Genomic DNA, 56,178 nt, shown 5'->3' with positions numbered 1-56,178 from the left:
GCGCCGCGCACGTCGATGTCGGCGACGGCCATGCCTGCTCCGAGCAGCGTCGTCGCGAGCACGTTGCCGCCGGGATCGACGACCTTCGCGTTCCCGACGTAGCGGAGCGAGCCGAAGGTCCCCGACTGGTTCGAGGCGAGCCAGAACACCTGATTGTCGAGGGCGCGGGCGATGTCGAACTGATTGAACCGGTACGTCCAGCGGTCCTCCTGCAGGTTCTCGGCCGTCGCCGTCCGAGCGGCCGGCCACGCCGAGAGCGAGGCGATGATCTCGGCGCCGTCCAGCGCCATCGACCGCGCCGCCTCGGGGAACGCCTTGTCGTAGCAGATCTGCAGGCCCACCCGGCCGACCGGCGTCTCGAAGGTGCCGTAGCCCGGGCCCGGCGAGTACGAGAGGTGCTCGCCCAGCGGCTGGTGCACCTTCCGGTAGCTGCCGTAGACCTGCCCGCCGTCCAGGAGCGCGGCCGCGTTGTAGCGGGTCTCGCCGTCGTCGTCGAGCTCGCAGAAGCCGATCGCCACCACCAGGTCGCCGACGATCTCCTGCACCCGCCGCAGCTCCGGCCCGTCCAGGCGCACCGCCGGCGGGAGGGAGCGGCGGGTGGTGGCGACCGTGTCGCCGTGGTTGCCGAGCGAGGAGAGGTAGCCGCCGATCGCGGCCTCGGGGAGCACCAGGAAGCGCACTCCCCTCTCGCGGGCCTCCTCGGCCAGGGAGGCGATGAGCGCGTAGTTCTGATCCAGGTCGCGGGTGAAGTTCGCCGCGACCGATCCGACGAGGGTCATCGCGATCGCCTACAGGTTGTAGGTGGAGTTGATGATCGCGCCCTTGCGGGCGTAGTGGATGAGCGCGTCCTGCACGTCGAGCGGGTGGCAGGGGATGCAGCCCTCGATCAGGTCCTCCTCGCGGAGGCCGTGGAGCGCCATGCCGAACCGGCAGACGAAGACGCGGTTCCCCTCCTGGATGAAGGTCTCGATGGCGTTGTTGAGGTTCTGCTCGCCGGGGAATCCGGAGTCGCCGACCGTCGGGAAGCCGCGGGTGGCCATCGCGTTGATGGTGCCGGGCCCGTAGAAGTAGAGCGCGGACTCGTAGCCCTTCCGCGCCGCGCGGGTGGCCTGGAGCACTGCGACGAAGCTGACCGAGGACTCGTGGGCGATGCCGTGCACGAGGGTCAGGTACGACTCCCCGGGCTCGGCCTGGTAGTCGGGGAAGACCTTGGTGGAGCCGTAGAGGTTGCTGCCCTTCGGGAGCGCCGGGTGGGCGATCTCGGAGCGCGACATCTCGATGTTGGCGCTGACCTGGTCTTCGATCTCCTGGGAGACGGACATGGTTCCTCCTGGTGTCGGTCCGCCGAAGCGGCGTGCGAGTGCATGGCTCCGGCGGGATGCGCTGAGACGACGCGGGACGACGTCCGCCGGGGTGGAGCAGTGGTGCGGAGTGGAACGCGTCCAGTCAACGGCCGGGATGTTTCGGAGTGGTTTCCACCGGAAGAAGCTCCCGTGACGGCGGATCCGTAACGAGACCGCGTTCCTCCCGTCACGAGGGCGAAACACGAGGCGCCTTGACTGGGGGGTGAGACGACCGCACCGACATCCCGGCCGCCGCTGTGCGCGGCCCGTCCGGCCCGCTCCGCGGTGCCACGAAGGAGTCCTCGTGACCGATCTCCGCAGTCCCTCCCCCGCGTCCTCGCCGCCGGCAACCGGTGCGGCGCACCCGGCCGCCGGCCCGCACCCGGTCGGCGGGGCGCACTCCCCGGGCGGGGCGCACTCGACCGGGATCCGCCGCACCGGCCCCTCCGCCCTCCGCACTCGCGTCGACATCGCCCTGCAGGGCATCCGCGTCGAGGCACCGGTGCACCGCGAGGCCGGCGCCGGCCCGAGCGACGACGGGCACGTGATGCTCGGCGGCCTGGGCGCCGCGATCCCGGTGAACCCCGACAGCCCCTACGTGGTGAGCGGGAACCGCCTCCTGCTCGAGGGCGCCGACATCGGCCTGGACGTGACTCCCGTCCGCCGCCCGCGCTTCTACGATCTCGACACCGCCGACGGCGTCTCCTACGAGAAGATCGCCCGGCTGCACGGCCGTGACATCCTCGCGACCACCGTCGTCCAGACCTGCATGCGCTATGACGAGGCGGAGCGCTGCCGCTTCTGCGCGATCGAGGCCTCGCTCGAAGCCGGTGCGACCATCGCGGTCAAGACCCCGGCCCAGCTCGCCGAGGTCGCGGAGGCGGCGGTCCGCCTCGACGGCGTGCGCCAGATGGTGATGACCACCGGCACCTCCAAGGGCCGCGACCGCGGAGCGGCCCACCTCGCGCGCTGCGTCCGCGCGGTGCTCGCGGCGGTCCCCGGGCTGCCGATCCAGGTGCAGTGCGAGCCGCCCTCCGACGTCTCGGCGCTGCAGGCGCTGAAGGACGCGGGCGCCGTCTCGATCGGCATCCACGTGGAGTCGATGGACGACGCGGTGCGGCAGCGCTGGACCCCGGGCAAGGCGCGGGTCAGCCTGGACGAGTACCGCTGGGCGTGGCGCGAGGCAGTGCGGATCTTCGGCCGCAACCAGGTCTCGACCTACCTCCTGGTGGGCCTCGGCGAGGACCCGGACGAGCTGGTCACGAGCGCCCGCGAGCTGATCGGGATGGGGGTCTACCCCTTCGTGGTGCCCTTCCGTCCGCTGCGCGGGACCCTGGCGACCGAGGTCGACCACGTGCTCCCGCCGGCCGGGTCACTGCTGGAGCGGGTCAGCGCCGAGGTCGCCGCGCTCCTGATCGAGGCCGGGATGCTGAGCAGCGGGCAGAGTGCGGGCTGCGCGGCGTGCGGGGCCTGCGGCGTCCTGAAGACGGCCGGCGCCTGATGGTGGAGCTCTCGATCCTCGAGGGTGTTCGGGTCGCGCCTGCGTTCACGGTGGTGCGGGCGGAGGAGCGCGAGCTCGCCGCGCACCGGGCCCTGCGGCGCGAGGTCTTCGTCGCCGAGCAGGGGCTGTTCGCGGGCGACGACCACGACGACGCCGACGACGATCCGCGCTCGGTGGTGCTCGTCGCGGTGGCTCCGGACGGCGCGGTGCTCGGCGGGGTCCGGATCGCGCCTGTCGGCGGCGGACGCGATCTGGGCTGGTGGACCGGCAGCCGCCTGGTGGTGGCGCGCGAGGCGCGGGGCGGCTCCGGGATCGGTGCCGCCCTCGTGCGCGCGGCCTGCGCGGAGGCGGAGGCGCGCGGGGTGCTCCGCTTCGAGGCCTCGGTGCAGCTGCGCAACGAGGTGCTGTTCCGGCGGCTCGGCTGGCGGAGGATCGGCACGAGCACCGTCGCCCGAGTCGAGCACGCCCGGATGCGCTGGCCGGTCGACCGGCTCGACCGGGCGGCCACCGCGGCCAAGGCGGCCCTCGGCGCCCTTCTGGCTCCGCTGGCGGCCGAGGGGGGCCTCGGTGGGGCCGGCTTCGTCGGCGACGACGGAGCACCGGTCCCGGGCAGCGACCTGATCGCCGTCTGCGACGCGATCGTCCCGTCCATGGTGGAGCGCCACCCGGAGTGGGCGGGGTGGTGCTCGGTGCTGGTCAACGTCAACGACCTCACCGCGATGGGCGCGACCGGCATCGGGCTGATGGACGCGATCGGCGCTCGCGACGCGGCCGCCGCCGCGCGCATCGTGAGCGGTCTGCGGGCCGCCTCCGCCGCCTGGGGCGTCCCCGTGCTCGGCGGGCACACCCAGCTCAGAGTGCCGGCGGCCCTGAGCGTCACCGGTCTCGGCCGTACCGCGGCGCCGGTGCCGGGCGCGGCCGCTCCGGGCGACGAGCTCTCGCTGACGGCCGACCTCGGCGGCGGCTGGCGGCCCGGCTTCGCGGGCGCCCAGTGGGACTCGACGTCGTCCCGGCGCGCGGAGGAGCTCCGGGCGATGGCCGCCTCCGTCGGACTCGCGCGGCCGAGGGCGGCGAAGGACGTGAGCATGGCCGGGCTGGTGGGGACGGTCGGCATGCTCGCCGAGGCCAGCGGAGGAGGAGCGGTGATCGACCTCGCGGCGGTCCCCGTCCCCGAGGCGGCCGGCACCGCCGACTGGCTCGGCTGCTTCCCCGGCTTCGCGATGATCACCGCCGACCGGCGGGGGGAGTCGAGGATGGGCACACCCTGGACCGCGACGGCCGCGGTGGGGAGCGTCGTCACGGAGCCGGGCGTGCGGCTGCGCTGGCCGGACGGCGAGGAGACGACGGCGATCGCCGGTGCGGTGACGGGGCTCGGCGCAGCGGGCTGACGGGCCGGGCCGGAGGCGCATCGTCCTCGGCGCGGCCGTGAGACGCAACCCCGCGCAGATCCTCGCCGAGCGGCGGAGACTGGCGGCGGCCCGTTGCTCGACGGGCGCTCATCGACGGAAGGAACGACCCCATGGTGGATCTCGGAGGACTCGCGGACAAGGCGAAGAACGCCGTGAACAGCGACAAGGGCGAGGAGCTGACCGACAAGGGACTCGACAAGGCGGGCGACGCCGCCGACTCCGCGACCGGCGGGAAGTTCGCCGGCCAGGTCGACAAGGCCCAGGAGGCCGGCGACCAGCACGTCGGCAACGACTGACCGCCGGGCGGCCCTTCCGCGCTGTCGCGGAGGGCCGCCCGTCCATCAGTCCCGGTCGCCGAGCCCGCGCAGCAGCGCCCGCACCACGGCGACGGAGCGATCGGCCGCGTCGTCGACGTGCGCCTCGAACTCGCCGGGGGCGCAGAGGTCCGAGATCCCGCGGACCGAGACGAACGGCAGCCCGTGCACGTGCGCCGTCTGCGCGAGGGCGACGGATTCCATGTCGGTGGCGAGCGCGCCGGGGAAGTCGTTCCGCACGCGGTCCACGTGGGCGCTCGAGACGAAGACGTCGCTCGAGACGATCAGGCCGCGGCGCACCGGCGGCCCCTCCAGCAGCTCGAGCTCCGCGGCGAGCGCCGCGTCGTCCCCGGAGTAGCGGGCGGGCATCCCCGGGACCTGCCCGAGCGCGTAGCCGAACGCCCGCGCATCGGCGTCGGTCTGCACGTACTCGGCGCCGATCACGACCTCGCCCACGCGGACGTCGGCGCCCAGGCCGCCGGCGGTCCCCGCGCTCACCACGAGCGGCCGGGAGCCGCCCTCCTGCAGGATCGCTGCGGTGAGACCGCCGGCCGCGTTGACGAGGCCGATGCCGGTGCGGACGAGCAGCACCGCGCGGGAGTCGAGCTCGAGCTCCCACTGCAGCGCGTTGCCGACGGCGCGCGGCTCGGAGGCGCTGGACGCGGCGGCGAGGAACGGCGCGGCCTCCTCGTCCATCGCGACCAGGACGATCGCCGTGCTCACGCGGTGACCGTCTCCCACTCCGAGCGGTGCGCGAGGAACGTGCGCGCCGCCTCCTGCGCCCCCTCGAGGGAGTGGTTGGCGCCCCAGCCGCACTGGGTCTCGTTGGCGGCCGGGACCTCGTCGGCCTCGGTGATGTCCTGGAGCGTCGCCTCGACCAGGCCGAGCACCTCGGAGAGCTCGGGCTCGCCCGAGAGGAGCAGGTAGAAGCCGGTCTGGCAGCCCATCGGCGAGAAGTCGATCACGCGGTCGGAGTGGTTGCGGGACTTCTCGGCGAACAGGTGCTCGAGCGAGTGCACGGTGGGCATCTCGAGGTGCCCGCGGTTGGGCTGGGTGAAGCGCACGTCGTACTTGACGAGGTGGTCGCCTCCGGGCAGCGTCTTCGCGTCGGCGAGGCGCACGTACGGCGCTGCGACGGTGCGGTGGTCGAGGTTGAACGACTCGACGTTCATGCGCGGCTGATCCACGGTGGTCTCCTTCGCTGGGGGTCCCTCCATTGTCCTCCGCTCCGCGGAGCGGAGGCGGACCCCGGCGGATCCGGCTGCTTCTTCTCCGGGGCTGCGCCCGGATGCGAAGAGCTCCTCGCCGGCCACGACGAGGTACGCCGTGTCGAGCGCGATGATCACCAGGACCGCCCTGAACAGGCGCGCGGAGACCGTGCGGTCGTCCAGCGGGACCCCGCCGCCCAGACCCGCACGGAGGCGTGGAGCACCCCGGACAGCACCAGCGCGACGAGCGCCGTCACGCCGAGCACACTGTCCGGAACGACCACCGCCACCACCTCCTCCGTCGACGGGTCGAGCATGCCGTCGCGCCCGGCGCAGCGGGGACCCGTGCCCCTGAGCGGTGGAGAACGGGCCGCTCCGATCCCTGGGGAGGAGCCTCGGCCGCTCCTCAGAACAGGTCCGAGAAGCCCATCGCGACGAGGTTCGCGTGCGAGGTCCGCAGGCAGTCGAGCGCGCTCCGCCCGTAGCGCTCGTCCTGCTCGACGAGGAGATGGTCGACGCCGAGCGCGAGGCTCGTCCCGATGATCCCCGGGAAGTCGGAGTTTCCCTCCCCCACCTCGGCGAACTGCACGTTCGAGGTGAAGGCGTGCACGGACCACCCGCCGGACATGTCGGCGGGCGGCCCGACCCGGTAGTCCTTCAGGTGCACCAGGGCGACGCGCTCCCCGTACCGGCGCAGCGTCGTCACGGGATCGAGCCCGCCCCGCTGCACCCAGTGCACGTCGAGCTCGAGCCCCAGCAGCGGAGCCCGGTCGGCGACGACGTCGAGCAGGAGGCGGCCGCCGTGCCGCGCGAACTCGTGGTGGTGGTTGTGGAGCAGCAGCCGCAGCCCGTCGTCGCGGAGCCTCGCCGCGGCGGCCTGGCAGCGGTCGGCGAAATCGAGCAGAGCGGCCGGCGAGGCCGCCGCGGAGGCGGGCAGCATGCCGATCCGGACCGTGCGCGTGCCGAGCGCGCGGGCGTCGGAGACGATCCCGGCGAGCCCGCCCTCGAGCGCGGCGCCCGGGGAGTCCCCCGGTGCCAGACCCGCCGAGATCGCCGCGATCTCCACACCGAGCTCGTCCCGCGCCCGCTGCAGCTCGGCCACGGTGGCCGCCGTCAGCGGGATCTGCGAGATCTCCACCGACCGGTAGCCGATCGCTCGGACCTCCCGGAGCGTCGCGAAGGCGCCCGCCGAGGCGAACGCGTCCTTCAGCATCATCGCCTGCACGCCGATCCTGGTCACGGCAGTCCTCCCGGTCGCGGTGGGGGCCGGCGTCTCCGCGGCCCGGAACGCCCCCGACGGTAGAGGCGCGCCTCCGATCTTGTCAATCGGTTGCCAATACGCGTATCGTCATGGCACGGCGGCGCTCCTGCCCGCCGGTTCCCGACGACGAGAACGAGGCACGCACCGTGACCACCGCACCCGCGACGACCGCACCCGCGAACCCCGCACCCTGGACCCTCTCCGGCTTCGGCGACGAGATCGACCCCGACCCGGTCGTCCAGGTCGCCGTCCTCCGAGCGCTCGGCGCGCACAGCATCGAGGTGCGCAGCGCCTGGGGCCGGAACGTCGTCGACCTCGACGACGAGCGCCTCGCCCGCCTCGCCGCCGTGCTCGAGCGCGGCGGCCAGTCCGTCTCGGCCGTCGCCTCGCCCATCGGCAAGGTCGACGTCGCCCTCGATCCCGAGCTCGAGGTCGCGCGCCTCGACCGCGTCATCCGCGCCGCGCACGCCCTCGGCACGCCGAGCATCCGCGTCTTCTCGTTCTACCGGGGCGAGGGAGTGCCGGTCGAGAGCATCCGCGACGACGTCCTGCTGCGCTTGCGCATGCTCGCCGACCGCGCCGAGCGCGAGGGCGTGGTGCTGCTGCACGAGAACGAGAAGGACATCTACGGCGACGTCCCCGAGCGGATCCTCGACCTGGTCGAGTCCGTCGGCTCGCCCGCCCTGCGCCTCGCCTGGGACAACGCGAACTTCGTGCAGTGCGGGGTACGGCCCTTCGACGACGGCTGGGCGACGCTGCGGCCCTACGTCGACTACCTGCAGGTGAAGGACGCGGTGGCCGCGACCGGCACCGTGGTGCCCGCCGGCGAGGGCGACGGCCAGCTGCGCGAGACGCTCACCGCCCTGCGCGACGACGACTGGACGGGCGTCGCCTCGCTGGAGCCGCACCTCGCGATCACGGACGCCCTCGGCGGATTCTCCGGCCCCGAGTCGTTCGGAGTGGCCGCTCGGGCCTTCCGGGGGCTCGCCTCCTCGCTCGGGATCGACCTGCGATGACCGTCCGCGCGGCGGTGATCGGCTGCGGCGACATCTCCTCCGTCCACCTCGCGGCGATCGGCACAGCGCCCGGCGCGGAGCTGGTGGCGGTCTGCGACACCGACCCGGGCCGGCTCGCCGCGGCCGCCGAGAGGCACGCGGTGCCGGGCTTCCCCGAGGCGGTCCGGATGCTCGACTCCGTCCGCCCCGACGTCGTGCACGTCTGCACTCCGCACAGCACGCACGCCGCGCTGGCGGTCGCGGCCCTGGACCGCGGCGTCGCGGTGCTCCTCGAGAAGCCGCTCGCCTCCTCCGTCGCCGAGGGCGAGCAGGTGATCGCCGCGGCCGAGCGGGGCGGGGCGCGCATCGGCGTCTGCTTCCAGAACCGCTACAACCCGCCCGTGCAGCGCCTCCGCGAGCTGCTGGCGTCCGGCTCCCTGGGTGCCGTGACAGGTGCGGCCGCGACCGTGCTCTGGCACCGCGCTCCCGGCTACTACCTCGACCGCCCCTGGCGCGGGATGCGGGCCGAGGGCGGCGGCGGGATGCTGATGAACCAGGCGATCCACACCGTCGACCTCCTGCAGTGGCTCCTCGGCGAGGTGGTCGCGGTGAGCGGCTCCGCCTCCACGCGCCTGCTGCCGATCGAGGTCGAGGACACCGCCGACCTGGTGCTCACCCACGCCTCCGGCGCGCGCAGCGTCCTCTACGCGACCGTGGCGAACGCGTGGGACGAGCCGGTCGAGCTCCGCCTGCGCACCGAGCGCGCCATCGTCTCGCTGCGCGGTGCCCTCACCGTGCGGCGCGACGACGGATCCGTCGAGGTCGTCCCGGACACGGAGCGCCGATCCGGCGGGCGCTCGTACTGGGGCGCCTCGCACGAGCTGCTCGTGCACGACTTCTACGCCCGCCTCGGCGAGGACGAGCCCTTCTGGATCTCGCCCCGCGAGGCGGCGAGGTCGCTCGCGATCGTCCAGGCCGCCTACGCCCCGAGCGCGCCCGCGCGGATCCCCCACTCCACCCCGAACGAAGGACTCCTTCCATGACCACCGTCCGCCTCGGCATCATCGGATTCGGCGCCCAGGGCTCCTCCTACGCCCGCTTCCTCGCCGACGGCAGGGTGCGCGACCTCGTCGTCACCGCCGTCGCCGACGTCGACCCCACCCGGGAGGCGGCGGCCGCCGCGCTCGCGCCCGGAGCGTCCTTCCACGCCGACCACCGCTCCCTCCTCGCGAGCGGGGAGGTCGACGCCGTCGTCGTCTGCACTCCGCACTACCTCCACCCCGGGATCGGCATCGACGCTCTCGAGCACGGGCTGCACGTGCTGGTCGACAAGCCGGCGGGCGTCTACGCCGCGCAGGTCGCGGAGCTGAACGAGGCCGCCGCCGCCCGTCCCGGTCAGCGCTTCGCGATCATGTTCAACCAGCGGGCGAACCCGCTCTACCGCCGGCTCAAGGAGGTCGTCGACGAGGGCGGGATCGGCCGGATCCTGCGCTCGAACTGGATCATCACGACCTGGTGGCGGCCGCAGGCCTACTTCGACCAGAGCGCGTGGCGCGCGACCTGGGGAGGCGAGGGCGGAGGCGTCCTGGTCAACCAGGCGCCCCACCAGCTCGACCTGTGGCAGTGGCTGTGCGGAGTGCCGGAGTCGGTGGTCGCCAAGGCCGGCTACGGGCGGTGCCGCGACATCGCGGTGGAGGACGAGGTGACGGTGCTCGCCGACTTCGGCGGGGGCACGACCGGCGTGCTGGTCACCACGACGCACGACCCGATCGGCACCGACCGCCTCGAGATCATCGGCGACCGCGGCCGGATCGTCGTCGACGACTCCCGGGTCGCGACGATCACCCGGCTGAACGCCCCCGAGCGCGAGGTCAGCGCCGCCCTCAGCGCCGAGGACGTGGGCCTCCTGCTCAGCGGTCGCTACGACACCGCGGGCCTCTCCACGACGGAGCGGATCGAGTCGGCGTCGGTCTGGGGCGAGCAGCACACGGCCGTCCTGCAGGACTTCGCGGACAGCATCCTGCACGGCACGCCGCTGCTCGCACCCGGGGCGGAGGGGATCCTCGGGGTCCGGCTCGCCAACGCCATCCACTACTCGAGCTGGACGGGACGCGAGGTACCGCTCGACCTCGACGAGGGCGTGTTCCTGGCGGCGCTCAACGAGCGGATCCGCGAGGAGGGGGCGTTCCCGGAGCGGAGCTGACGGGGCGGAGCCGCGCGGACCCGCGCTGGAGGGGCCGGAGCGGTGGGCGGCCGACCGGCGACGGCGGCCTCCCGGAGCGCGGGCTCCCCGATCCGGCCCGACCCGGACGCGAGCGACGGGCCGGGCGGCCTTCTCGGCCCTGTGGCAGCATGGGCGGCGGACGGCGCCCCGTCCGCCGCCGTGCCCCTCGAGAGAAGACCGCGATCGTGCCCAGCGAAGACGCGCCCACCGGCCCCTCCGCCGCGAGACGCCGCGGCCGCTCCGCGACGACGATCTACGACGTCGCCCGACTCGCCGGCGTCGCCCCCTCCACCGTCTCCCGCGGGCTGAGCACGCCCGGACGGCTGAACGCCGCGACCGAGCAGCGGATCCGCGCCGCCGCGAAGGAGCTGGGCTACCGGCTCAACCCGATGGCGCGCGCGCTGCCGACGGGCCGCACCTCGACCCTCGGGCTGCTGGTGGCCGACATCACCAACCCGGCCTTCTTCCCCGCCGTGCGCGGAGCGGAGCGGGCGGCGTCGCTCCGCGGCTTCACGATGATCCTCGCCGAGTCGCAGGAGTCCGGGGAGCGCGAGGCCGAGGCGGCCGACCGCATCGCCGCCTCCACCGACGGGCTCGTCCTCGTCAGCACCCGCCTCAGCGACGAGGAGATCATCGCGCTGGCCGGGCGCATCCCGGTCGTCGTCCTCAACCGCGTGGTCCCCGGCGTCGCGGGGATCGTGCCCGATCTCGCCCCCGGGATCGACGCCGCGCTCGACCACCTCGCGGCCCTCGGCCACCGCTCCCTCGCCTTCATCGCCGGTCCGCCCGACTCGTGGATGAGTGCCGCGCGATGGGAGCTCCTCCTCGACCGCGCTCCGCAGCGGGGCATGACGGTCGTCGAGATCGGGCCGGGCGTCTCGACCCTCGAGGGCGGGAGGAGCGCGCTCGCGAGGGTGACCGCCTCCGGCGTCGGCGCGGTGATCGCCTACAACGACCTGGTCGCCATCGGACTGATGCGCGCGGCTCAGGAGTCGGGCGTCGCGATCCCGGAGCAGCTCAGCATCATCGGCTTCGACGACATCTTCGGCAGCGACTTCACCTCGCCGCCGCTGTCGACCATCAGCGCGCCGCTGGGCCGGATGGGCGAGCGGGCGGTCCGCCGGGTGCTCGGCGACGAGGAGCCTCCGGAGCGGGCCGACGACCTGCCGACGGAGTTCGTCCCGCGCGCCTCGACGGGACCCCGCCGCGACTCCTGACCCCGGTCCGCGCCCCGGCGCGCCAACCGGTGCGACAGTCTTGGCAATCGGTTGACACTCCTCCGCACCCATACTTGGATGGCCCCGTGCCGACGAAGCTGCTGAACGATCCCGACCGACTCCTGCCGATCGACCCGACGACCCGGGCGATCGCCCGCGATCTCCACGCGAGCGTCGCCGACCTGCCGATCCTCTCCCCGCACGGGCACGTGGATCCGCGCCTCCTGCTCGAGGACCGCCCCTTCGCCGACGCGTCCGAGCTCTTCCTCCGGCACGACCACTACGTCACCCGGCTGCTCCACTCCGCCGGGATCGACCTCGGCGATCTCGGCATCCCCGGAGGCGTGCGCCTCGCCGGCCCGGAGGAGGTGTGGCGCACGTTCTGCGCGCACTGGCGGATCTTCGCGGGAACCGCCTCGGGCTACTGGCTCCAGTCGATCCTCGCCGAGCAGTTCGGCATCACCGAGCAGCCCGACGCCTCCACCGCCGACGCCCTCTTCGCGGCGATCGGGGTCCGGCTGGCGTCCGACGCCTTCCGCCCGCGGGCGCTCTTCGAGCGGTTCGGGATCGAGGTGCTGGCGACGACCGACGATCCGCTGGACGACCTGGCCGTCCATCGGGCTCTGGCGGAGGATCCGGCGTTCCCGGGCCGCGTGCTGCCGACCTTCCGCCCCGACGCCTACCTCGATCCCTCCGCCCCCGGCTGGCCCGAGCGCGTCGCCGCCCTGGCCGCCGCCACCGGAACGAAGGAGTCCAGCTTCCCCGGATTCCTCGAGGCCCTCCGCGCCCGGCGCCGGCACTTCCTCGACCACGGCGCCGTCTCCGCCGACCACGGAGTGCTGGAGCCGCTGACCGTCGACCTCGATCCCGCCGAGGCGCAGTCCCTCTTCGCCCGCGCCCGCGCCGGCACGATCGACGCCGAGGGCAGCCGCGTCCTCGCCGGCCACCTGCTGCTGCAGTCCGCCCGCATGAGCGTCGACGACGGCCTGGTGATGACCGTCCACGCCGGCGTGCTGCGCAACCACGATCGGCCGACCTTCGAGCGCTTCGGTCCCGACACCGGCCACGACATCCCCGTCGCGACCCGGTTCGCCGAGCCCCTCCGCCCGCTGCTGCAGGAGCTCGGCAACGCACCGGGCTTCCACCTCGTCCTCTTCGGGATCGACGAGAGCACCCACTCGCGCGAGCTCGCTCCCCTCGCCGGCTACTACCCGTCGGTGTTCCTCGGAGCGCCGTGGTGGTTCCTCGACGCGCCCGACGCGGTGCTGCGCTTCCGCGCCGCCGTGACGGAGACCGCCGGCTTCTCGCGGAGCTCCGGCTTCATCGACGACACCCGCGCGTTCCTCTCCATCCCGGCCCGTCACGACATGGCGCGGAGGCTGGACGCCGCGTTCCTCGCGCGCCTGGTCGCCGAGGGGCGCATCGACTCCGAGACGGCGAGCGCCGTCATCCTGGACCTCGTCGACGCCCAGCCGCGGAAGGTCTTCAAGCTGTGAGCGGGCACGGCGGAGGAGGCGGTTTCGATCGCGCGTCCGCGGGCCTGCCGGCGGCTCCCGTCCGCATCGTCCACCTCGGCCTCGGCGCCTTCCACCGAGCGCATCAGGCCTGGTACACGCACGCCGTCGACGACGACCACGAGTGGGGCATCGCCGCATTCACCGGCCGGAGCCCCCGCGCGGCCGAGGAGCTCGCCGCGCAGGACGGCCTGTTCACGCTGATCGAGCGCGGACCGGAGGGCGACTCGGCGACGGTCGTGGGCAGCATCGTCGAGGCGGTCGACGGCGCGGACGTCGCGCGTCTCGTCGAGCTCGTCGCGGCTCCAGGGACGGCGATCGTCACGCTGACGATCACGGAGGCCGGGTACCGTCTCGCCGCGGACGGCGGCCCCGACCTGGACGACCCCGCCGTCCGGAGCGACCTCGCCGCCCTCCGATCGGGAGGAGCGCCGACGACCGCGCTCGGCCGCCTCCTCCTCGGCCTCACCGCCCGGCGCGACGCCGGCTCCGGCCCGCTCGCCGTCGTCCCCTGCGACAACCTCTCCGGCAACGGCCCTCTCGTGCGCCGTGGACTGCTCCTGCTCGCCGAGCGGCTCGACCCGTCGCTCGCCGACTGGATCGACCGCACCGTCTCGTTCGTGTCGACCTCCGTCGACCGGATCACCCCGGCCACCACGGCGGCGGACCGGGAGGCGGCGGCCGAGCTCACCGGCATCAGCGACGCCGCGTCCGTCGTGACCGAGCCGTTCCGCGACTGGGTCCTCTGCGGCGGGTTCCCCGCCGGCCGACCCGCCTGGGAGCGCGTCGGAGCCCGCTTCGTGGACGACATCGAGCCCTTCGAGCGGCGCAAGCTGCGACTCCTCAACGGCGCGCACACGCTCCTCGCCGCCACCGGCCGCCGGCGGGGCCTCGCCACCGTCGCGGAGGCGATCGCCGACCCCGCCTGCCGGAGCGCCGTCGAGGCGTTCTGGGCGGAGGCGGCGGCCGGCCTCCCCGCCGGTCTCGACGCGGACGCCTACTGCGCCGCCCTCCTCGAGCGCTTCGGCAACCCCCGGATCGAGCACCGGCTCGAGCAGATCGGCGCCGACGCGACCGCCAAGCTCCGCATCCGGATCGTGCCCGTGCTCCTCGCCGAGCGCGCGGGCGGACACGGCGGAGCCGCCTCCCTCCGTGCCGTCGCCGACTGGATCGCACTGCTGCTCCAGGGCGACCGCCTGCCCGACGCGCAGCGCCCCGCCCTCGACCGCGCCCTCGGCTCCGCCCAGCCCCTCGAGGCGCTGCTGCGGCTCGTCGACCCGCGCCTCGTCGACGACCCGGCCCTCGTCGCCGCGGTCGCCGCTCAGGCGGCCTAGACCTCCACCCCGCCTCTCCGCGCGGTGCCTTCCGGCACCGTCGGCAACCGATTGCCACCCTCGCACCGTCTCGATGCGGCGCGGATCCCCGACGGGTCCGCGCCCGGGTAAAGGAGCCCGCATGACCCCCCGCACCACCGCGCCCGGAGCGCCCGCCGCTGAGAAGCTCTCCAAGCTGAGCATCGTGGGCTACGGCGCCGGCGACACGGCGAACAACCTCGCCTTCACCACCGCCACGATGTTCCTGCTCGTCTACTACACCGACGTCGCCGGGATCTCCGCGGCCGCGGCGGGCACGCTGCTGCTCGTCGTGCGGATCTTCGACGCGTTCGCCGACGTCTTCGCCGGCCGGGTCGTGGACCGCACCTACAGCAGGCGCTTCGGCAAGTTCCGGCCCTTCCTGATGTTCGGGTCGGTCCCGCTCCTGCTGCTCTCGGCCGCGACCTTCTCCGTCCCGCAGATCGGCGAGAGCGGAACCCTGCTCTACGCCTACCTGAGCTATGCCGCGCTCGGCCTCGCCTACAGCCTCGTCAACATCCCCTACGGCTCGCTCGCCGGAGCGATGACGCAGGTCGGCACCGAGCGCGCGAAGCTCGCCAGCGCCCGCGCCATCGGCGGCGCGATCGTGGGGGCCGGGCTCGGCACCTTCATGGCCCCGCTGGTCGTCCCCGGCGCCGATCTGCAGTCGCTCTTCTCGATCGTCACGCTGAGCTTCGTCGTCGTCGGCTCCGCGCTCTACCTCTTCACGATCCTGACCGCGAAGGAGCGCGTCCAGCGCGACGTCGCGCACGTCACGTTCCGTCAGAGCATGACGACCCTCCGCTCCAACCGGCCGCTGCTCTTCCTCTGCCTCAGCTCGTTCCTGTTCCTCACCGGGACGCTCGCGCTCCAGACCGTGCAGCTCTACTACCTGCGCGACGTACTCGGATCGGTCCAGCTCTACGCCGCGATGTCGCTCATCCAGCTCGCCCTGACCTTCGGCCTGGCCGCCCTCGTCCCGACGATCGTGCGGCGGTTCGGCAAGCGCAACGCCTACATGGCCGGAGTCGGGGTCCTGATCAGCGGCGGAACGGTCGTCTTCCTCGCCCCGGGCGACGCGGTGGCGGTCGGCTTCGGCGGACTGGTCCTCGCCTACGTCGGCATCCAGCTCGTCAACATGCTCGTCTGGGCGATCGAGGCGGACACCGTTGAGTACGGGGAGTGGAAGACCGGCATCCGCTCCGAGGGCACGATCTACGCCCTGTTCTCCTTCACCCGCAAGACCGGCCAGGCGGTCGGAGGCGCCCTCGCCGCGTACGCGCTGGCCTGGGGCGGCTACGTGGCCGGGGCCGCGGAGCAGAGCGAGCACGCCGAGTGGGGCATCCGCGCCGCCGCCGGCCTCATCCCGGCCGTCGCCGCCCTGCTCGCGGTGCTGATCATGGCGTTCTACCCGCTGACCGACCGCCGGCACGCGCAGATCGTCGCCGAGATCGCCGAGCGCCGCGAGAGCACGGGGCAGGCCGCGCCCGTGGCGCCCGGCCTCTCGACCGCCGCGTTCTCGATGGACCGCGCTCCCGGCCGGAACCCCTGACCCGATCCCCCACCACGAAAGGCACCCCATGAAGATCGACAAGGCCGAGGTCGTCGTCACCAGTCCCGACCGCAACTTCGTCACCCTCAAGCTCACGACCGACGACGGGCTGACCGGCCTCGGCGACGCGACCCTCAACGGCCGCGAGCTCGCCGTGGTCTCCTATCTCGCCGACCACGTCGTGCCGCTGCTGCTCGGCCGTGACGCCTCGCGCATCGAGGACACCTGGCAGTTCCTCTACCGGTCGTCCTACTGGCGCCGCGGGCCGGTCACGATGGCGGCGATCGCGGCGGTCGACACCGCCCTCTGGGACATCAAGGGCAAGGCCGCGGGCATGCCGCTCTACCAGCTGCTCGGAGGCGCGTCCCGCACCGGCCTGCTCGCCTACGGCCACGCGTCCGGGCGGACGGACGCGGAGCTGTTCGACAGCATCCGCGAGCACCAGGAGCAGGGGTACCGCGCGATCCGCGTGCAGACCGCGGTGCCGGGACTGACCTCGATCTACGGCATCGCCTCCAACGCCGTCCTCGAGGGCAACGCCGGTGTGCGCTACGACCACGAGCCGGCGCAGCGCGGCGGCCTGCCGACCGAGGAGGACTGGGACACCCGCGCCTACCTGCGCCACGTCCCCCGCGTCTTCGAGGCCGTCCGCAACGAGTTCGGGCCGGGGCTCCCCCTCCTCCACGACGGCCACCACCGGATGACGCCGATCCAGGCCGCGGCCCTCGGCAAGTCCCTCGAGCCGTACGACCTCTTCTGGCTCGAGGACTGCACGCCCGCCGAGAACCAGGAGGCCCTCCGCCTCGTCCGGCAGCACACCACGACGCCCCTGGCGATCGGCGAGGTCTTCAACACCGTCTGGGACTACCAGCTCCTCATCCGCGAGCAGCTGATCGACTACATCCGCAGCGCGGTCACGCACACCGGAGGCGTCTCCCACCTCCGGAGGATCCTCGACCACGCCGCGCAGTACCAGATCAAGTCCGGGATGCACGGACCCACCGACGTCTCCCCGGTGGGAATGGCGGCCGCGATGCACCTGGGCCTGGCGATCCACAACTTCGGGATCCAGGAGTACATGAAGCACGGCGAGCGGACCGACAGCGTCTTCCAGCAGTCGTTCACCTGGAGCGAGGGACGGCTGCACCCGGGCGACGCCCCCGGTCTGGGCGTCGAGCTCGACGTCGACGCCGCCGGGAAGTACCCCTACGTGCGCGCGTACCTGCCCTTCAACCGCCTCGCCGACGGCACCGTCCACGACTGGTGACCTGCCCGGCGATCCCGGCCCGTCGAGGGAGCCACGGCCAGCGGGCCCCCTCGACGGTCCGGGGTTCCCCCGCCGAGCACAGGCCGGTCAGGGCACGAAGCGGTAGCCCATGCCCGCCTCGGTCAGCAGGTGCCGCGGATGCGCGGGGTCGGGCTCGAGCTTCTTGCGCAGCTGCGCGAGGTAGAGGCGCAGGTAGCCGGTGTCGGTGACGTGCGCGGGGCCCCAGATCTCGGCCAGCAGCGAGCGGCGGGTGACCAGCTTGCCCGCGTTGCGGATGAGGATCTCGAGCACCTGCCACTCGGTCGGGGTGAGCCGCACGGAGACGCCGTCCCGCGTCGCGCTCTTGGCCACCAGGTCCACGGTCACCTCGCCGATCACGACCAGCGGCTCGCCGTCGGCCGGCTGCACCCGCCGCGAGAGGGCCCGGATGCGCGCGAGCACCTCGTCCATCGAGAACGGCTTGGTGACGTAGTCGTCCGCGCCGGCGTCGAGCGCGCCCACCTTGTCGGCCGCGCCCGTCCGCCCCGACACCACCAGGATCGGCGCGCTCGTCCAGCCGCGCAGTCCGTGGATGACCTCGACCCCGTCGAGCCGGGGCATGCCGAGGTCGATCATGTAGAGGTCCGGATGCTCGTCCACCGCGCGGTTGATCGCCTCGGTGCCGTCGCCGGCCGTCACCACGTCGTATCCGCGGGCGGTGAGCGTGATGCGCAGGGCGCGCAGGATCTGCGGGTCGTCGTCGGCGATCAGGATCTTCATGCGGCTCCTCCGGAGTCCTCGTGCGGGGCGGCGCCCGACCCGCCGTCGTGCGGGGCGGCAGGAGCGACGTGAGCCGCAGGAGCAGCGGCAGCAGTCTCCTTCGCCAGCGGCAGCGTCACCACCATCGTCAGCCCGCCCCCCGGAGTGTCCTCCGTCTCGAGCGTGCCGCCCATCCCCTCCGTGAACCCCTTGGAGAGCGCGAGGCCGAGGCCCAGGCCCGTCAGGTTGTCGTCGTCGCCGAGTCGCTGGAACGGCACGAAGATCTCGGCGCGCCGCTCCTCGGGCACCCCGGGGCCGTGGTCGACGATCCGCAGCTGCGCGCTCCCGCCGAAGGCGCTGGCGGCCACGCGCACCCGGGTGCCGGACGGCGCGTAGCGGACGGCGTTCGCGAGCAGATTGACCACGACGCGCTGCAGCAGAACAGCGTCGGCGAGCAGCGCCGGGCCCTCCGGATCGAGGTCGAGGTCGACCTCGCCGGGACCGAGACCGAGCTCGTCGAGCGCGGGAAGCACCACGTCGGCGGCGTCGAGCGGGGCGAGCGCCACGGCGAGCGCCCCAGCCTCCAGCCGCGTCACGTCGAGCAGGTCGGTGACCAGCGCGGCGAGCACGGTGAGGCTCTCGTCGGCGGTGGCGAGCAGCTCCTCCCGGTCGCGCTCGCTCCAGACCACCTCGGGCGAGCGCAGTCCGCTGACGGCCGCGGTGGCCGCGGCGAGGGGCCGGCGCAGGTCGTGGCTGACGGCCGAGAGCAGGGCGCTGCGCACCCGGTCGGTCTCGGCCAGCGGAGCGAGGGAGCTGGCCGTCTCGCTGAGAGCCGCGTTCTCGAGCACCGAGTCCAGCTGGGCGGCGACGACCTGGAGCAGCCGCCGCTCGCTCCCCTCCAGCTCGCGGCCGTGCAGCTCGAGCACCGCGCCCTCGCCCACCGCGATGCGCGCGGGATCGCCCTCCGGCTGCGGCTCGCCGTCGGCCGCGACGAGCTCGCCGCCGCGCAGCAGCCGCACGCCGGTCAGCCCGAACGCCTCGCGCGAGCGCTCGAGGATCGCCTGCAGCGCCCCCTGCCCGCGGATCACGCCGCCCGCGATCGTCGCCAGCAGCTCCGACTCCGCCCCCGACCGCTTGGCGGCCCGCGCCCGCCGGGCCGCGCGGTCGACCACGGCGCTGACGAGCGCCGCGTTCAGCACGTAGAGCACCAGCGCGAGAGCGTGCAGAGGCTCGTCGACGGTGATCGTGTAGAGGGGATCGACGAAGAAGAAGTCGAGGGTCAGCCCCGAGAGCACGGCCGCGAAGAGGGCCGGCCAGAGCCCGCCGACCAGCGCGACCACCACCACCAGCAGCTGGTACGAGAGCACGTCGCTCGTGATCGACTCGTCGCTGCGGAGGGTCGAGAGCAGCCAGGTCACCAGCGGGCCGCCCACGAGGGCGAGGGCCAGTCCCAGGAGGCGGCGCCGCAGCGTCAGGGCCCCGTCGAGCCTCGGCAGCACCGCGGTGCGCCCGGCGGCGGAGTGGCTGACGATGTGCACGTCGATGTTGCCGGACTCGCGGATCACCGTCGACGCCGTGCCGGGCGTCAGCGCCGAGGCGAGGCGGCTCCGCCTGCTCACGCCGATCACCAGCTGCGTCGCGTTCACCGAGCGGGCGAACTCGACCAGCGTCCGCGGCACGTCCTCGCCGACCACCTGGTGGTAGCTGCCGCCGAGCTTCTCGACCAGCACCCGCTGCGCCTCGAGCACGTGCGGCCGAGGAGTGCGGAGGCCGTCGGTGGTCACCACGTGCACGGCGAGCAGATCGCCCCCGGAGGCGCGGGCCGCGATCCGCGCGCCGCGCCGCAGCAGTGTCTCCCCCTCCGGCCCGCCGGTGAGGGTCACGACCACGCGCTCGCGCGCCTCCCAGGTGCTGTCGATGCCGTGCTCGACGCGGTAGTCGCGGAGCGCGCTGTCGACCTCGTCGGCGAGCCAGAGCAGCGCGAGCTCGCGCAGGGCGGTCAGGTTGCCGAGCCGGAAGTAGTTGGACAGCGCCGCGTCGATGCGCTCGGGCGGGTAGACGCGGCCGTCGGCGAGGCGGTCGCGCAGCGCCTGGGGCGCCAGGTCGACGACCTCGATCTGGTCGGCGGCGCGGAGGACCGCGTCCGGGATCGTCTCGCGCTGCGGCGCTCCGGTGATCGCGTGCACCACGTCGTTGAGCGACTCGATGTGCTGGATGTTCACGGTCGAGAAGACGGTGATGCCGGCGTCGAGGAGCGTCCGGACGTCCTCCCAGCGCTTCTCGTGCCGGGAGCCGGGGGCGTTGGTGTGCGCGAGCTCGTCGACCAGCGCGACGTCGGGCCGGCGGGCGAGCACCGCGTCGAGGTCCATCTCGTCGAGCAGCACGCCGCGGTGCTCGACGGCCCTCCTCGGCACGACCTCCAGCCCCTCGACCATCGAGGCGGTGGCAGTGCGGCCGTGCGTCTCGACCACGGCCACCACGACGTCGCGGCCCTCGGCGGCGAGCCGGCGGCCCTCCTCGAGCATCGTGTAGGTCTTGCCCACTCCGGGCGCGGCTCCGAGGAGCACGCGCAGGCGGCCCTTCGTCATGCTCCCGGCCTCCCCTCGTGCTCGCGGCTCCGGGGTGTCCCGGGCTCGCGGGTCCGGCGTCGATCCGCTCGATCGGACGGTCCCGACGAGCCGATCGCGATTCTACGAGCCGGAGGCGCCACCGGAGCGGTCACAGCCGCGCGAGAGCGGCGTTGAGCTCGAGCACGTCCACCGTCGGCTCGCCGAGGTACCCGAGCTCGCGGCCCGCGGTGTGCTCGTCGACCAGCGCGCGCACGGCGCTCACGTCGAGCCCGCGGGCGGCGGCGACGCGGGGCGCCTGCAGCTGCGCGTAGGCGGGGCTGATCGCGGGGTCGAGCCCCGAGGCGGAGGCGGTCAGCGCATCGGCCGGAACCGCGGCCGGGTCGACGCCCTCGAAGGCCGCGATCGCGGCCCGGCGCTCCTCGACGGACGCGACCAGGTCGGCGTTCTCGGGGCCGAGGTTGCTGCCGGTCGAGGCCGCGGCGTCGTAGCCCGCGGCGGAGGGACGCGACTGGAACCACTCCGGCAGGGGCGCTCCGTCGGCGTCCGTGAACGACTGGCCGATCAGCGACGAGCCGATCACCGCGCCGTCCTGGCGCAGCAGCGAGCCGTTCGCCTGGGCGGGCAGGGCGAGCTGCCCGATCCCGAGCACCGCGAGCGGGTACGCCGCTCCCAGCAGCACGGTGAGCACGATCATCGCGCGCAGCGCGACACCGTAGGGACGGAACATGGTCTCTTCTCTCTGTCTTCGGTGGTCGGGACGGGCGGGTCAGAAGCCGGGGATCGCGGCGACGATCAGGTCGACGAGCTTGATCCCGAGGAACGGAGCGATCACTCCGCCCAACCCGTAGACCAGGAGGTTGCGGCTGAGGATGCGCGAGGCGGCGACCGGGCGGTACGCCACTCCGCGCAGCGCGAGCGGGATCAGCACGACGATCACCAGCGCGTTGAACACGATCGCCGAGAGGATCGCCGAGGCCGGCGAGTGCAGCTGCATCACGTTCAGCACCGCGAGCCCGGGGAAGACCCCCGCGAACATCGCCGGGATGATCGCGAAGTACTTCGCCACGTCGTTCGCGATCGAGAACGTGGTGAGCGCGCCGCGGGTGATCAGCAGCTGCTTGCCGATCCGCACGATGTCGATGAGCTTGGTGGGGTCGGAGTCGAGGTCGACCATGTTGCCCGCCTCCTTCGCCGCCGAGGTGCCGGTGTTCATCGCCACGCCCACGTCGGCCTGCGCGAGGGCCGGGGCGTCGTTGGTGCCGTCGCCGGTCATCGCGACCAGCGCGCCGCCCTCCTGCTCGCGCCGGATCAGGGCGAGCTTGTCCTCGGGGGTCGCCTCGGCGAGGTAGTCGTCGACTCCCGCCTCCGCCGCGATCGCCTTCGCGGTCAGCGGGTTGTCGCCCGTGATCATCACGGTGCGGATGCCCATCGCGCGCAGCTCCGAGAAGCGCTCGGCGAGCCCGTCCTTCACCACGTCCTTCAGGTGCACGACGCCGAGCAGGCGGGCGCCGTGGGCGTCCTTCACCGCGACGACCAGGGGCGTGCCGCCGCTCTCCGAGACGCCGTCGACGAGCACCGTGAGGCGCGCCGCGACCGCGGAAGGCAGCGGCCCCTCCTCCTCCACCCAGGCGCGCACGGCCGAGCCGGCGCCCTTGCGGATGGAGGAGCCGTCGGGGAGGTCGAGCCCGCTCATCCGGGTCTGCGCGGTGAACGGCACCACGGCGGCCTGAGCGGGCTCGACGGCGGGACGGCCCGAGTCGCCCGCGAGGTCGACGATCGACTTCCCCTCGGGTGTCGGGTCGCTGAGCGAGGAGGAGGCGGCCGCGTCGACGAGGGCGGCCTGCGCCACTCCGTCGAGGGGGAGGAACGCCACAGCGCGGCGGTTGCCGTAGGTGATCGTCCCCGTCTTATCGAGCAGGAGCGTCGTGACGTCGCCCGCCGCCTCCACCGCCCGGCCGGACATCGCGAGCACGTTGCGCTGCACGAGCCGGTCCATGCCGGCGATGCCGATGGCCGAGAGGAGGGCGCCGATGGTGGTCGGGATGAGGCAGACGAGCAGGGCGACCAGCACCGGGACGCTCACGGAGGCTCCCGCGAACGAGGCGATCGGGTTCAGGGTCAGCACGACCACGACGAACACGATCGAGAGGCTCGCCAGGAGGATGTCGAGCGCGATCTCGTTCGGCGTCTTCTGCCGCGACGCGCCCTCGACCAGGCCGATCATACGGTCGACGAAGGTCTCGCCCGGCCGCGAGGTGATGCGCACCACGATCCGGTCCGAGAGCACTCGCGTGCCGCCCGTCACCGCGCTGCGGTCGCCCCCGCTCTCGCGGACGACCGGCGCCGACTCGCCCGTGATCGCCGACTCGTCGATGGAGGCGATGCCCCAGACGATGTCGCCGTCGCCGGGGACGAGGTCGCCCGCCTCCGCCACGACCACGTCGCCCAGCTGCAGCTCGGCCGAGGAGACCTCGACCAGGCGGGCCGACAGGGCGGAGGGGTCCGCGGGGTCGTAGTCCGTCACGCGCCGGGCCGGAGTGCTGGTGCGGGTGGCGCGCAGGCTCTCGGCCTGCGCCTTGCCGCGGCCCTCGGCCACCGACTCCGCGAGGTTCGCGAACACCACGGTGAGCCAGAGCCAGATCGCGATGCCGGCCGTGAAGGTGCCGGGCACCGTCGATCCGCCCGACTCCTCCGGCCCGCCGAGGAACGGCTCGGCGATCGCCAGCACCGTGGTCAGCGCGGCGCCGACCTCGACGATGAACATCACGGGGTTGCGCCACATCAGGCGCGGATCGAGCTTGCGCAGCGCTCCGGGGAGGGCGGCGGCGAGCTGGCGCGGCCCGAGGGCGGCGCGGGTGGGGCGCGCGGGTTCCGCGGGGGCCTCGGTGAGTGCAGTGGTCATCGGAGTCGCAGTCCTTCCGCCAGGGGGCCCAGCGCGAGTACGGGGAAGTAGGTGAGCGCGGTCACGACGACCGTGACGCCCACGAGGAGGCCGACGAACTGCGGCCGGTGGGTGGGCAGCGTGCCGGCGCTGGAGGGCACCGGCGACTGCGCCGCGAGCGAGCCGGCCAGGGCGAGCACCAGCAGGATCGGGAGGAAGCGGCCGAGGAGCATCGCGACGCCGAGCGCCGTGTTGAGCCAGGGCGTGTTCGCCGTCAGCCCCGCGAACGCCGAGCCGTTGTTGTTGGACGCGGAGGTGAAGGCGTAGAGCACCTCCGAGAGCCCGTGCAGCCCGGGGTTCAGGATCGACGTGCTCTCCACGTCCTCCCGCACCGCCGGGATCGCGAAGCTCAGGGCCGTGCCGGCCAGCACGAGCGTCGGCGTCACGAGGATGTAGAGGCTCGCGAGCTTGATCTCGCGCGGGCCGAGCTTCTTGCCCAGGTACTCGGGCGTCCGGCCGACCAGCAGCCCGCCGACGAACACGGCCAGCACCGCGAGCACGAGCATCCCGTAGAGGCCCGAGCCGACGCCGCCGGGGGCGACCTCCCCGAGCATCATGTTGAGCATCGGCAGCATGCCGCCGAGCGCGGTGAAGGAGTCGTGCATCGCGTTGACGGCGCCGGTCGAGGTGAGCGTCGAGGCGGTCGCGTAGAGGGCGGAGCCGGCGATGCCGAAGCGCGTCTCCTTGCCCTCCATCGCGGCTCCGGCGGCCTGCGCCGCGGATCCGCCGCCCGCCGCCTCCAGCGCGGTGAGGGCCGCGAGCGACACGACGAAGATCGTCGCCATCGCCGCGAGGATCGCGCGGCCCTGCCGCACGTCGCCGACCATCCGGCCGAAGGTGCGCGGCAGCGAGAACGGGATCGCGAGGATCAGCACGATCTGCAGCAGCGACACCCACGCCGAGGGGTTCTCGAACGGGTGCGCGGAGTTGGCGTTGAAGTAGCCGCCGCCGTTGGTGCCGAGCAGCTTGATCGCCTCCTGCGAGGCCACCGCGCCGCCCGGGATGCTCTGCTCGCCGCCGGTGAGCGTGGTCACCGTCAGCGGGCCGTTCAGGTTCTGGATCACGCCGCCCGCGATCATCACGACCGCCGCCACCACCGCGAGGGGCAGCAGGAGGCGCAGCGTGCCGCGCACGAGGTCGACCCAGAAGTTGCCGAGCGTTCCGGAGGAGCGGCGCGCGAATCCGCGGATCAGCGCCACCGCCACGGCCAGGCCCACGGCCGCCGAGACGAAGTTCTGCACGGCGAGGCCGCCGAGCTGCACCGCGAAGCCGAGGGTCGCCTCCGGGGAGTAGGACTGCCAGTTGGTGTTGGTGACGAACGAGACGGCGGTGTTGAACGCCAGCCCCTCCGGCACCGCGGGCAGGCCGAGGGAGCCGGGCAGGACCGCCTGGAGGCGCTGCATCCCGTAGAGCAGGAGCACGCCGACGAGCGAGAAGGCCAGCACGGCCCGGAGGTAGGCGCGCCAGCTCTGCTCGCCCGCGGAGTCGACGCCGATGAGGCGGTAGACGCCGCGCTCGAGGGCGAGGTCGCGCGTCGAGGTGTAGACGCGGAACATGTGGTCGCCGAGGGGGCGGTGGAGGAGGGCGACGGCCAGGCCGACGGTCGCGACCTGGAGGACGGCGAGGAGCGGATCCATCAGAAGCGCTCCGGTCGGATCAGGGCCGCGACGAGGTAGACGACGGCGGCGAGCGCCAGCACGGCCGCGAGGGCGTCGAAGACGATCACCGGCCCGCCTCCTTCTCGCGGGTCCCGCGGGTCGCCGAGGGGGGCGGTCCGCCCAGCCGCTCGACCCCCTTCGCGGCGAGAGCGATGAGCGAGAAGAGGGCGAGCACGCCGAGGAGGTAGGCGAGGTCGAGCACGGAGGACTCCATCCGGGGAGCGGACGACGCCCGGGACCGGACGCCTGCCGGGAAGCGGCACAGGAAGCGATGCAACACCTCGCGGGGGCTCCTCGGAGCGGTCCTCACGGTTCCCCTACGGCCCGGCCCGGAGTCCTCGCGTTTCCCTCACGCGGACGGCGGCGGGCGCCCGGCGGAGGGGCGCGAGCCGGGCGGGAGCCGAGCGGTGAGAGCGTTCTCCCCCAGCAACGGCGGGGGTCGACGTCCCGAAGATCACATTTCGGCATCGCCTGGACAAATTCGCCGCCCGCGCTTTACTCCCCCCGATCGAAGGAATATGTTCTCTCCGTGGACAAAGCCCCTCGGGGCTCTCCCGCCCTCCCGGGCGACGACACGACGACGTGCGCCACACGTGCACGCCTCTTGTCGTCCTCTCCCTCGGACACTGCTTTCAGAGAGGAATGCACTCCATGAAGTTCTCCCGCGGCATCACCACGCTGGCCGCCGCCGGCATCATCTCCCTCGGCCTCGCGGCCTGTTCCGCGAGCCCCGCCAACTCCGGAGGCGCCGCTGCCGGCGCCGGCGCGGAAGGCGACTGCACCGTCGGCATCTCGATGCCCACGCGCAGCCTCGAGCGCTGGATCAACGACGGCGAAGGCCTCCAGTCGCAGCTCGAGGGCGACGGCTGCACCGTCGACCTCCAGTACGCCGACAACAAGACCGATCAGCAGATCTCGCAGATCCAGAACCAGATCGCCGGCGGCTCCAAGATCCTGGTCATCGCCGCGATCGACGGCGAGGCGCTCGCGCCCGTCCTCGCCGAGGCGAAGAAGCAGAACGCCACCGTCATCGCCTACGACCGTCTCATCAACGGCACCGCGGACGTCGACTACTACGCGACCTTCGACAACTACAAGGTCGGCCAGCTCCAGGGCCAGTACATCGAGTCGACCCTCGACCTGAAGAACGCCGCGGGTCCCTTCACCCTCGAGCCCTTCGCCGGCAGCCCCGACGACAACAACGCGAAGTTCTTCTTCTCCGGCGCGTGGGACGTCCTGCAGCCCTACATCGAGAGCGGCAAGCTCACCGTCCCCTCGGGCAAGTCGCCCGCGTCGGACGACGACTGGGCCTCGATCGGCATCCAGGGCTGGGCCTCCGACAAGGCGCAGTCCGAGATGGACAACCGCCTCTCCTCCTTCTACACCGGCGGCCAGAAGGTCGACGTCGTGCTCTCCCCCAACGACAGCCTGGCCATCGGCATCGAGGCCTCGCTGAAGTCGGCCGGCTACACCCCCGGCGCCGACTACCCGGTCATCACCGGCCAGGACGCCGACAAGGCCAACGTCAAGGCGATCCTCGCCGACGAGCAGTCCATGACGGTCTGGAAGGACACCCGTACCCTCGGCGACCGCGTCTTCCAGATGGTGCAGTCGATCGTCGCGGGCGAGGAGCCCGAGGTCAACGACACCGAGACCTACGACAACGGCGAGAAGGTCGTCCCGTCCTACCTGCTGGAGCCGCAGGTCGTCACGAAGGACGACGTGCAGTCGGTCCTCGTCGACTCCGGCTTCCTCAAGGCCGGCGACGTCGGACTCTGATCCGTCGGGCGGGGGCGGGGAGGAGCGATCCTCCCCGCCCCCGCCTCCCCGTCCGCACACCACTCCCCCCCAACGAAGTGAGGCCCTGTTGGCCAGTCCCATCCTCATCATGCGCGACATCGTCAAGGAGTTCGGCGGCGGCGTCCGCGCCCTCGACGGCGTCTCGCTCTCGGTCCAGCCCGGCGAGGTCCACGCCATCTGCGGCGAGAACGGCGCCGGCAAGTCGACCCTGATGAAAGTCCTCTCCGGCGTGTACCCGTACGGCAGCTTCGAGGGCACCATCGAGTTCGAGGGCGAGGAGGCGCAGTACCGGTCGATCAACGACAGCGAGGCCGACGGCATCGTGATCATCCACCAGGAGCTCGCCCTCAGCCCCTACCTCTCCATCGCCGAGAACATCTTCCTCGGCAACGAGAAGTCGACCCGCGGCGTCATCAACTGGAACGCGACCAACGCGGAGGCGGCCAAGCTGCTCGCCCGCGTCGGCCTCGCCGAGAGCCCCGCGACCAAGATCCTCGAGCTGGGCGTCGGCAAGCAGCAGCTCGTCGAGATCGCCAAGGCCCTCGCCAAGGAGGTGAAGCTCCTCATCCTCGACGAGCCCACCGCCGCCCTCAACGACGAGGACAGCGACCACCTGCTCGGCCTGATCGACCAGCTCCGCAAGCAGGGCATCACCTGCATCATCATCAGCCACAAGCTGAAGGAGATCCGCGCCATCGCGGACACCGTCACGATCATCCGCGACGGCCGCACCATCGAGAGCTTCCCGATGGCCGGCGAGGAGGCGTCCGAGAGCCGGATCATCCGCGCGATGGTCGGCCGCGACCTCAACAGCATGTTCCCGCCGCGCGACCCGCAGATCGGCGAGGAGAAGCTGCGCGTCGAGAACTGGACGGTCCACCACCCCGTCGACATCAACCGCGTGGTCGTCGACGACGCCTCCTTCACCGTCCGCGCCGGCGAGATCGTCGGCTTCGCGGGCCTGATGGGCGCCGGACGCACCGAGCTCGCGATGAGCATCTTCGGGAGGAGCTACGGCACCGGCATCTCCGGCCGCGTCTACAAGGACGGCGAGGAGATCCAGACCCGCACCGTCGACGAGGCGATCCGCAACGGCCTCGCCTACGCGACCGAGGACCGCAAGCGCTACGGGCTCAACCTCATCGGCGACATCACCGTCAACGTCTCGGCCGCCGCGCTCTCGCGCCTGGCCCGGCTCGGCGTGATCGACAAGCACCGCGAGTACAAGGTCGCCGACTCGTACCGATCGAAGATGAACATCAAGGCGCCGACCGTCTCGGCCGTCACGGGGAAGCTCTCCGGCGGCAACCAGCAGAAGGTCGTCCTCTCGAAGTGGATCTTCTCCGGTCCCGACGTGCTGATCCTCGACGAGCCCACCCGCGGCATCGACGTGGGAGCCAAGTACGAGATCTACGGGATCATCAACGAGCTCGCGGCCCAGGGCAAGGCGGTCGTCGTCATCTCGTCCGAGCTGCCCGAGCTGATCGGCCTCGCCGACCGCATCTACACCATCTCCGAGGGACGGATCACGGGCGAGATCGATCGCGCCGACGCCACCCAGGAGCACCTCATGCACTACATGACCGCCGGAAAGGAACAGGCCCGATGAGCGCCACGACCACCACAGCGCCGGCGGACACGCCCGCCAACACGCCCTCCACCCCGCCCAAGCGCTCGCGCCGGCTGAACATCAACCTCCGGCAGTACGGCATCCTCGCCGCGCTGGCCATCATCATCCTGCTCTTCCAGGTGCTGACCGGCGGGCGCCTGCTCCTGCCCGGCAACGTCAACAACCTGATCCAGCAGAACGCCTACGTGCTGATCCTCGCGATCGGCATGGTGATGGTCATCATCGCCGGCCACATCGACCTCTCGGTCGGCTCGGTCGTGGCGATGGTCGGCGCCATCTCGGCGATCGCGATGAACAACTGGGGCCTGCCCTGGTGGGCGGCCGTCGTCGTCGCCCTCGTCACCGGCGCCGCCGTCGGAGCATGGCAGGGCTTCTGGGTCGCCTTCGTCGGCATACCGGCATTCATCGTGACCCTCGCTGGCATGCTGATCTTCCGCGGCTTCACCCTCGTCCTCCTCACCGGCGGAACGATCAACGGCCTCCCCACCGAGTTCACCGCGATCGGCGCCGGCTGGCTCCCGGGCGTCCTCGGCGGCATCGCCGGGCGCGACGCGCTCACCCTGGTCCTCGGCCTGATCGTCTGCGTCGTCCTCGTGGCCCAGCAGCTCCGCAGCCGCGCGACCCTCCGCCGCCTCGAGCTGCCCCGAGAGCCCATCGGCTCGCTGGTCGCGAAGTCGGCCATCGCCGTCATCGCGATCATGGCCCTCTCCTGGCTGCTCGCCGGCTACAGCGGAACCCCGATCATCCTGATCGTGCTCGCCGTGCTGATCCTCGCCTACAGCTTCGTGCTCGGCCGGACGGTCTTCGGCCGCCACATCTACGCGATGGGCGGCAACCTGTTCGCCGCGATGATGTCCGGCGTCAAGACGAAGTGGGTCAACTTCTTCATCTTCGTCAACATGGGCGCACTGGCCGGAGTCGCGGGCATCGTCAGCACCGCCCGCGCCGGCGGTGCGGTCGCCTCGGCCGGACAGAACTACGAGCTGGACGCGATCGCCGCGGTCTTCATCGGCGGCGCCGCCGTCCAGGGAGGCGTGGGCACCGTCGTAGGAGCCGTCATCGGCGGACTCGTGATGGGAGTGCTCAACATGGGCCTGTCCATCCTCTCGGTCGACGCGGCCTGGCAGATGGCGATCAAGGGCTTCGTGCTCCTGCTCGCGGTGGCGTTCGACATCTTCAACAAGCGCCGCGCCGGCGGCCGCTAGGCGAACGCCGGGCGCCGCCCAGCGGCGCTCCTCGTCCTTCTCTTCTACAGTTCTCGGGCGCGGCTTCTCCTCGGGGGAGCCGCGCCCGAGTGCATCCGAGACCCGTCGGGGTCCAGCGACAGGCAGGCGATCATGGCAGGAGCAGTCGGAGCCTCCAGCAACGCGCTGCTGCGCCGCACGAACCTCGCGAGCCTCGCGACGCTGGTGCACCGCTCCGGTCCCACCAGCCGCGCCGAGCTCGGCCGCCTCACCGGGCTGAACCGCTCCGCCGTCGCGAACCTCGTCGGCGAGCTGAGCGAGCTCGGCTGGGTGGCGGAGGAGACCACCGCGCCCGACGGCCGCATCGGCCGCCCCAGCGCCACCGTCGTCCCCGGCGACCGGTTCGCGGCCGTGGGCGTCCACCTCGACACCGACGCGATCATCGTCGGCCTCGTCGGGCTGCACGGCGAGCTGCTCCGCCGCGTCCGCTTCGACACCCCCAAGCCCGCGAGCCCCGCCACGGTGGTCCGCGTCGTCACCGGAATCGTCGAGGGCTTCCGCTCCGAGCGGGAGTCGCTGCGCACGCTGGTCGGCGCGGGCGTCGCCGTCCCCGGCCTCGTCCAGGCCGACTCCGGCTTCGTCCACCGCGCCCCGCACCTGGGCTGGCGCGACGTCGACCTCGCCACCCAGCTCAGCCGCGCCCTCGACCTCCCGGTCGCCGTCGGCAACGACGCGACCCTCGGCGCCATCGGCGAGTCCCTCTTCGGAGCGGCGCACGGCGTGGCCGACGTCGTCTACGTCACCGGCGGCGCGGGCGGCATCGGCGGAGGAGTCATCATCGGCGGCGTCCCGCTCCAGGGCTCCTCGGGGTTCGCGGCCGAGCTGGGCCACACCCTCGTCGCCACGAACGGCCGCCTCTGCGGCTGCGGCCGGCGCGGCTGCCTCGAGGCCGAGGTCCGGATGCGCTCCCTCCTCGACGTCCTCGGCGCCCGCGTCCTCGACCAGGACGAGCTCGACATCGCCCTGGGCACCTCCCGCGACCCCGCCGTCCTGGGCGAGGTCGCCCGCCAGGTCGACCTGCTCTCGGAGGGCCTGTCCACCTACATCAACCTCTTCAACCCCACCGCGGTCGTGCTCGGCGGCTTCCTCGGCTCGCTGCTCACCGTCGACCGCGAGCGCCTCGCCGCCCGCGTCTCGGCCCGCGCCCTGAGCGACCTCGCGCGCGGCGTGCGGATCGAGCGCGCGGCCCTGCGCTCGAGGCTGGAACTCGTCGGCGCCGCGGAGCTACCCTGGCGGCGGGCGCTGGCGGATCCCGCCGCCGTCACCGGGGGCGCACAGCCGCCGGGTGGGAGCAGCAGCCGCGAGGACGCTCTGGGCGCCCGCGCCTGACCCCGGCACTCGAGTGCCGGCACCGCGTCGAGGAGGACGAGCATGGCCGACTGGAACGACACGATCATCGAGGAGTTCCGCGCGAACGGCGGGACCGTGACCACGGGCGGCTTCGGGAGGAGCCTCGTGCTGGTGCACCACCGCGGCGCCCGCTCCGGTGAGGAGCGCTTGACTCCGCTGATGGCGCTGCACCCCTCCGAGGACGTCTGGCTGCTCGCCGCGTCCGCCGCCGGTGCGCCGAAGCACCCCGCCTGGTTCCACAACATGGTCGCCCACCCGGACCTGGCGATCGAGACCCCCGACGACGGCACCGTCGACGTCCGGGCGCGCGTCCTCGCCGGGGAGGAGCGCGACGCCGGCTGGGCCCGCTTCACCACCGCCTCCGCCGGCTTCCTCGACTACGAGAAGCGCACCACCCGTATCATCCCGGTCGTGGAGCTCACCCGCCGCTGACCGCGAGCCGTCAGCGCAGCAGCACGGGCACCGTGTCCGGCGTGCTCCAGCTCAGCGCGATCCGCTCGCGGAAGCCGCCGCTGCGCAGCTCGGCCTCGAGCGCGTCGATCACCACGGGGAGCAGCGCGCGCCGCTCGATCAGCAGGTCGAGCACGAGCCGGTCGCCGGCCGTCAGCAGCACCGGGCCCGATCCGGGCAGCACCGCGATCCACTGGCACTCCCCCACCTGCACGCTCCGGTGCCGGCGGAGACGTCGGAGCAGCTCGGGCAGCGCCCGCGGATCGAGGGCGGACACGTCGGCACGGAGGGCGATCACCCCGCGAGCGTGCCCGCGCCGGACGACCTCGCGCCGACCTCCCGGTGAACACCGCCCCTCCGCGGGACACCGTCCGCGAGAACGACACGACAGGAGCCCGCCCCGGAGCGCACCGCACCCGGGAACGGGAGAAGCCCCCGACCGGACATCCGATCGGGGGCTTCTTCTCCGGTTCTCTCGAACCCGGTTCTCTCGAACTCCGGTTCTCATGAACTCTGGTGCGCGAGGGGGGAGTTGAACCCCCACGCCCTTTCGGGCACACGGACCTGAACCGTGCGCGTCTGCCTATTCCGCCACTCGCGCTCACCAGCGGCACCGAAGCGCCGACGAGAAATCGTAGCATCCCCCGGCCTCCGAGCCGAACCGGCACCCGCCGCCCCGGGCCGTCGCTCCCCCGGGAGCCGCCTCCGGGCCGCCCTGGTGAGAGCGCGCACACGGCACTCCGGCCGCGAAACCACCGCGGAGGATCGCGCATCCAGACCATCCCAGTAACATGCCCGTAGCCGTGCGCGGCGCAGACCAAGAAGAGGAAGCGGCGACGGGCGCGCAGACATCTCGATCCGTGCGCGACCGCCGAGAAGGCGAAGAATCGGAAGATCGGAAGACTGTGGGCATACTGGACAACTTCGAGAAGGGACTCGAGCGCGTCGTCAACGGCGCGTTCGCGCGGACCTTCAAGTCGGGTCTGCAGCCGGTCGAGCTCGCCTCCGCCCTCCGCCGGGAGCTCGACACCTCCGCCGCCGTGGTCAGCCGCGACCGCATCCTCGTCCGCAACAGCCTCGTCCTGCGGATGTCCGCGACCGACCTCGACCGGATGCAGCGCCTCGGCGCCACCCTGATCGACGAGCTCACCACCGTGGCCACCGAGCACGCCACCAAGCAGGGCTTCCGCTTCCCCGGCCCGATCGACATCTCCCTCGCCGTCGATCCGGCGCTCAGCGACGGCATGGTCGAGGTCGACTCCCGTAGCGTGAAGGGCACCGTCGCCTACACGCCCGTCCTCGACATCGACGGCCGGCGCCACCCGATCACGAAGGCGCGCACCGTCATCGGCCGCGGCAGCGACGCCGACATCACCGTCGACGACTCGGGCACGTCCCGCAAGCACGTCGAGATCCTCTGGGACGGCTCCCGCGCCCAGGTGCACGACCTCGGGTCCACGAACGGCTCCAAGCTCGACGGCCGGCCCGTCACGCAGGCGCCCCTGGCCCCCGAGCAGACCATCACGATCGGGCGCACCTCGATCGTCTACCGCGTCGTGCAGGGCTCCGCGCCCGCACGCACCGACCGCCCGTCGTCCGGCAGGGCAGCCGGACGCGGCTCCGAGGGATTCTGGGACGACCGGCTATGAGCGAGCTCACTCTCTTCCTCCTGCGCATCGCGTTCCTCGCGCTGCTGTGGTTCTTCGTGTTCGGCATCGTCTACGCGCTGCGCTCCGACCTGTTCGGGCAGCGCGTGCGCAAGCTGCCGCCCGGCGCGCAGGCCGCGTCCCCCGAGGCCCCGTTCGTGACGGCGGCCCAGCCCGTGGTCGCCGCGGCCGCCGCGGCTCCCACGCCCGCGCAGCCCGCCTCTCCGTCGGCCCCCTCGGCCCGGAGGAGCCGAGAGGCCGCCGCCGAGCGCGCCGAGCAGGGAGGCGCCGCCACGGTCCACACGGCGCAGCGCCTCGTGATCACCTCGGGCCCCAAGCGGGGCACCGAGCTCGAGCTGACCGGCGACCCGCTGACGATCGGCCGCTCCGCGGAGTCGACGCTGGTCATCCGCGACGACTACACCTCGACCCACCACGCGCGCCTGCTCCTCTGGAACGACGAGTGGATGATCCAGGACCTCGACTCCACCAACGGCACCTTCCTCGACGGCCGCCGCGTCGGCGCGCCCACCAAGGTGCCGCTGGACACGCCCGTGAAGGTCGGCACCACCACCTTCGAACTGCGGCGGTCGTAGCGCGTGGCCCCCACTCCGGAGAGCGGCTCCGGCCACGGCGCGGTGCGCGAGAGCGCCGCCGTCTCGCACGTCGGCAGGATCCGCTCCAACAACCAGGACTCCGGCTACGCGGGCCGGCAGCTCTTCGTCGTCGCCGACGGCATGGGCGGCCACGCGGGCGGCGACGTCGCCTCCTCCATCGCGATCAAGCGCATCGCGGAGGCGGACCGCGTCTACGCCTCCACCTACGAGGCCGAGGACGAGCTCAAGCGCACCCTGCTGGCGGCCAACACCCTGCTGGCCGACGCCGTGGTCGACCACCCCGAGCTCACCGGCATGGGCACCACCGTCAGCGCGATCGCCCGCGTCGGCGAGTCGGTGGCGATCGCGCACATCGGCGACTCCCGCATCTACGTCCTCCGCGACGGCCGGCTCGAGCAGGTCACGACCGACCACACCTTCGTGCAGCGCCTCGTCGACTCCGGCCGCATCACGGAGGAGGAGGCGATGACGCATCCGCGCCGCTCCGTCCTGATGCGGGTCCTCGGCGACGTGCACACCAACCCCGAGATCGACACGCTCACGCTCGAGACCGAGCCGCACGACCGCTGGCTGATCTGCTCCGACGGCCTCTCCGGCGTCGTCCCGCACGACGAGATCCTCAAGGAGCTCAGCCGCGACGAGACCGCGCAGCAGGTGGCCGACCGCCTGATCCGCGACAGCCTCTCGCACGGCGCCCCGGACAACGTCACCGTCGTCGTCCTCGACATCCCCGGGGCGGGCGACACCGCGCGCATCCTCGCCCCCGTGGAGGAGCCGGTGGTCGTCGGATCCGCCGCCGCGCCCACGCCCTTCAGCACCGACGACTCGCAGAACCGCGTCCGGATCCCCGGCCTCCGCCTGCACACCCGGGCTCCCGCCGCGCAGGGCCCCACCCACTTCGAGCCCGCGTCCGAGGACTACCTCGACGAGCTGATCGAGGAGGACCGCCGCCGGCACCTGCGCCGCCGCATCACCTGGCTCGTCGGCCTGTCCCTCGTGCTCATCATCGGATTCCTCGGGATCCTCTTCGCCTACGACTGGACGCAGTCGCGCTTCTACGTCGGCACCGACGGGGACACCGTGATCATCTACCAGGGCATCCAGCAGTCGGTCGGCCCGCTCTCGCTCTCGGAGGTGAAGGAGGACACGGGCATCCCGCTCGACTCCCTCCGCGCCTACGACGTCGAGCAGCTGGAGCAGACGATCAGCGCCGACTCCTACGCCGGCGCGGTCGACATCGTCGAGCGCCTCACGGACGCGAACGGAGCACCATGACGGACGCCGCCACGGCCACCGCCCGCCCCGCCCCCGAGCGGCAGGGCTTCTTCCGCCAGAAGCTGCGCAATCTCGAGCTCCTGCTCCTGATCGGCGCATGCCTCATCGATGCCGGCGCGATCGTGCTCGTGCAGCTCGGCGCCCTCGGCTCGATCGACACCACGCTGGTCTCGCTGGGCGCCGGCCTCTCGGCGCTCGTGCTCGCCGTGCACGTCGTGCTGCGCTTCGCGGCCCCGGCGGCCGACCCCTTCCTCCTCCCGATCGCCACCGTGCTGAACGGCCTGGGCGTCGCGGAGATCTACCGGATCGACATCGCCGACGGCGCGACCGGCTGGGAGTCGGTGGCGGTGCGGCAGATCTTCTGGAGCGCCCTGGCCGTCGTGGCGGCGATCGTGGTGCTGCTGGTCATCCGCAACCACCGCGTGCTGTTCCGCTACACCTACGTCGCCGGGTTCGCGGCGATCGTGCTGCTCCTGCTGCCGCTCCTGCCCTTCATCGGCCGCGAGGTCAGCGGCGCGCGCGTGTGGATCGGGATCGGCGACGTGGCGAGCTTCCAGCCCGGCGAGATCGCCAAGATCGCCCTCGCGGTCTTCTTCGCCGGCTACCTCGTGCGCAACCGCGACTCTCTCTCGATGGTGGGCCGCACCGTCCTCGGGATGCGCTTCCCGCGCCTGCGCGACCTCGGCCCGATCCTGGTGGTCTGGGCGGTCACGATGGGCGTCATCGTCTTCCAGCGCGACCTGGGGACGGCGCTGCTCTACTTCGGCCTGTTCCTGGTCATGCTCTACGTCGCGACCGGCCGCACCAGCTGGGTCCTCATCGGCGTCGGCCTGTTCCTCGGCGGCGCGCTGCTGGCGAGCCAGACGCTCGACTACGTGGGCAACCGCTTCGCCAACTGGCTCGAGCCCTTCAGCGCCGAGCGCTACGGGGCGGATCCGGGCGGCAGCTACCAGCTCGTGCAGGGCCTCTTCGGCCTCGCGCACGGCGGGCTGCTCGGCACGGGTCTCGGCCAGGGGATGCCGGATCTCACGCCGGTCCCGCAGTCCGACTACATCATCGCCAGCCTCGGCGAGGAGCTGGGCCTCGCCGGGCTCTTCGCGATCTTCGGCCTCTACCTCCTGCTGGTCTCGCGCGGGTTCCGCATCGGCTTCGCCGGGCAGGACGACTTCGGGCGCCTCCTGGGAGTCGGCCTCTCGTTCGTGATCGCCCTGCAGTGCTTCATCGTCATCGGAGGCGTCACCCGTGTCATCCCGCTGACCGGCCTGACCACGCCGTTCCTCGCCGCCGGCGGCTCCTCCCTCGTGGCGAACTGGATGATCGTGGCGGTGCTGCTGCGCCTGTCCGACACAGTCCGCAGTCAGCCTCGTCTGGTGGTGTGATCCGTCGATGAACCGAGAACTCAAACGGGTGAGCCTCGTCGTGCTGACGATGTTCGTGGCACTCTTCCTCTCCACCACCACCATTCAGGTGATCCAGGCCGACTCCCTCGACGAGGACGGCCGCAACACGCGGACCCTCTACGAGAGCTTCTCGACCGAGCGCGGTGCGATCCTCGCCGGCGGTCAGCCGATCGCCTCCTCGACGCCGTCGGACGACCTCTACAAGTTCCAGCGGCAGTACGCGAACGGCCCGCTCTACTCCGCCGTGACCGGCTACTTCACTCTGAACCAGGGCACCACCGGCATCGAGCGCACGCTCAACGACTACCTCTCGGGCACCTCGAACTCGCAGTTCTTCGACGAGATCAACAACCTCGTCACGGGCCAGGACCCGAAGGGAGCGTCGGTCGAGCTCTCGATCGACCCGGTCGCCCAGCAGGCCGCCTTCGACGCGCTCGGCGACTACACGGGGGCCGTCGTCGTGACGGAGCCGGCCACCGGACGCATCCTCGCGATGGTCTCGAAGCCCACCTTCGATCCCACCGCGCTGGCCTCCCACGACACCGACGACGTCCTCGCCGCCTACCGGGCGCTGAACGACGACTCCTCCGAGCCCCTCGTGAACCGTGCGATCGGCGGCTCGCTCAACCCGCCCGGCTCCGTCTTCAAGCTCGTCGTGGCCTCGGCCGCCCTCGAGTCCGGCCGCTTCACCGCCGACTCGAGCTTCCCCAACGTCGAGTCGTACACGCTGCCCGGCTCCTCGTCGCAGGTGATCAACTCCGGAGGCGGTCTCTGCGGCTCCGGAGAGACGGTCACGCTGGCCACCGCCGTCTCGCTCTCCTGCAACGTCCCGATGGCCGAGATGGGCGTGCAGCTGGGAGCGGACGCGATCCGCTCGCAGGCCGAGAAGTTCGGCTTCGACACCGAGCTCGAGATCCCGATGTCGGTCGAGGCGAGCACGTACCCGACGAAGACGGACGACGCCCAGACGGCCCTCACCGCCTTCGGACAGTACGAGGTGCGTGCGACGCCGCTGCAGATCGCCATGGTCTCCGCGGCGATCGCGAACGGCGGCGAGGTGATGCAGCCGAACCTGGTCGACTCGATCCGCTCGCAGGACCTCAGCGTGCTGCAGCAGTTCCAGGAGAAGTCGCTCGGCCGGGCGGTGAGCACGCAGACCGCGGACGCCGTCAAGGCGATGATGGTCGCCAGCGTCCAGGGCGGCGCGGCGACGAATGCAACAATAGGGGGCGTCACTGTGGCCGGTAAGACCGGTACCGCCGAGAACGGCGGGGACGACCCGTACACCCTCTGGTTCACCGGCTTCGCGCCTGCGGACGACCCGCAGTACGCCATCACCGTGCTCGTGGAGAACGGTGGAGGGCTCGGCCAGACCGGGTACGGCAACCTGATCGCCGCACCCATCGGACAACAGGTACTAGAGGCGGTGCTGAACAAATGAGACCCACGACAGGCCTCACCTTCGGGGGACGCTACGAGCTGCAGTCCCGGATCGCCATCGGCGGCATGGGCGAGGTGTGGCAGGCGACCGATCTGGTCATCGGCCGCACCATCGCGATCAAGATCCTGAAGGACGAGTACCTCGGCGACCCCGGCTTCCTCGAGCGCTTCCGCGCCGAGGCCCGCCACGCGGCGCTGGTCAACCACGAGGGCATCGCCAACGTCTACGACTACGGCGAGGAGGACGGCTCGGCCTACCTGGTCATGGAGCTCGTCCCCGGCGAGGCGCTCTCGACCGTCCTCGAGCGCGAGCGCGTCCTGTCGACCGACAAGGTCCTCGACATCGTCGCGCAGACCGCGCTCGCCCTGCACGCCGCGCACGCCGCGGGCCTCGTGCACCGCGACGTGAAGCCGGGCAACCTGCTCATCACGCCGGACGGCCGCGTCAAGATCACCGACTTCGGCATCGCGCGCATCGCCGATCAGGTCCCGCTGACGGCGACCGGCCAGGTCATGGGCACGGTCCAGTACCTGTCCCCGGAGCAGGCGAGCGGCCAGCCCGCCTCCCCCGCCACCGACATCTACTCGCTGGGCATCGTCGCGTACGAGTGCCTGGCCGGGCGCCGCCCCTTCACGGGCGAGTCGCAGGTCGCCATCGCGATGGCGCAGATCAACGACACCCCGCCGGAGCTGCCGGTCACGGTCGCGGAGCCGGTGCGCAACCTCGTCTACTCCTGCATCGCCAAGAAGCCGGCCGACCGCCCCGCCACCGCCGCGCACCTCGCGCGGGCGGCCCAGGCGCTGCGCTCGGGCGACGTGCGCGGAGCGGCGCTGGCCGTCCCCGCGGTCCTCAGCGACCTTCCCGCGACGCAGGCGACCACGGTCCTCCCCTCCAACCAGGGCGCGACGCAGGCGACCACGGTGCTCCCCTCCGGCGCGCCCGCGGCCGAGGCCGCCGCTCCGTTCGTGCCGATCGAGGAGCCGCTCGAGGCCTCCGAGGAGCCGCGCAGGCGCAGCCCCTGGACCTGGCCGCTGATCGCCCTCATCGTGATCCTCGCCGTCGTCATCGCGGGCACGATCTTCGCCCTGACGACCGGCGGGAGCAGCGGCCCGGCCGCCTCCCCCACCGCGACGACCAGCACTGCCCCGTCGCCGACGCCGTCCGAGACTCCGAGTCCCACGCCGACGCCGACCTCGAACACGGTCGTCATCGACAAGGCCGACTACGTCGGGCGCTCCTTCGACGACGTCGAGACCGAGCTCGAGGCCCTGGGCATGGGCGTCCGCCGCGCGGACGGCCCGAGCGCCCCCGCCGCCGAGCAGGTCGGACTCGTCGAGGACGTGAACCCCACCGCGAACGTGGTGAAGGGCACGACCATCGAGGTCTCCGTCTTCACCGAGGTCGCGACCCCGGACGCACCGACCGCCGTGCCGACCGTCACCCCCGCCGCCTCCAGCGTCGAGGCGGGCGCGACGTTCAACGTCACCTGGAGCAACTACAACCAGTGCCCGAGCGGAACCTCCGTGAGTGGTTACCGGGTGACCGCGACCGGTGAGGGCGCGAGCGTGACGAGCACCAACCCGTCGAACTCGACGACCGCGACGATCCAGGCCGGCACCACGGCCGGCACGATCGACGTCACGTACACCGTGCTCTGCGGCGAGTCGGAGTCGGCGGCCTCGCCCACCCTCTCCGTCACCGTCGAGGAGCCGGCTCCGACCCCGGCGCCGACCCCCACCTCGAAGGCCACCTCGACGCCCACCCCCTCCGAGTAGCGGCGGCGCGCCGGCTCGGGGCACTGCTCCGGCCCGGCGCCTCGCGGCCGTCGCGTCGCGCCCCCGCCCGGAACACCAGGGGCCCATAGGTACACTTGCCGTGGCTCCTCGGGGCCGCACCACACGGAAGTACAGGGCGGGAGCGTGCGCGTGACGGATGAGGGTCGCCTGATCGCGGGACGGTACCAGGTCGGGCCCCGGCTCGGCCGCGGCGGGATGTCCGAGGTGTACCTCGGCACCGACACCCGGCTCGGCCGCACCGTCGCCATCAAGGAGCTGAAGCTCTCCCTCTCCTCCGACTCCGCCTTCCGCCTGCGGTTCCGGCAGGAGGCGCAGTCCGCGTCGCGCATGTCGCACCCCACGATCGTCCGGGTCTTCGACGCGGGCGAGGAGGTCTCGCTCGACGACAACGGCGCCGAGTCGCGCCGGCCCTTCATCGTCATGGAGCACATCGAGGGCCGCCTCCTCAAGGACCTGATCGCCGAGGGCCCCCTCGACGTGGACGAGGCCGTCCGCATCACGGAGGGCATCCTCACCGCCCTCGAGTACTCGCACCGCGCAGGCGTCGTCCACCGCGACATCAAGCCCGGCAACATCATGCTGACCCCGTCGGGCCAGGTGAAGGTGATGGACTTCGGGATCGCCCGCGCCGTCTCCGACTCCGCCGCCACGGTCGCTCAGACCACGGCGATCCTCGGCACCGCGGCCTACTTCTCCCCCGAGCAGGCGAAGGGCGAGCAGGTCGACGCCCGCAGCGACCTCTACTCCGCCGGCATCGTGCTCTTCGAGCTCCTCACCGGCCGTGCGCCCTTCCGCGGCGACACCCCGGTGGCCGTCGCCTACCAGCACGTCAGCGAGACGCCGCCGGCGCCGAGCTCCATCAACCCGGCCGTCACCCCCGCACTCGACGCGGTCGTCGCCCGAGCACTCTCGAAGGACCGCTACGAGCGCTTCCAGGGAGCTGCGGAGTTCCGCGACGACCTGCGCGACGCCGCCGCCGGACGCCTCCCCGACCACCGCCCGATCGACGAGCTGACCACCTCGCTCTTCGCGGCCCGCAGCCAGGGCGGAGTCAACGACTCCGAGCTCGCCCTCCGCCAGCTGGCCGAGGACAACTCGATCGTCCGCACCCAGCGCCGCCCGCCGGTCCTCTGGATCTGGTCCTCGATCGTCGTGCTGGCCGTGATCGTCGCCGCACTCGTGATCTGGGTGCTGACGCTCCAGCCCGCGTCGACGCTGCCGTCGCAGTCGCGCGAGGTCCCCACCCTCACCGAGACCACCTACGACAGCGCCCAGTCGACCCTGACCGAGCTCGATCTCGTGCCGAGCCAGGTCGCGGAGTACAGCTCGACCGTCCCCGAGGGCGAGGTGATCCGCACGGATCCGGGCTCGGGCACGATCGTCGCACCCGAGACGGTCATCCGCATCGTCGTGTCCCAGGGCCCCCAGCCCGTCGCCGTGCCGGACACCGTCGGGCAGAGCCTCGCCGAGGCCATCGACGCGCTCACCGCCGTAGGCTTCGTCGAGGGCTCTCAGACCCGCGAGAACTCGCCGACCGTCCCGGGCGACGTCGTGCTCTCCGCCTCCCCCGGAGCGGGCCAGCAGGTCGCCCCGGGCACGCCGGTCGACCTCACCGTCTCCTCCGGCCAGGTCACGCTCCCGGACCTCGTCGGGACGTCCCTCAGCAGCGCGCTGGCCACCCTCGCCTCCGAGAAGCTGCAGCTCGTGGGGGTCGAGGTCCCGGACGAGACCTGCGACGCGACCCGGGCGAACCCGCCCATCACGACCCAGTCCCTGGCTCCGGGCGACGTCCCGCAGGGATCGACCGTCCAGCTCGGCTACTGCGCGGGCTGACCCGGCCTGCAGCCCGCTGCGGCTGCGGCGTCGGCCGACGGTGCCCGGTGGAGGCCGGGTCGCTGCTCTGCGCGCCGAGAAGGGCTCGTCCGGACGTTGCTCGTCGGGTTCGATGCTCCACGGGGGCCGACGGCCCCGAGCTGAACGGCTAGGCCCTGCGCGCGTCGGCGAGCGGGGGCTGGAGCCGCACGACCTCGCCGGCTGCCGATCCATCGGCGGGGCGCGCGATCCTGCCGCGGATGTCGCTCGGGGTGAGCCCCTCGCGGCGCTTGAGCGCACGGCGGAGGTGGTCCGCCGAGGAGAATCCGGACGCGGCGGCGATCGCCTCGAGCGGGACCTCCCGCGGGCGGCGGCGCAGGAGCTCCACGGCGCTGGCGACCCGGGAGCGCTCGATCTCGCTCGCGACCGTGGTGCCCGCGTCCTCGAAGAGCCGCTGGAGGGAGCGGGTGGACACGTTGACCGCGTCGGCCACCGCCTCCGGGGTGCAGCGCGGCGTGCGGTGCGTCCGGTCGATGACCGTGCGCGCGCGCCCGAGCGTGGCGGCCCGGACGCTCGTGGTGCCGGGCTGCGAGCTCGCCGCCGCGAGGAACGCGCTGGTGAGGAGCTGCTTGACAACGTGGGCGAAGCCGGTGACCTCGCCCTCGCCGGGCAGCCCCGTCCCGGACTCCGCCGCGAGGGCGAAGGCGGTCGTGAAGGCGTATGCGGCGCGGGTGGACCGGGCGTCGGGGTCGAGCGCGTAGACCGGGGCCGACGTGTCGAAGCCGTAGCGGCGCATCTCGTCGGCGCGCAGCGAGAGGTGGAGGATCGTGGCCGGAGTCGTCGACTCGGTCGTGAACGTCGTCGTCCCCTGCTGGTACGAGATCGAGCCCGGACGCAGCAGCACCGTTCGGTCCGGGGCGACCATGCGCACGAAGCCGTCGATGAGGAAGCTGAAAGTGAGGAAGGAGGTGTCGTCGGCCGGCCACGTCCCGCGGAGGACGCGCAGCGGCGAGACCGTCATCAGCACGACGCTCAGATCGGCGGTGCCGAATCCCGAACCGGTGATGCTCGGAACGGTGCCGGGTTTGACGACGATGCGCGGTCCGAGATTCTCGAGCTCTCGGATTCCCGAGAAAGCCCAGGAGATCGATGCGACCATCTGGTCCCCCCGGACTTCTCTTGTGACGCCGACCCCCTGTCGACGCCCTCTGATTATGCAGCGAAAAGGGGCCGCATCCTCCGCCGGGAGCCCGTCAAATCCCGCCACCTGATCGGGGGGTGCGCAAGGGGGTGGACAAGGTCACGCTCATACCCTGTCGCGGCGTTCTCCTCCGCCCGCCGTCATTTAGCCGTCAGATGGCGGATTTCTACGTGAGAACGCACTCAGGGCAGCATCCCCGTTCGGGGGACGGTGGTCGCTGATCATTCTCAATGCTCTCGACTCGATAACGAGCCCGATAAGCCCGGCGAATTCCAATTCATCGAGCCGGGATCGAGAGTCCGGGCGTGTCGTCGGCCGATACGGACGCTCCGCCCGGCCTCACCTCGCGCAGCCAGTTCTCGAGAAGGCGCCGCCCGCCCTCGGTGAGGACCGACTCCGGATGGAACTGCACGCCCACGAGCGGAGCACTCCGGTGCCGGACGGCCATGACCACTCCCTCCGGTGTCCGCGCCGTCACCCGCAGCTCCTCGGGAAGGCTCTCACCGTCGACCGCGAGCGAGTGGTACCGCATCGCGGCGAATCCGGAGGGCAGGCCGTCGAAGAGCGGATCTCCGTCGTGGAGGACCGCGGACGTCCGGCCGTGCAGCAGCTCCGGCGCCTCCGTGACGCGGGCACCGAGAGCGTGGGCGAGCACCTGGTGGCCGAGGCAGACTCCGAGCAGCGGCCGCCCGGTCGCCTCCGCCCGCTGCACGAGCGCCGTCGACGCGGGGACGTCCTCGGGACGGCCCGGCCCGGGTGAGACCAGGACTCCGTCCGCCTCCTCCGCGCGAGCCAGGAGCGCCGTCGTGCCGAGGTCGTCGCCCTCGACCACGTCGACCTCGGCACCGAGCTCGCGGAGGTACGAGACGAGCGTGAAGACGAAGCTGTCGTGGTGGTCGACGACCAGGATCCGCGGGGCCGCGCCGGCGGTCACGAGCCGACGGTCACGTTCCGGTCGAGCACGAGCGACTGCACCCAGGGGAACACCCACTCGTCGAGCGCCACCAGGACCGCCGCGACGAGGACGAGGACGATCAGGAGGCGGACCCACCACGGCCCGGGAAGGAGCCGCCACAGCGCTGCGTACACGGTCAGCCCTCCTGAGCCAGCGAGGCGGCGATCTCGGCGGGGGCGCCCGCGGACCGCGGCTGGAACGAGTCGAAGACGCCGTACGCGATGATCCGCTCGGCCGTCGAGTAGAGCGGGTTGCAGCTCGTCAGCGTGATCAGGCGGTCGGTCGGAGCCGCGTCCGGAGTCCACGGGACCGGGTCGATCACCTGGACGTCGGAGGGCTGGACGTACTCGAGGTTGCGGAAGCGGTAGGTGTACCAGCCGTCCGCCGTCTCGATGTAGATCGGATCGCCGAGCTGGAGCTCGTCGATCAAGTGCATGCCTCCGCCGTACGCGCTGCGGTGCGCGGCGAGCGCGAAGTTGCCGGCCTGCCCGGGCATCTGCGTCCCGGGGTAGTGGCCGATGCTCCCCTCGTCGAGCACGTTCTCGGCGTCGATGCCCTCGGCGATCGTGCGCACCCACCCCTCGCCGTAGCGCGGGATGTAGAGGTTGCCGAAGGAGGTGTCGAGGGCGGCGACCGACGCGACGACCGGCTCCGCCGGGGCGGCCTCGGTCGGCTGCGGTGCCGGCGAGGAGTCGCCCCAGGCCTCGCGGAGCTCCGCGGCCTGCGTCGTCTGCCGGCCGGCGATCACCGCGTCGTTCCACCAGAGCTGCCAGGCCAGGAAGAGCAGGACCATGACGCCGGCGGTCATCAGGAGCTCACCGACGACTCCGAAGAACGAGAGTCGTCGGACCGGGCGGGCCCTCCGTCGCTTCGCTCGCGGCCGCAGAGCCGCCCCGTCGGGGTTCTGGGCGGTCATGCGACGAGTCTAGGCGCGAGCCGTGACCGGCTGTGGCGCACGATCCGGACCTGTGGAGAGCCCTCCAGAATGGCCGCCTGAGGAGGCCCGATGGGATCACTCGAGCGCCCGCACCGGCCGCTCCGCGAGTCCGCACAGCACCCGCGCAGCCCCGGCGCTCCCGGCCCGGAGCCTCCGCCCGGTACAGTGGTCGGCATGGCACGAGCGACGAAGAGCCCGAAGCCCGAGCGCGACGAGGCCCGGACCGGCGAGAACGCACCGAATCCGGTCTGGTTCAAGCCGGTGATGTTCGGCTTCATGCTGCTCGGACTCGCCTGGATCATCGTCTTCTACGTGAGCCAGGGCACCCTGCCGATCCCCGATCTCGGCAACCTCAACATCCTGATCGGCTTCGGCATCGCGTTCATCGGCTTCCTGATGACGACGCGCTGGCGCTGAGCCTCCCCCAGTCGTGAACGACGCCCCGTCCGGTCCGCCGACGGGGCGTTCGTCGTCGGTGGAGCGTCTGCGCGCCGCCGGCTGCGTCTTCGCCGAGGAGGAGGCGGGCCTGCTCGAGGAGGCCGCCGACTCCTCCTCCGACCTCGAGCTGCTGCTCCGCCGCCGCGAGACGGGCGAGCCCCTCGAGCAGATCCTCGGCTGGGTCGCCTTCCGCGGCCTGCGCGTCCCCGTCGCACCCGGCGTCTTCGTGCCCCGCGTGCGCACCGAGTGGCTGGTCGACTGCGCCCTGGAGATCCTCCCGGAGGGCGCCGTGGTGCTCGACCTCTGCTGCGGATCCGGCGCCCTCGCCCGGTCGATCTCCGAGGAGCGGCCGGACGTCCGCCTGCTCGCGGCCGACCTCTCCCCCGCCGCCGTCGCCTGCGCGCGCCGCACGCTCGCAGGCCGCGCCGACGTCCACGAGGGCGACCTCTTCGACGCGCTCCCCGGGAGTGAGCGCGGGCGGATCGACGTCGTCGTCGTCAACGCCCCCTACGTCCCCTCCGCGGCGATCGCGCTCATGCCGCCGGAGGCCCGGGTGCACGAGCCGATGCTCACGCTCGACGGCGGGTCGGACGGGCTCGCCCTGCACCGCCGTATCGCTCAGGAGGCGGGGGCGTGGCTCGCACCCCACGGCGTCGTCGTGATCGAGGTCGGCGCGGATCAGGCCGCTGCGAGTGCCTCGGCGTTCCAGGCGGCCGGGTTCGCCACCTCGCTGCACCGCGACGACGACCGTGAGGCGACGGCCCTGGTGGCCGTCCGCCGGAGAACTACACCGCTGTAATTATCCCCAGCTGTGGAATCTCCTGTGGAGAACTCCGCGGTCTCCGCCGCGCTGGCCTGCTCGAGGCGCGGAGGGCCCCGATCGGCACCAGCCCGCCGGTTCTCGGACGCGCCGCCGTCCCCGGATCGTCCTCCCGAGGAGGACACCCGGAACGTTCTCCCCAGTGTTAACAACTCTGTGGATAACTTCCTCCCCACCTGTTGAGAGCACCTGTGGACAGCGGTGGAGACGGTCGCCGCGGGAACGACGAAGCGGCGGGCCCGGGAGTGCGCGAGGCACTGCCGGACCCGCCGCTGCGGGAGGGGGGATCAGCCGAGGACGTAGGCGCCCGCGGTGATCGCCACCAGTCCGACTCCGATGAGCCCGACGAGGAGGTTCTGCGTGCGCCGCTGGGCGCGCTGCCGGGTCTTCGTGAAGACCAGCCCGATGAGCGCGCCCGCCACCAGACCGCCGACGTGCGCCTGCCACGCCACGTTCATCCCGGGCAGGAAGCCGATGACGAGGTTCAGTCCGACCAGCACCAGCAGCTGCGACGCCTGACCGCCCAGATGCCGGAGGATCACCAGGTACGCGCCCATCAGCCCGAAGATCGCACCGGAGGCGCCGATCACCGGGGTCAACGGGTTCGCGAGGAGCAGGACGCCCACCGATCCGGCGAAACCGCTCAGGAGGAAGAGGGTGAGGTAGCGCCCGCGGCCCAGCATGCGCTCGAGCACCATGCCGAACACCCACAGCGTGTACATGTTCAGCACCAGGTGGAACGGGATGACGATGAAGAGCGACGTGCTGTGGAGGAACACCGAGGTGAGCATCCGCCACGGCTCGAAGCCGGCGCCGAAGCCGGGGAGCGTGTAGGCGGGGGCGTACAGGAGCGCGTTGACCGCCGGCCCGCCGACGAAGGGAAGGATCTCGACGATCCACAGCACGATGCAGAGCGCGATGATCGCGTAGGTCACCGTCGGCTGGTCGGCACGGGTCATGGCCCGCACGCGGGAGAGGAGGGGACCGCGGGTGCGCGGTGCGGTGGCGCGCTGCTGCGCCATGTCGTCCGGGCAGATCACGCCGACCGGAGCCGGCGTCTGGCACTCGCCGCAGATGGTGCGGCCGCACCGCTGGCAGCGCACGAAGCTCTGCCGGTCGGGGTGTCGGTAGCAGGAGTAGGTGCTGCTCGGCGGGACCTGGGTCACGGACGTGCCTCCGGGGAGAACGAGGGCCGGGCCCTGACGGACCCGGCCCTCGAATGAGTGGTGGATGAGGCGATCAGACCTCGGTGATCTCGACGCTCTCGATCACGACGTCCTCGAGCGGCTTGTCACGGCCGTCGGTGGGAACAGCCGAGAGCGACTGCACGAGCTTCTTCGACTCCTCGTCGGCGACGGCGCCGAAGATGGTGTGCTTGCCCTGGAGCCAGGTGGTCGGCGCCACGGTGATGAAGAACTGCGAGCCGTTGGTGCCGCGGCCCGCCTGCTTGCCGGCGTTCGCCATCGCGAGGATGTAGGGCTGGGTGAAGTCGAGCTCCGAGTTGATCTCGTCGTCGAACTGGTACCCCGGGCCGCCGATGCCCTGACCGAGCGGGTCGCCGCCCTGGAGCATGAAGTCGGGGATGATGCGGTGGAAGACGGTGCCGTTGTAGAGCGGCTCCTTCGTCTTCGCACCCGTGGCGGGGTGGGTCCACTCGATGTCGCCGGTCGCGAGACCGACGAAGTTGCGGACCGTCTTGGGAGCGTGGTTCCCGTAGAGGTTGACGACGATGTCGCCCTTGTTGGTGTGGAACGTCGCGACTGCGGTGTGCAAAGGCATGCTCGGATTCTCGCACAGCGCGTCTGTAGGCCCCTGCAACGCCCGGTGTCAATGCGCTGGGTGCGCGATGCGGACGCCGATCGATGAGTGGCAGTATTGAGGCGTTCGCTGCTCGTAGCCGATGGAGGACCAACATGGGTCTGTCACGTAAGCACAAGAAGGACCTCAAGCGTCTTCGCAAGAACGCCGAGGCGGTCTGGGGCGAGCAGCAGGAGGTGCTGGCGCACGCGGCCTCCGTGCTCGAGAAGAGCCGCCGCCACGCGTCGAAGTACGCCAAGAAGGAGCTCGTCCCCTTCGTCAAGGACACGTACGACTCGCGCGTCAAGCCGGTCTACGACAACGGCGTCTCGGCCGTCGAGGGCACGTACTCCTCGGCCCGCCACGCCTACAAGCACAAGGTCGTCCCGACCTTCGCCGCTGTCGGTGGCACGGCCGCCGCCGCCTTCGAGGCCGCCAAGGACTCGAAGAACCGCGCGAAGCTCGCCGAGATCTCGAAGGCGCGCTGGGAGGAGCTCACCACTCCCCCGAAGAAGAAGAGCAAGGTCGGGACGGTCTTCGCGATCGGCGCCGCGCTGGTCGCCGTCGGCGGCATCGGCTACGCCGTCTGGCAGACGTTCCGCGCCGACGACGAGCTGTGGGTCGCCGAGGACGAGCCGCAGAGCGCCGCGCAGAACGCGGCCTCGACCGCTTCCTGACGTTCTCGTCGCTGGAGCCGGGCCCCTCAGGGGGTCCGGCTCCTTTGCATGCTCGGGTTAGGCTTCTGCGGTGGACATCCGGGTCGCCGCGTACGGCGTGATCATCGACGGTGAGCGGATGCTGCTCGCGCACTGGAGCCAAGGCCCCTGGTCGGCCTGGACGCTTCCGGGCGGCGGGATCGACGAGGGCGAGTCGCCCGCCGACGCCGCGGTCCGCGAGATCTTCGAGGAGACGGGCTACCGTGCCGAGCTCGAGGCCCTCATCGGCGTGGACTCGCACGTGATACCCGCGCACCGGCGCAGCGATCCCGGAGCCGGCCCCCTGCACGCCATCCGCGTCGTCTACCGCGCCCGCATCGTGGGCGGCGAGCTCACGCACGAGGTGGACGGCTCCACGGACGCCGCCGCCTGGTTCCCCCTGAGCGACGTCGAGGAGCTGGAGCGCGTCGAGCTCGTCGACGCGGCCCTCACCATGAACGAGGCCTGGCTCCTCCGCTGACGGTGCCCGGGAATCCCCGGCCGCGCCCCGGCGTTCCCTTCGTCGTGATCGTCGAGCTCTACACCTCCGCCTTCTGCGGCGCCTGCCATGCCGCGCGCTCGGTGCTGGAGCGCGCCGCGGAGCTCGTCCCTGCCGCCGAGATCCGCGAGCGCGACGTGGCCTTCCACCCCGTCGAGGCCGAGGCCGCCGGCATCCGCTCGACGCCCACGGTCGTCGTGCGGGACACGGCCGGAGAGGTGGTCTTCCGGGCGGAGGGCGCCCCCTCCCTCCCGCAGGCTCTCGCCGCTCTGGCCCTCGCCCTGCCCGCGTAGGGTGGCCGCGGGAGGACCCATGCACCGTCGCGCTGCGCTCGCGAGCACCGTCGCGCTGCTCGGCGCCCTCGCGCTCTCGGGATGCGCCTCCGAGGAGCCGGTGACCACGGCCGCGGTCGGGCTCGGACGGGGCGGCGAGCGAGGCGAGGTCCTCGGGGTCGTCGTCGTGTGCTCGGGGTCCGTCGACGGCCTCGACCTCGCCGCCTCCGACTCCGCTCCCCTGACCATCGGCGACGGGCTGCGGAGGGTCACCCGCTGGGTCTCCCCGTCCCCGGTCACGCAGCTGGGCGCGACCGACCTCTCCGGATCCACGGTCTGGCCGGCCGACACGGTGATCGAGCGGTTCCCGCTCGGCGTCGACCTCGCGCTGGGCGCCTACGCGACCGACCGCTCCGTGCTCGCCCGCCCGGTCGTCTTCACGGCCGAGCAGTTCGACACGCTCTCCGTCGGTGAGATCATCGTCGGCGACATCCGCGACGGCACGTCCGAGACCCTCTCGGTCCAGCAGTTCCTCGGCCTCGCCTGCGTGGACCGCTGAGCGGGCGGCTCGGCCGTCCGAGTGGCGACCTCGATCGCACGACCCCGCGGTCGGCGACAGGAGAGCCCGCCGGCGATCACGCTGACGAGAGTGCCGACACACGGGACCACCCCGGATGTCGGCCGGTGGACCAGAAGGGCCGGCGAAGGGGAAGCACCCGCGAGAGGGAGGAAGTGTGGAGCCTAGGAGATTCGAACTCCTGACATCCTGCTTGCAAAGCAGGCGCTCTACCAACTGAGCTAAGGCCCCGGGCCGGAGACAGGGCGATCCGTCTCCGAGAGTCGAACGGCCCGCCACCGCGAGGTGACGGGCCGTTCGGACCGGGTGGGGGTACCAGGACTTGAACCTGGGACCTCTTCATTATCAGTGAAGCGCTCTAACCGCCTGAGCTATACCCCCGGAATGGCCAGAGGAGACTCTACCCGACATCGAGCAGGAATCCCAATCGGCCGGACCGTGCGCCCTACTGGTTGGTGAAGCCCACCAGGAGGCCGCCGGTGATCTTGACGCTGAGGTTGTACAGCAGCGCCACGATCGCGCCGAGCGCGGTGGTGACGATGGTGTTCAGCACCGCGACGACGATCGCGAAGCCCATGACCTGCGGCAGCGAGATGATCGTGTTGAGGTCGAACGCCTCGGCGCCGGCGATGTCCTGCACGAGGCCGTTGACCTCGTCGAACACTCCCGTCTGGGCCAGGACCGTGTAGACCAGGTAGACGACGACGATCGTGATGATCGCGAGCGTCAGACCCAGCAGGAACGAGAGCTTCACGGCCGACCAGAAGTCGACGTAGACCAGCTTCAGGCGGACCTGCTTCGCCGCCGGGCTCTTCGCGGACTTCCTGGCGAGCTTCTCGGCGACGGTGCTACTCATCTACGGACCCATCCTCCTCCGACACCGGGGCGGACTCGGCCGGCGCCGCGGCGTCGGGATCCTCGTCCTGGGCGTCGAGATTGCGTTCGGTGTTCTTGGCGAGTGCGATGATGCGGTCGTCCTCAGCGAATCGTGCGAAGACGACTCCCATGGTGTCGCGACCCTTGGCCGGTACCTCGGCCACCGCAGAGCGTACCACCTTGCCGCTGGCGAGCACGACGAGCACCTCGTCGTCCTCTCCGGTGATGATGGCGCCCACGAGGTCGCCGCGCTTCTCCTCCAGCTTGGCCACCTTGATGCCCAGCCCGCCGCGTCCCTGGAGGCGGTACTGGTCGACCGCGGTGCGCTTGGCGTAGCCGCCCTCGGTGACCACGAACACGAAGCCCTCGTCGCTGACGACGTTCGCGTCGAGGAGGCGGTCCTCCCCGCGGAACGACATGCCGCGGACTCCGGAGGTGGAGCGGCCCATCGGACGCAGCGCCTCGTCGGACGCGGTGAAGCGGATCGACATGCCCTTGCGGGAGACCAGCAGCACGTCGCTGTCCTCCTCGACCAGGAGCGCCGAGACGAGCTCGTCGCCGTCGCGCAGCTTGATCGCGATGATGCCGCCGGAGCGGTTCGTGTCGTACTCCGAGAGGGCCGTCTTCTTCACGAGGCCGTCGCGCGTGGCGAGCACGAGGTAGCGGGCCGCCTCGTAGTCGCGGATGTCGAGGATCTGCGCGATCTGCTCCCCCGGCTCGAGCGCGAGCAGGTTCGCGATGTGCTGGCCCTTGGCGTCGCGGCCGGCCTCCTGCAGCTCGTAGGTCTTGGCGCGGTACACGCGGCCGGTGTTCGTGAAGAACAGGAGCCAGTGGTGCGTAGTGGTGACGAAGAAGTGCTCGACGATGTCGTCGGCCTTCAGCTGCGCGCCGCGCACGCCGCGGCCGCCGCGGTGCTGCGCCCGGTAGGAGTCGCTCCGGGTGCGCTTGAGGTAGCCGCCGCGGGTGACGGTGACGACCATCTCCTCCTCGGGGATCAGGTCCTCGACGCTCATGTCGCCGTCGAACCCGAAGAGGATCTCGGTGCGGCGGTCGTCGCCGAAGCGGTCGACGATCTCGTCGAGCTCGTCCGAGATGATCGTGCGCTGGCGCTCCGGGCTCGCGAGGATCGACTTGTAGTCCTCGATCTCGGCCTGGATCCGGTCGTGCTCGTCGATGATCTTCTGGCGCTCGAGGGCCGCGAGGCGGCGCAGCTGCATGTCGAGGATGGCGCGGGACTGCACCTCGTCGATGTCGAGCAGCTCCATCAGGCCGTCGCGCGCCTCCTCCACGGTGGGGGAGCGGCGGATGAGGGCGATGACCTCGTCGAGCGCATCGAGCGCCTTGAGGTAGCCGCGCAGGATGTGGATCCGCGCCTCCGCCTCGTCGAGGAGGTACTGGGTGCGGCGCACGATGACCTCGACCTGGTGGTCGACCCACGCGCGGATGAAGCCGTCGAGCGAGAGCGTGCGCGGGATGCCGTCGACGATCGCGAGCATGTTCGCGCCGAAGTTCTCCTGCAGCGGCGTGTGCTTGTAGAGGTTGTTCAGCACCACCTTCGCCACGGCGTCGCGCTTGAGGACGACGACGAGGCGCTGGCCGGTGCGACCGGAGGTCTCGTCGCGGATGTCGGCGATGCCCGAGACGCGCCCGTCCTTGACCAGCTCGGCGATCTTGATCGCCAGGTTGTCCGGGTTCACCTGGTACGGCAGCTCGGTGACGACGAGGCAGGTGCGGCCCTGGATCTCCTCGATGGAGACGACGGCGCGCATCGTGATCGAGCCGCGGCCGGTGCGGTACGCGTCCTGGATGCCGCGGACGCCGAGGATCTGCGCACCGGTGGGGAAGTCGGGTCCCTTGATCCGCTGCAGCAGCGCCTCGAGGAGCTCCTCGCGCGTCGCGTCGGGGTTCTCGAGCGCCCACTTGGCGCCGGCGGCGACCTCGCGCAGGTTGTGCGGCGGGATGTTGGTCGCCATGCCGACCGCGATGCCGACGGAGCCGTTGACGAGCAGGTTCGGGAACCGGGCCGGCAGGATCGCCGGCTCGCGCGTGCGGCCGTCGTAGTTGTCCTGGAAGTCGACGGTGTTCTTGTCGATGTCGCGGACCATCTCGAGCGCGAGCGGCGCCATCTTGGTCTCGGTGTACCGGGGGGCGGCGGCGCCGTCGTTGCCGGGGGAGCCGAAGTTGCCCTGCCCGAGCGCGAGCGGGTAGCGGAGGCTCCACGGCTGCACCAGGCGGACCAGCGCGTCGTAGATCGCGGAGTCGCCGTGCGGGTGGAACTGGCCCATCACGTCGCCGACGACGCGCGAGCACTTCGAGAACGCCTTGTCGGGCCGGTAGCCGCCGTCGTACATGGCGTAGATCACGCGGCGGTGCACGGGCTTCAGGCCGTCGCGCACCTCCGGCAGGGCTCGCCCGACGATGACGCTCATCGCGTAGTCGAGGTAGGAGCGCTGCATCTCGAGCTGCAGGTCGACCGGCTCGATCTTGTCGTGACCGTGGATCACCACACCGGTCTCGGTGACGATGTCGTCGCTCTCGTCCGGGCCGGTGGGGGTGGTGGGTTCTTCTGCCATGATCTCTGGTCTCTCAGGTGGGTCCGTGCCCCGGAGGAGCGGGGGCGGCGGTCGCGCTGGGTGTCAGGTGTGCGGGCCGGTGAGGGCTACTGTCGTGTTCTGGTCGAGGATGCGGCCCATCGAGGGCCGCCGTCACGTGTTCGAGGTGGTCGCGAGGACGGTCCACTGGACCGCCCGGCCGCCGTCTTTCGAAGGACGTCCGCTTCCTCGACCACTAGATGTCGAGGAAGCGCACGTCCTTCGCATTCTTCTGGATGAAGGAACGGCGGGACTCGACGTCCTCGCCCATGAGAGTGGAGAAGATCTCGTCGGCCGCGGCCGCGTCGTCGAGCGTGACCTGGAGGAGGGTCCGCGTGGCGGGGTCCATCGTGGTCTCCCACAGCTCCTTGTAGTCCATCTCGCCGAGGCCCTTGTAGCGCTGGATGCCGTTCTCCTTGGGCATGCGCTTGTTGGTCGCCGAGCCGTGCGCGATCAGGGCGTCGCGCTCGCGGTCGCTGTAGACGTACTCGTGCGGGGAGTTCGACCACTTGAGGCGGTACAGCGGCGGCTGCGCGAGGTAGACGTAGCCGAGGTCGATCAGCGGGCGCATGTAGCGGAAGAGGAGCGTCAGCAGCAGCGTCGTGATGTGCTGGCCGTCGACGTCGGCGTCGGCCATCAGGATGATCTTGTGGTACCGCGCCTTGTCGGGGTTGAAGTCCTCGCCGATGCCGGCGCCGAACGCCGTGATCATCGCCTGGACCTCGTTGTTGCCGAGAGCGCGGTCGAGCCGGGCCTTCTCGACGTTGAGGATCTTCCCGCGGAGGGGGAGGATCGCCTGCGTCTCGGGATTGCGGCCCTGCACCGCGGATCCTCCCGCCGAGTCGCCCTCGACGATGAAGATCTCGGAGATCGACGGGTCCTTGGACTGGCAGTCCTTGAGCTTGCCCGGCATGCCGCCGCCCTCGAGCAGGCCCTTGCGGCGGGCGGTCTCGCGCGCCTTGCGCGCCGCCATGCGGGCCGAGGCCGCCTGAATCGCCTTGCGGATGATGTCCTTGGCCTGGCTCGGGTTGCGGTCGAACCAGTCGGCCAGCTGCTCGCCGGCCACGCGCTGCACGAACGCCTTCGCCTCGGTGTTGCCGAGCTTCGTCTTGGTCTGACCCTCGAACTGCGGCTCGCCGAGCTTGATCGACACGACGGCGGTGAGGCCCTCGCGGATGTCATCGCCCGAGAGGTTCTCGTCCTTCTCCTTGAGCAGGTTGTTCGCGCGCGCGTAGCGGTTGACCAGAGTGGTCAGCGCGGCGCGGAAGCCCTCCTCGTGGGTGCCGCCCTCGTGGGTGTTGATGGTGTTCGCGTAGGTGTGGACGCTCTCGGTGTAGGCCGTGGTCCACTGCATGGCGACCTCGAGCGAGATGCGGCGCTCGGTGTCCTCGGACTCGAAATCGATGATCTCGGAGTGCACGAGGTCCGACTTCTTCAGCGAGTTGATGTACTCGACGTAGTCGACGAGGCCCTTCTCGTAGTGGAAGACGTCGGTCCGGTCGCCCTCGGTCTCGTTCTCGCCCTCCCCCTCGAACTCGACCTCGTTCTGGTCGGTCAGCGCGATGCGCAGGCCCTTGTTGAGGAACGCCATCTGCTGGAAGCGCGCGCGCAGGGTCTCGTAGTCGAACTCGACCGTCTCGAAGATGCCGGCGTTGGGCCAGAAGGTGATCGTCGTGCCGGTCTCGTCGCTGGCCTCGCCCTTCTCGAGCGGGGCGTCCGGCACTCCGTCGGTGAAGCTCATCCGGTACACGGCGCCCTGGCGCTTGACCTCGACGTCGAGTCGCGTCGACAGCGCGTTGACCACGGAGGAGCCGACGCCGTGCAGGCCGCCGGAGACCGCGTAGCCGCCGCCGCCGAACTTGCCGCCGGCGTGCAGCACGGTGAGGACCAGCTCGACCGTGGAGATGCCCTCGGTCGGGTGCATGTCGACCGGGATGCCGCGGCCGTTGTCGGAGACGGTGACGCCTCCGTCGGCGCGCATCAGGATCTCGATGTTGTCGCAGTAGCCCGCGAGCGCCTCGTCGACGGCGTTGTCGACGATCTCGTAGACCAGGTGGTGCAGACCGCGCGGACCCGTGGATCCGATGTACATGCCGGGGCGCTTGCGGACCGCCTCGAGGCCCTCGAGGACCTGGATCTGGTTCGCGCCGTAGTCACCGGACGACTTGGTCGACATGCTCTCGTGCGGAGCGGAGGGGGCTGCTGAGCCGTTCGCGTCCAGGTCGTTCGCTGCGGGTGACGTGGAGTCGTTCGGCTCGTGAGTCATAGCTGTGGAGTTCTCCTCTGACGGTCCGTCGCGACGCGCACGGTGATCTGGAGATCGCCCGCACGGCGGCGTCACTGCGGTTCGGCGGCCCTCCATTCTACCGCGTGCCGGGTCGATCCGAAGCGCTGGACGGCGATCTGAGGCGCGAAAGATCGGCGGTCGACCGAAAATGCGTCCTCAGCCGTAGGTGTCGCGCGGACCACGCCCTGGAATCGACCTGGGACCCTTTTTCCAGTTCGGGACGTCCGGGCCCTGGAAACGGATCGACGCGATGCCCGCGTCGGGGAAGTTCACGGCGATGTGGTTCATGATCTCGATCCGCATCAGCCGGAGCTGCGTCGACCACGCCGTGGACTCGCACGCGACCGTCAGCACGCCGTCGACGACGCCCACCGGAGTCGAGTGCTTCGCGGTCTCCTCGCCGGCGATCGCCGTCCACGACGACATCAGGTCGCCCTGCGCCAGCGGCGCCGTCCAGCCGAGCTTCACGGTGAGGGAGTCGAGGACGTCGCCGAGGTCGTGCGGGTCGCGGCCCTTGCCGAACGGGATCGCGTCGCCCTTGGGCTCGGCGCGCTCGACGGTCTTCCGGATGCGGCGCGGGCCGTCGGCGCCGAACACCTCCTTGAGGTGGCGGTAGACGCGGGCGGCCTCGTCATCGACGGCGGCAACTCCCGCTTCACCGAGGACTTCAAGCACGACGCGCTGCTGAAGCCCAAGGGCATCCACTAC

52 protein-coding genes and 3 tRNA genes (1 of these 55 only partly in view) are annotated in these 56,178 nt (G+C 71.9%); 29 read left to right on the top strand and 26 right to left on the bottom strand.

Annotation, left to right across the window (positions count from 1 at the left end; translation table 11 throughout):
- Positions 1-779, bottom strand: the 5' portion of a protein-coding gene (locus C5C54_RS13325; RefSeq protein WP_104222635.1) for a carbon-nitrogen hydrolase family protein. It extends 100 nt beyond the left edge of the window; 779 of the gene's 879 nt are visible here — the first part of the coding sequence; the start codon lies at positions 777-779; its stop codon lies beyond the left edge, outside the window.
- A 9-nt stretch (positions 780-788) separates the two neighbouring features.
- The gene (locus C5C54_RS13320; protein ID WP_104222636.1) at positions 789-1,322 is read right to left on the bottom strand and encodes an MSMEG_0572/Sll0783 family nitrogen starvation response protein; all 534 of its coding nucleotides are present in this window, start codon (positions 1,320-1,322) and stop codon (positions 789-791) included.
- A 325-nt stretch (positions 1,323-1,647) separates the two neighbouring features.
- Here C5C54_RS13320 and C5C54_RS13315 point away from each other — a divergent pair, with 325 nt between their 5' ends.
- The 3 genes from C5C54_RS13315 to C5C54_RS13305 all read left to right on the top strand — a co-directional run bounded on the left by C5C54_RS13315 (position 1,648) and on the right by C5C54_RS13305 (position 4,549).
- Entirely contained in the window at positions 1,648-2,844 is a 1,197-nt protein-coding gene (locus tag C5C54_RS13315; protein WP_258059779.1) for an MSMEG_0568 family radical SAM protein, read from the top strand.
- A complete protein-coding gene (locus C5C54_RS13310; protein WP_104288520.1) occupies positions 2,844-4,232 on the top strand; it encodes an MSMEG_0567/sll0787 family protein in 1,389 nt (462 codons plus the stop codon). Before C5C54_RS13315 ends, C5C54_RS13310 begins: the two co-directional genes overlap by 1 nt.
- 131 nt (positions 4,233-4,363) lie before the next feature.
- The gene (locus C5C54_RS13305; protein WP_104222638.1) at positions 4,364-4,549 is read left to right on the top strand and encodes an antitoxin; all 186 of its coding nucleotides are present in this window, start codon (positions 4,364-4,366) and stop codon (positions 4,547-4,549) included.
- A 45-nt stretch (positions 4,550-4,594) separates the two neighbouring features.
- Here C5C54_RS13305 and mtnN read toward each other — a convergent pair whose 3' ends face one another.
- The 3 genes from mtnN to C5C54_RS13285 all read right to left on the bottom strand — a co-directional run bounded on the left by mtnN (position 4,595) and on the right by C5C54_RS13285 (position 7,015).
- The gene (mtnN, locus tag C5C54_RS13300; protein WP_258063331.1) at positions 4,595-5,290 is read right to left on the bottom strand and encodes a 5'-methylthioadenosine/S-adenosylhomocysteine nucleosidase; all 696 of its coding nucleotides are present in this window, start codon (positions 5,288-5,290) and stop codon (positions 4,595-4,597) included.
- A complete protein-coding gene (locus C5C54_RS13295; RefSeq protein ID WP_308470742.1) occupies positions 5,287-5,784 on the bottom strand; it encodes an S-ribosylhomocysteine lyase in 498 nt (165 codons plus the stop codon). Before C5C54_RS13295 ends, mtnN begins: the two co-directional genes overlap by 4 nt.
- Before the next feature lie 397 nt (positions 5,785-6,181).
- The gene (locus tag C5C54_RS13285) at positions 6,182-7,015 is read right to left on the bottom strand and encodes a sugar phosphate isomerase/epimerase (protein ID WP_258063330.1); all 834 of its coding nucleotides are present in this window, start codon (positions 7,013-7,015) and stop codon (positions 6,182-6,184) included.
- 167 nt (positions 7,016-7,182) lie between these two features.
- Here C5C54_RS13285 and C5C54_RS13280 point away from each other — a divergent pair, with 167 nt between their 5' ends.
- The 8 genes from C5C54_RS13280 to manD all read left to right on the top strand — a co-directional run bounded on the left by C5C54_RS13280 (position 7,183) and on the right by manD (position 17,157).
- On the top strand, positions 7,183-8,052 hold the full coding sequence (locus C5C54_RS13280) for a sugar phosphate isomerase/epimerase (RefSeq protein ID WP_258063329.1): 870 nt from the start codon (positions 7,183-7,185) through the stop codon (positions 8,050-8,052).
- Positions 8,049-9,074: a Gfo/Idh/MocA family protein gene (locus C5C54_RS13275; RefSeq protein ID WP_104262590.1), complete on the top strand. Its 1,026-nt coding sequence runs from the start codon at positions 8,049-8,051 to the stop codon at positions 9,072-9,074. Before C5C54_RS13280 ends, C5C54_RS13275 begins: the two co-directional genes overlap by 4 nt.
- A complete protein-coding gene (locus C5C54_RS13270; RefSeq protein WP_104288518.1) occupies positions 9,071-10,234 on the top strand; it encodes a Gfo/Idh/MocA family protein in 1,164 nt (387 codons plus the stop codon). The genes C5C54_RS13275 and C5C54_RS13270 overlap by 4 nt, the downstream gene beginning before the upstream one ends.
- A 206-nt stretch (positions 10,235-10,440) precedes the next feature.
- Entirely contained in the window at positions 10,441-11,472 is a 1,032-nt protein-coding gene (locus tag C5C54_RS13265) for a LacI family DNA-binding transcriptional regulator (protein WP_159940282.1), read from the top strand.
- 86 nt (positions 11,473-11,558) lie between these two features.
- Positions 11,559-12,968 (top strand): glucuronate isomerase, encoded by a 1,410-nt coding sequence (gene uxaC / locus C5C54_RS13260; RefSeq protein ID WP_104288517.1) that lies wholly within the window; start codon positions 11,559-11,561, stop codon positions 12,966-12,968.
- Positions 12,965-14,320, top strand: a complete 1,356-nt coding sequence (locus C5C54_RS13255; protein WP_258063328.1) for a mannitol dehydrogenase family protein — start codon at positions 12,965-12,967, stop codon at positions 14,318-14,320. Before uxaC ends, C5C54_RS13255 begins: the two co-directional genes overlap by 4 nt.
- Positions 14,321-14,441: 121 nt before the next feature.
- A complete protein-coding gene (gene uidB, locus C5C54_RS13250) occupies positions 14,442-15,890 on the top strand; it encodes a glucuronide transporter (RefSeq protein ID WP_104257955.1) in 1,449 nt (482 codons plus the stop codon).
- A 28-nt stretch (positions 15,891-15,918) separates the two neighbouring features.
- Entirely contained in the window at positions 15,919-17,157 is a 1,239-nt protein-coding gene (gene manD / locus C5C54_RS13245; protein WP_104222646.1) for a D-mannonate dehydratase ManD, read from the top strand.
- 87 nt (positions 17,158-17,244) lie between these two features.
- Here manD and C5C54_RS13240 read toward each other — a convergent pair whose 3' ends face one another.
- The 7 genes from C5C54_RS13240 to C5C54_RS18010 form a co-directional block, all read right to left on the bottom strand.
- Positions 17,245-17,916, bottom strand: a complete 672-nt coding sequence (locus C5C54_RS13240; protein ID WP_104222647.1) for a response regulator — start codon at positions 17,914-17,916, stop codon at positions 17,245-17,247.
- Entirely contained in the window at positions 17,913-20,483 is a 2,571-nt protein-coding gene (locus C5C54_RS13235; protein WP_104288516.1) for an ATP-binding protein, read from the bottom strand. Before C5C54_RS13235 ends, C5C54_RS13240 begins: the two co-directional genes overlap by 4 nt.
- Before the next feature lie 130 nt (positions 20,484-20,613).
- Positions 20,614-21,192: a K(+)-transporting ATPase subunit C gene (kdpC, locus tag C5C54_RS13230; RefSeq protein WP_104222649.1), complete on the bottom strand. Its 579-nt coding sequence runs from the start codon at positions 21,190-21,192 to the stop codon at positions 20,614-20,616.
- 39 nt (positions 21,193-21,231) lie between these two features.
- Positions 21,232-23,367: a potassium-transporting ATPase subunit KdpB gene (gene kdpB, locus C5C54_RS13225; RefSeq protein ID WP_104288515.1), complete on the bottom strand. Its 2,136-nt coding sequence runs from the start codon at positions 23,365-23,367 to the stop codon at positions 21,232-21,234.
- Entirely contained in the window at positions 23,364-25,043 is a 1,680-nt protein-coding gene (gene kdpA / locus C5C54_RS13220; protein WP_104222651.1) for a potassium-transporting ATPase subunit KdpA, read from the bottom strand. The genes kdpB and kdpA overlap by 4 nt, the downstream gene beginning before the upstream one ends.
- Positions 25,043-25,132, bottom strand: a complete 90-nt coding sequence (kdpF, locus tag C5C54_RS13215) for a K(+)-transporting ATPase subunit F (protein ID WP_068209492.1) — start codon at positions 25,130-25,132, stop codon at positions 25,043-25,045. Before kdpF ends, kdpA begins: the two co-directional genes overlap by 1 nt.
- Positions 25,129-25,278: a hypothetical protein gene (locus C5C54_RS18010; protein ID WP_167299012.1), complete on the bottom strand. Its 150-nt coding sequence runs from the start codon at positions 25,276-25,278 to the stop codon at positions 25,129-25,131. Before C5C54_RS18010 ends, kdpF begins: the two co-directional genes overlap by 4 nt.
- Before the next feature lie 437 nt (positions 25,279-25,715).
- On the opposite strand from C5C54_RS18010, the gene chvE reads away from it, so the two are divergent.
- The 5 genes from chvE to C5C54_RS13190 all read left to right on the top strand — a co-directional run bounded on the left by chvE (position 25,716) and on the right by C5C54_RS13190 (position 31,520).
- Entirely contained in the window at positions 25,716-26,843 is a 1,128-nt protein-coding gene (chvE, locus tag C5C54_RS13210; RefSeq protein ID WP_374952918.1) for a multiple monosaccharide ABC transporter substrate-binding protein, read from the top strand.
- A gap of 109 nt (positions 26,844-26,952) precedes the next feature.
- Positions 26,953-28,473: a multiple monosaccharide ABC transporter ATP-binding protein gene (gene mmsA / locus C5C54_RS13205; RefSeq protein WP_104222653.1), complete on the top strand. Its 1,521-nt coding sequence runs from the start codon at positions 26,953-26,955 to the stop codon at positions 28,471-28,473.
- Positions 28,470-29,699, top strand: a complete 1,230-nt coding sequence (gene mmsB / locus C5C54_RS13200; protein ID WP_104222654.1) for a multiple monosaccharide ABC transporter permease — start codon at positions 28,470-28,472, stop codon at positions 29,697-29,699. The genes mmsA and mmsB overlap by 4 nt, the downstream gene beginning before the upstream one ends.
- A gap of 132 nt (positions 29,700-29,831) precedes the next feature.
- Positions 29,832-31,067: an ROK family transcriptional regulator gene (locus C5C54_RS13195; RefSeq protein WP_104222655.1), complete on the top strand. Its 1,236-nt coding sequence runs from the start codon at positions 29,832-29,834 to the stop codon at positions 31,065-31,067.
- Between the two features lie 42 nt (positions 31,068-31,109).
- Positions 31,110-31,520: a nitroreductase/quinone reductase family protein gene (locus C5C54_RS13190; RefSeq protein ID WP_104288514.1), complete on the top strand. Its 411-nt coding sequence runs from the start codon at positions 31,110-31,112 to the stop codon at positions 31,518-31,520.
- 10 nt (positions 31,521-31,530) lie between these two features.
- On the opposite strand, the gene C5C54_RS13185 is transcribed toward C5C54_RS13190, so the two are convergent.
- Together C5C54_RS13185 and C5C54_RS13180 are read right to left on the bottom strand one after the other, a co-directional pair.
- Positions 31,531-31,836 carry a hypothetical protein gene (locus C5C54_RS13185; protein ID WP_104288513.1) on the bottom strand — a complete coding sequence of 102 codons (306 nt, stop codon included), beginning with the start codon at positions 31,834-31,836 and terminating at the stop codon, positions 31,531-31,533.
- A gap of 216 nt (positions 31,837-32,052) precedes the next feature.
- Positions 32,053-32,139, bottom strand: a tRNA-Leu gene (locus C5C54_RS13180).
- 304 nt (positions 32,140-32,443) lie between these two features.
- Here C5C54_RS13180 and C5C54_RS13175 point away from each other — a divergent pair.
- The 7 genes from C5C54_RS13175 to pknB all read left to right on the top strand — a co-directional run bounded on the left by C5C54_RS13175 (position 32,444) and on the right by pknB (position 41,546).
- Complete coding sequence (locus tag C5C54_RS13175; RefSeq protein ID WP_104288512.1) at positions 32,444-33,187, top strand: DUF3662 and FHA domain-containing protein; 744 nt, start codon at positions 32,444-32,446, stop codon at positions 33,185-33,187.
- The gene (locus C5C54_RS13170; protein WP_104222659.1) at positions 33,184-33,780 is read left to right on the top strand and encodes an FHA domain-containing protein; all 597 of its coding nucleotides are present in this window, start codon (positions 33,184-33,186) and stop codon (positions 33,778-33,780) included. Before C5C54_RS13175 ends, C5C54_RS13170 begins: the two co-directional genes overlap by 4 nt.
- Before the next feature lie 3 nt (positions 33,781-33,783).
- Entirely contained in the window at positions 33,784-35,076 is a 1,293-nt protein-coding gene (locus C5C54_RS13165; RefSeq protein WP_244229533.1) for a Stp1/IreP family PP2C-type Ser/Thr phosphatase, read from the top strand.
- Positions 35,073-36,455: an FtsW/RodA/SpoVE family cell cycle protein gene (locus C5C54_RS13160; protein WP_104225777.1), complete on the top strand. Its 1,383-nt coding sequence runs from the start codon at positions 35,073-35,075 to the stop codon at positions 36,453-36,455. The genes C5C54_RS13165 and C5C54_RS13160 overlap by 4 nt, the downstream gene beginning before the upstream one ends.
- Before the next feature lie 7 nt (positions 36,456-36,462).
- Entirely contained in the window at positions 36,463-37,917 is a 1,455-nt protein-coding gene (locus C5C54_RS13155) for a penicillin-binding protein 2 (protein WP_104232999.1), read from the top strand.
- Entirely contained in the window at positions 37,914-39,692 is a 1,779-nt protein-coding gene (locus C5C54_RS13150) for a protein kinase (protein ID WP_104288511.1), read from the top strand. Before C5C54_RS13155 ends, C5C54_RS13150 begins: the two co-directional genes overlap by 4 nt.
- A gap of 150 nt (positions 39,693-39,842) precedes the next feature.
- Positions 39,843-41,546 (top strand): Stk1 family PASTA domain-containing Ser/Thr kinase, encoded by a 1,704-nt coding sequence (gene pknB, locus C5C54_RS13145; RefSeq protein WP_104222663.1) that lies wholly within the window; start codon positions 39,843-39,845, stop codon positions 41,544-41,546.
- A gap of 148 nt (positions 41,547-41,694) precedes the next feature.
- Here the strand turns inward: pknB and C5C54_RS13140 are convergent, their stop codons facing one another.
- The 4 genes from C5C54_RS13140 to C5C54_RS13130 all read right to left on the bottom strand — a co-directional run bounded on the left by C5C54_RS13140 (position 41,695) and on the right by C5C54_RS13130 (position 44,597).
- Positions 41,695-42,684: a helix-turn-helix domain-containing protein gene (locus C5C54_RS13140; RefSeq protein WP_104222664.1), complete on the bottom strand. Its 990-nt coding sequence runs from the start codon at positions 42,682-42,684 to the stop codon at positions 41,695-41,697.
- Positions 42,685-43,003: 319 nt separating this feature from the next.
- Positions 43,004-43,660, bottom strand: a complete 657-nt coding sequence (locus C5C54_RS13135) for an aminodeoxychorismate/anthranilate synthase component II (protein ID WP_104222665.1) — start codon at positions 43,658-43,660, stop codon at positions 43,004-43,006.
- Positions 43,657-43,815 carry a hypothetical protein gene (locus C5C54_RS18005; RefSeq protein WP_167299010.1) on the bottom strand — a complete coding sequence of 53 codons (159 nt, stop codon included), beginning with the start codon at positions 43,813-43,815 and terminating at the stop codon, positions 43,657-43,659. Before C5C54_RS18005 ends, C5C54_RS13135 begins: the two co-directional genes overlap by 4 nt.
- Positions 43,816-43,817: 2 nt before the next feature.
- Positions 43,818-44,597 carry a class E sortase gene (locus tag C5C54_RS13130; RefSeq protein WP_104268821.1) on the bottom strand — a complete coding sequence of 260 codons (780 nt, stop codon included), beginning with the start codon at positions 44,595-44,597 and terminating at the stop codon, positions 43,818-43,820.
- A gap of 195 nt (positions 44,598-44,792) precedes the next feature.
- Between C5C54_RS13130 and C5C54_RS13125 the strand changes: the two genes are divergently transcribed.
- Positions 44,793-45,035, top strand: coding sequence for a cell division protein CrgA (locus C5C54_RS13125; RefSeq protein WP_104222667.1), 243 nt, complete (start codon positions 44,793-44,795; stop codon positions 45,033-45,035).
- Positions 45,036-45,048: 13 nt separating this feature from the next.
- Positions 45,049-45,855, top strand: coding sequence for a putative protein N(5)-glutamine methyltransferase (locus C5C54_RS13120; protein WP_181127892.1), 807 nt, complete (start codon positions 45,049-45,051; stop codon positions 45,853-45,855).
- Between the two features lie 308 nt (positions 45,856-46,163).
- On the opposite strand, the gene C5C54_RS13115 is transcribed toward C5C54_RS13120, so the two are convergent.
- Together C5C54_RS13115 and C5C54_RS13110 are read right to left on the bottom strand one after the other, a co-directional pair.
- Positions 46,164-47,042, bottom strand: a complete 879-nt coding sequence (locus tag C5C54_RS13115; protein WP_104222668.1) for a rhomboid family intramembrane serine protease — start codon at positions 47,040-47,042, stop codon at positions 46,164-46,166.
- A gap of 73 nt (positions 47,043-47,115) precedes the next feature.
- Positions 47,116-47,655 carry a peptidylprolyl isomerase gene (locus tag C5C54_RS13110; protein WP_104222669.1) on the bottom strand — a complete coding sequence of 180 codons (540 nt, stop codon included), beginning with the start codon at positions 47,653-47,655 and terminating at the stop codon, positions 47,116-47,118.
- Between the two features lie 134 nt (positions 47,656-47,789).
- Here C5C54_RS13110 and C5C54_RS13105 point away from each other — a divergent pair, with 134 nt between their 5' ends.
- The 4 genes from C5C54_RS13105 (at position 47,790) to C5C54_RS13090 (ending at position 49,698) form a co-directional block, all read left to right on the top strand.
- Entirely contained in the window at positions 47,790-48,350 is a 561-nt protein-coding gene (locus C5C54_RS13105) for a hypothetical protein (protein ID WP_104247539.1), read from the top strand.
- A 70-nt stretch (positions 48,351-48,420) separates the two neighbouring features.
- Positions 48,421-48,849, top strand: a complete 429-nt coding sequence (locus tag C5C54_RS13100; protein ID WP_104288510.1) for an NUDIX hydrolase — start codon at positions 48,421-48,423, stop codon at positions 48,847-48,849.
- Positions 48,850-48,851: 2 nt separating this feature from the next.
- Positions 48,852-49,160, top strand: a complete 309-nt coding sequence (locus tag C5C54_RS13095) for a thioredoxin family protein (RefSeq protein ID WP_258059325.1) — start codon at positions 48,852-48,854, stop codon at positions 49,158-49,160.
- 19 nt (positions 49,161-49,179) lie between these two features.
- The gene (locus tag C5C54_RS13090; RefSeq protein WP_104225785.1) at positions 49,180-49,698 is read left to right on the top strand and encodes a hypothetical protein; all 519 of its coding nucleotides are present in this window, start codon (positions 49,180-49,182) and stop codon (positions 49,696-49,698) included.
- A 176-nt stretch (positions 49,699-49,874) separates the two neighbouring features.
- On the opposite strand, the gene C5C54_RS13085 is transcribed toward C5C54_RS13090, so the two are convergent.
- From C5C54_RS13085 to C5C54_RS13060, 6 genes are all read right to left on the bottom strand, one after another.
- Positions 49,875-49,947: transfer RNA gene (locus C5C54_RS13085), tRNA-Ala, on the bottom strand.
- 76 nt (positions 49,948-50,023) lie between these two features.
- Positions 50,024-50,097: transfer RNA gene (locus C5C54_RS13080), tRNA-Ile, on the bottom strand.
- A 64-nt stretch (positions 50,098-50,161) separates the two neighbouring features.
- Positions 50,162-50,572 carry a DUF3566 domain-containing protein gene (locus tag C5C54_RS13075; RefSeq protein WP_104222673.1) on the bottom strand — a complete coding sequence of 137 codons (411 nt, stop codon included), beginning with the start codon at positions 50,570-50,572 and terminating at the stop codon, positions 50,162-50,164.
- Positions 50,565-53,165 carry a DNA gyrase subunit A gene (gyrA, locus tag C5C54_RS13070; protein WP_104222674.1) on the bottom strand — a complete coding sequence of 867 codons (2,601 nt, stop codon included), beginning with the start codon at positions 53,163-53,165 and terminating at the stop codon, positions 50,565-50,567. The genes C5C54_RS13075 and gyrA overlap by 8 nt, the downstream gene beginning before the upstream one ends.
- Before the next feature lie 214 nt (positions 53,166-53,379).
- Complete coding sequence (gene gyrB / locus C5C54_RS13065; protein WP_208543372.1) at positions 53,380-55,359, bottom strand: DNA topoisomerase (ATP-hydrolyzing) subunit B; 1,980 nt, start codon at positions 55,357-55,359, stop codon at positions 53,380-53,382.
- Between the two features lie 267 nt (positions 55,360-55,626).
- Entirely contained in the window at positions 55,627-56,067 is a 441-nt protein-coding gene (locus C5C54_RS13060) for a DUF721 domain-containing protein (protein WP_104225788.1), read from the bottom strand.
- Positions 56,068-56,178: the final 111 nt, after the last annotated feature.

The sequence above is a fragment of the Rathayibacter sp. AY1F2 genome, assembly GCF_002930885.1.
GTDB lineage: Bacteria > Actinomycetota > Actinomycetes > Actinomycetales > Microbacteriaceae > Rathayibacter.
The sequence above is the reverse complement of the archived record's forward strand: the minus strand, read 5'-3'. Positions and strand labels throughout refer to the sequence as shown.

Excerpts from the sequence above, each read along its gene's own strand:
- C5C54_RS13195 (WP_104222655.1), top strand. The coding sequence starts at position 29,832 with ATGGCAGGAGCAGTCGGAGCCTCCAGCAACGCGCTGCTGCGCCGCACG.
- C5C54_RS13240 (WP_104222647.1), bottom strand. The coding sequence starts at position 17,916 with ATGAAGATCCTGATCGCCGACGACGACCCGCAGATCCTGCGCGCCCTG.
- C5C54_RS13310 (WP_104288520.1), top strand. The coding sequence starts at position 2,844 with ATGGTGGAGCTCTCGATCCTCGAGGGTGTTCGGGTCGCGCCTGCGTTC.
- C5C54_RS13270 (WP_104288518.1), top strand. The coding sequence starts at position 9,071 with ATGACCACCGTCCGCCTCGGCATCATCGGATTCGGCGCCCAGGGCTCC.
- kdpB (WP_104288515.1), bottom strand. The coding sequence starts at position 23,367 with ATGACCACTGCACTCACCGAGGCCCCCGCGGAACCCGCGCGCCCCACC.
- C5C54_RS13295 (WP_308470742.1), bottom strand. The coding sequence starts at position 5,784 with ATGGAGGGACCCCCAGCGAAGGAGACCACCGTGGATCAGCCGCGCATG.
- C5C54_RS13130 (WP_104268821.1), bottom strand. The coding sequence starts at position 44,597 with ATGACCGCCCAGAACCCCGACGGGGCGGCTCTGCGGCCGCGAGCGAAG.
- mmsB (WP_104222654.1), top strand. The coding sequence starts at position 28,470 with ATGAGCGCCACGACCACCACAGCGCCGGCGGACACGCCCGCCAACACG.
- uidB (WP_104257955.1), top strand. The coding sequence starts at position 14,442 with ATGACCCCCCGCACCACCGCGCCCGGAGCGCCCGCCGCTGAGAAGCTC.
- C5C54_RS13190 (WP_104288514.1), top strand. The coding sequence starts at position 31,110 with ATGGCCGACTGGAACGACACGATCATCGAGGAGTTCCGCGCGAACGGC.
- C5C54_RS13170 (WP_104222659.1), top strand. The coding sequence starts at position 33,184 with ATGAGCGAGCTCACTCTCTTCCTCCTGCGCATCGCGTTCCTCGCGCTG.
- chvE (WP_374952918.1), top strand. The coding sequence starts at position 25,716 with ATGAAGTTCTCCCGCGGCATCACCACGCTGGCCGCCGCCGGCATCATC.
- kdpA (WP_104222651.1), bottom strand. The coding sequence starts at position 25,043 with ATGGATCCGCTCCTCGCCGTCCTCCAGGTCGCGACCGTCGGCCTGGCC.
- C5C54_RS13150 (WP_104288511.1), top strand. The coding sequence starts at position 37,914 with ATGAGACCCACGACAGGCCTCACCTTCGGGGGACGCTACGAGCTGCAG.
- C5C54_RS13125 (WP_104222667.1), top strand. The coding sequence starts at position 44,793 with ATGGCACGAGCGACGAAGAGCCCGAAGCCCGAGCGCGACGAGGCCCGG.
- C5C54_RS13235 (WP_104288516.1), bottom strand. The coding sequence starts at position 20,483 with ATGACGAAGGGCCGCCTGCGCGTGCTCCTCGGAGCCGCGCCCGGAGTG.
- kdpC (WP_104222649.1), bottom strand. The coding sequence starts at position 21,192 with ATGTTCCGTCCCTACGGTGTCGCGCTGCGCGCGATGATCGTGCTCACC.
- gyrA (WP_104222674.1), bottom strand. The coding sequence starts at position 53,165 with ATGGCAGAAGAACCCACCACCCCCACCGGCCCGGACGAGAGCGACGAC.
- C5C54_RS13155 (WP_104232999.1), top strand. The coding sequence starts at position 36,463 with ATGAACCGAGAACTCAAACGGGTGAGCCTCGTCGTGCTGACGATGTTC.
- C5C54_RS13275 (WP_104262590.1), top strand. The coding sequence starts at position 8,049 with ATGACCGTCCGCGCGGCGGTGATCGGCTGCGGCGACATCTCCTCCGTC.
- C5C54_RS13110 (WP_104222669.1), bottom strand. The coding sequence starts at position 47,655 with ATGCCTTTGCACACCGCAGTCGCGACGTTCCACACCAACAAGGGCGAC.
- mmsA (WP_104222653.1), top strand. The coding sequence starts at position 26,953 with ATGCGCGACATCGTCAAGGAGTTCGGCGGCGGCGTCCGCGCCCTCGAC.
- C5C54_RS18010 (WP_167299012.1), bottom strand. The coding sequence starts at position 25,278 with ATGGAGTCCTCCGTGCTCGACCTCGCCTACCTCCTCGGCGTGCTCGCC.
- manD (WP_104222646.1), top strand. The coding sequence starts at position 15,919 with ATGAAGATCGACAAGGCCGAGGTCGTCGTCACCAGTCCCGACCGCAAC.
- C5C54_RS13305 (WP_104222638.1), top strand. The coding sequence starts at position 4,364 with ATGGTGGATCTCGGAGGACTCGCGGACAAGGCGAAGAACGCCGTGAAC.
- C5C54_RS13160 (WP_104225777.1), top strand. The coding sequence starts at position 35,073 with ATGACGGACGCCGCCACGGCCACCGCCCGCCCCGCCCCCGAGCGGCAG.
- C5C54_RS13090 (WP_104225785.1), top strand. The coding sequence starts at position 49,180 with ATGCACCGTCGCGCTGCGCTCGCGAGCACCGTCGCGCTGCTCGGCGCC.
- C5C54_RS13140 (WP_104222664.1), bottom strand. The coding sequence starts at position 42,684 with ATGGTCGCATCGATCTCCTGGGCTTTCTCGGGAATCCGAGAGCTCGAG.
- gyrB (WP_208543372.1), bottom strand. The coding sequence starts at position 55,359 with ATGTCGACCAAGTCGTCCGGTGACTACGGCGCGAACCAGATCCAGGTC.
- C5C54_RS13075 (WP_104222673.1), bottom strand. The coding sequence starts at position 50,572 with ATGAGTAGCACCGTCGCCGAGAAGCTCGCCAGGAAGTCCGCGAAGAGC.
- C5C54_RS13320 (WP_104222636.1), bottom strand. The coding sequence starts at position 1,322 with ATGTCCGTCTCCCAGGAGATCGAAGACCAGGTCAGCGCCAACATCGAG.
- C5C54_RS13105 (WP_104247539.1), top strand. The coding sequence starts at position 47,790 with ATGGGTCTGTCACGTAAGCACAAGAAGGACCTCAAGCGTCTTCGCAAG.